Below are 57209 nucleotides of genomic sequence, written 5' to 3'. Positions count from 1 at the left end.
CTGCGCGTCCGCTTGCAGCACCTGCGGATGGTTGGGCCCGAGGTTCGAGGCATATTGCGCGCGCTCGCGCATGACGCGCGCCTGGTCGCCCTTGAGCGACGCCAGCAGGGGTGAGGTCAACGCCGCGCCATCCATGTCGGTAGCGCCGTGCAGCATCCCGATCGCCTGCTGCCGTCGGGCTTGAATCCCGGCCAGCTCCACTCTGGCGGCCGTGAGCTGGGTGTTGGTGCCGTCGATGCGCTGGCGCAGCACGTCGTCCCGCGCCTCGGAGGCCAAATCGTTCGTGCGGCTGAACTCGGCGATCTTGCGCTCGTTATCCGCGATCCGCTCGGCGATCTCGTCCGCCTGCTCCCGCAGGAACGTCACCGCATCGGTCATCGCCTGCTTCTTCACGTCCTGCAGCCAGGCGACATAGACATTCGCCACCGTATTGGCGAGGGTCGCCGAAAGCTCGGGGTCCGGCGTGGTGACATGCACCGAAACCGCCAGACTGTCGCCGCTTCGGCTCACGCTCAGCTTGGATAGGAAGCTGGTGATCGCCTGGTCCCGCTGCACGGAAACGGCAGGCATCCTCCTGACCGAGCCAGCGAGATCGAGCCCCACCGAGGCGCCGAGGCTCCCGATCCAGTCCTTGATGCGCGCGGCGATGCTGGTCTCCTCCCCCTCCTCCGGCAGATAGGTGTTGAACCAGGGATGGTCGATCAGGTTCATGGCATCGACCACGCGTCCCGCCAGCACGCGCGAGCCGATGATGTCCATCTCCGTCTCGATCGCCGAGCGGTCGCGCTCCTCGCTCTGCAGTTCGGTCACCGCCTCCAGCAGCGGCGCTTCCTTGCGTTCGAGCACGATCGCCGCCGTGGCCGTGTAGCTGTTGGGCGCAAGCATCAGCGCGATCGCCAACAGCGCAAGCGACACCGAGACGAACGAGGCGATGAAGAACCTGCGCCTGCGGATGAGCGCAATGGTATCGCGAAGACCGATGACATGAGTGGCCTGCGACGGCGCAAATATTTCTTCGCCGGCAGCGTCCGGTTTCGCCCCATCAATGCCTCGTCTCGCCTCCAACATTGCGCACCTTTTCTTTCATAACTAAGTCAAACGAAGCAAGAAATCACAATATTAGATCATTTATTTTTAAAAATATCTGAGTAATACTTACAGACATCGATGGAGAGATTGCGTCGATGACCAGCATTCCAACGATCCGCGAGTCCGGCCCTCCGGTGATCTCCAGGGGCATAAAGCTGCCCTTGTTGATGGCATCGCGCCGGATCGAGTTCGCGCTGGCCTGCGCCGTCGTGTTCTTCGCGCCGATCAACGTGTTGAGGCTCGAGGCCTTCTACTTCACGGTCAGCGATGCGCTGGCTTGCCTTTGCCTCGGGCTGATGTTGCTCAACCGCTCGGCCCAGCTGAGGCCGTTCGGCCCGGGCACCGCCTTCTGGCTGTTCGGCCTGGCGGTTGCCATGGGCGGCCTGATGGCCAGCAGCCTGCTTGCCGGCGCCGAGGATCGCGGCGTCATTCTCCTGCTGCAGTATGTCTTCGCCTATTTCGTGCTGCCGGTGATCTTGCTGGCTCGCCCCTGGAGCCAGGCCACGATGCTGATCAAGGTGTTCATCGCCTCGATCACCATCATGGTCGTGCACGGGATCTACGTGGTCGATATCGTAGGCGAGTACAACACGGTGTTCGTCAGCGGCAGCCGGCGTCTGCAGGGCTTCGTCGAACGGGAGAACGAGTGCGGCAGCCTCATCGCGCTCACGATCCCGCTGCTCCTGAGCTTGGTCGGCATGGGCGCGCTGCGGCCGGTCTATGCCCTCCTGCTCGCACCGCTCTTGACCTATGGCCTCATGCTGACCGGCTCGAACACCGCGCTTTATGCGATGCTTCTCGGCCTGGGGCTGATCTTCCTGGCCAATTTCAGCGTGAAGCGGCTGATCTTCGCCTTGTGCACCCTGCAGCTGCTGTGGCTCGCAATCAACATGCCCGCCGTCCAGGACCATCTGCCCGCCGCGTTCCGCAAGCGGGTGCTGACCGGCCTTTCCACGGGCGAGCTGTCCAGCGCCGGCACCTTCCGCGAGCGCATGGCGCTCAACGAGGAAGCCTTTCATCTCGCGGGCGATGCTCTGTGGCTTGGCTATGGCGCCGACCAGTACCGCGAGATCAGTGCCTGGAAGACCCCCGTGCACAACCTCTATCTGCTGATGTGGAACGAGGGCGGCCTGATTGCGCTTGCGGGTCTCGTGCTCATGCTTGCCGGCGCCGTCGTCGTGCTTGTTTCGGTGCTGCGCTACAGGAACAGCCGTCCGGTCTTCATCTGCGGCTTCGTCACGCTCAGCCTGTTTGCCATGCTCATGAATGCGGTGCCCCATGTCTATGGCCGCTTCTGGGCCGTGCCGGTCCTGCTCTCCATCGGCCCGGCCGTGGCCTTCCTCAACGCGCGGGCATCGCGCGAGGCCGGCCTGCGTCGCGCCGCCTCGCCCCGGCAGTCGCGATAAGGGCGTCCGGCCGCAACGGCGTGCGTCAGCGCTGCGGCTGCTGCGCGGCGAGGCGCGCGGCATCCATGCCTCTGCCATCCCCGGCAAGCTCATGCAGATACTCCTCGAAATTGGTCCAGCCGTCGCCGTCGAGATCCGACAGGCCGTCGGCCGCGCTGGTCGGTGAAAGCCCGACCGACAGCTCCCAGCTGTCGGCCATGCCGTCTCGGTCCTCGTCCGCGGGCGGCGGAGCAGAGGCGAGATGAGGCCAGCCGCCGACGTCTTCCGGATCGCTCTTCAGCAGGTGCCCTGACCGCGTGTGCACCGCCTCGACGATCCGGCGGTCGACCGCATCCCGCAGCGGTCGTGTGGCACCGGCCTTGGCCAGCACCTCGTCATAGGCTTCACGGGCGGGCAGAGCACGCACGTGAGCCACGTCGAACGGGGCCGAGACCACCGCACCCCGCTGCTCCTCCGCGACGACGAGATCCTCCGCCATGCCGTCATCCGGCCGATAGGTCTCGTCGATATTGCCGGCGAGGTGGATGGCGTAGCCCTTGCCGCCTTCGTCGAAGAGGTGGACGAGATGGTCGTCCTTCTCCTTCGCGCCGGCAATCTTGTAGTTGCCCACCACATTGGCCCTGATCTTGGCCGCGCGATCGCTGAAGCTGATCACGTAATCCCACACCGGCGAGTAGAGCACGTTGTTGACCACGTCCGCCGTGACCCCCCTGCCCTCCATCTGGATCTGGGGATTCCGGAATTTTCCGAAGGCGAACAGGTTGTGATGGATGGAGAAGTTACCGCCCATGGTCAGCAGCATGTTGCGGGCGCGGTTGCGCTTGCCCGGCCCGCCGTCCAGAAGCGGCTCCGAGATGATCCCCCACTGAATGGTGATGTTCCGTGCGCCTTCGGAATCGATGGTCTCGTCCGACCCCCAGCTCGCCGAGACATGATCGACGATGATGTCGGTGGCATCCTCGCCGTAGAAGCCCAGGGCGCCGGAGCAGCACGCCGCCTGCTCGTGCGGGCCCGGCCGCAGCCGCAGGTGGCGTATGATCACGTCGTGGGTGAGGATCTCCACCGATGGCCGCAGCTGACGCGGGCTGTTGCGGATCGCGATGCCACCGCCCGGCGCAGTCTCGCCGGCAATGGTGAGATAGGGATTGGTGATCACCAGCGACCGCTTCTTGAGCGTGATGGTGCCGCTCACCCGGAACACGCAGGTGCGCGGCCCCTCGGCCTCTATGCATGCCCGCAATGATCCTTCGCCCTCCTCCGCCGTGGTCGTGACGAACAGCACGGCACCGCCCCGGCCGCCCTTCGCCCCGGCCCCGAAGCCTTCCGCCGTGGGAAAGGCGCGCTGCCGGCCGTCCGGCAGCTTCGGGGGAACATAGGAAGCAGGCTTCTCCCGGTCGCCCGCACCCGGCAGATCCGGCAGGCTGAGCGCGAGACAGCCCTGGCTGGCCGCAACTGTGAACCCCAGCAGCACGAGCACCGCCGCAATGGCTGCCAGCCTCAACCCGTCCAGACCCGCGCGCCCGCTCATGGGTCAGCTCCCGGTCTGCTCGGGTCGGCCGCCAGCACCAGCGCCTCGACCTCCGCGCCTCGGCCCACCCGCGCGGTCACCCTGAAACGGCCATGCTCATCGAGCTCGAACAGGGTTCCGTCGTGGCCGGTCTCGACCGTCCGCACCACGAGCAGCAGCGCACCGGCCGCCCGGCAGTAGCGCCGGAGGTTGTCGACCGCCCGGCCGAGCTGGCCCGTCGTGAAATAGCCGGCATTCAATAGGTTGGCAGCCCGGATGAAATCGAACTGACCGACGAAGCCGGGCTCGCACAGCAGGACGTCGCTGTCGACGAGCTCGATCGCGCGGCCGGCGAGCGCCCGGCTCTCCATCCTGAACGGCTGCGACTGGCCCTGGACGATGCGCGCGCGCAGACGCGGCTGCAGCGCCATTCTCGCGAAAAACCGCGGCAGGGCCGCAAGCGTGACCAGGTCCAGCCGCCGCGACCAGGCCCGGATGCCGATGCCGCCCACGTCATACTGCAGCGGCCAGCCCTCCGGATCGCTCAGCACGCTGAGCCAGGGCGTAAGCTCCACCAGGTGAGCCTCGATGAACCGGTCCGTTGCCACCACCCGGCCGGGCCCCAGGCCCTCGGCGGCCAAGAAATCGACGAGCTCTATGGTGGTGAGCCCGGTCGACGCGCCCACGTCCAGTACCGCGCAGCCCTGCTTCAGCCTTTGCTTGAAGATGGGGGCGAGCCACGGCTCCAGTGCCGCAAACCGCCCGGGCTCGGTGTATTTGAACGTGCCGTTGCGCATCTTGAGGCGCGAGAAGAACGCGCATTCAAGCTTGAGGTCCACAGGGCCCTGGGCCCCGAGGAATGCTTTGGCCGTCAGCGGCAATGCCTGGAAACGCTCGGCATGAGCCATCCGCACCTCACGACGTTCCCAGGAATTGAGCATAGCGGCGAGCGATCTCGGGCAGCCCGTAATGATCGGCGATGCGCTTGCGTGCGGCCGCCGCCCATTGGCGGTACGTCCCGGCGCTCATGTCGAGCATGCGGCACATGCCCTCGGCCAAGGCGCAGCTGTCGCCCGGCGCCACCACAATTCCCGTGTCGCCCACGATTGCGGCCGCATCTCCGACATCCGTCGTGACGACAGGTTTGCCGAAGCTCATGGCCTCCGCCACCACATTGGGAAACCCCTCCGTCCGCGACGACAGCACCAGCACGTCGATCGCGCGATAGAACCCGCCCATATCCTGGGTTTCTCCGCGCAGGTCGATGGCCTGCGGCGGTAGCCCGGCGGCATCCCGCAAGGCAATGGCCTCCGCATTGTCTTCTTCGAGGCCGGCGCCCACCGCGACGAACCGTGCCTCTGGTCGCTGTCGGTAGACCTGCGCTGCCGCCCGGAAGAACGTGGCATGGTCCTTCTGCGGATGAAGGCGGGCCGCGATCCCGAACACCCGCGGCTGATGAGCCTGCTCGCAGGTGACCGGCATGGCCGGACCGAAGCCGTTGGGGATGACGGTCATGTTGCCGTTGCGAAAGCCGAAGTGCCGATGCAGGGCGAGCGAGCGCGAGGAGTTGAAGATGATGCCGCTCGGCAGATGCGAAAGATGGCGAGCGGCGCGCACGGCAAGCCGCGTGCTGCGCGAGAACGACCGGGGATCATCGAGCGACTGCCGCACGTTCCAGAACACCGGGACGTGCACCCCGCTCAGGCGCTGCGCAACCGTTCCGGCCACCATCGCGTGGTACATCCAGCACAGAATGGCAGCCGGCCGTTCCTGATGGATCAGCCGGGCGAGCCGCCGAATGCCCCGCGTCAGTTCTGTCAGCGAGCGCACGCCCAGCGCCTGGTGGCGGATGGGATCGCCCCTGGCGGCCCGGTAACGGGGAGAAACGTCGCGGAGAGACACCACCATGGCATCGGCTGGCTCGACCGTGAGCAGCCTTGAAAGCATTGTCTCCGCGCCAGCATTGGCCGAATAGTTGGTGATGACGTGCATGATCATCTTACGATGGGCCCGGCGCTTACTCTGCGGGACTGCCCTATCCGCCATCTAGCAAACGTTAACGAAGGCCCAGAGAAAGTTGGAGGATTAAAAACCTGACACGAGCGCGCCTATGCCTTACAGGCCGGGCCCATTGCTGACATTAGGTTAGGCAAGCAGATCTTCTTGTGAGCGAAATGACTTTCCCGATATAGAAACGACAAGAATCTGTAGCATACTTCATGCATCATTGTAATGATTTTCCGGAGCCCTCAGGGGGATAGCAGCTAAAACACAGAAATAAACAAACAACCAACCAAAAACACATGTGATTGGCGCCAGAGACTTCCGAATAAAAGCTTCGGGTCGCAAGTTTTTACGACGCAAAACCACTCCTGTACCAAAATGTGGCAGGATTTAACTATACTGTTGACAACGGCAATAGTTATGCGATTGTATAATCTTGGGGGTTGAGCAGAGGTCCGATGGAGGTCGGGCCGAGGAGGTCGTGCCGGAGACGGGGCTTCGGGACATATCCCTGGGGAGGGCTTTACATGACGACGGCGGATCGCTCCGACGACGACGTGCCTTCGCCAACACCCGACAAGGCAAGTGGTCATCGCGCAGCGCCCGATTTCGATTGGGAAAATCAGGCCGGGTCAAAGGCGATGAGCGTGCAGGAGGGCGCACGCTCATCCGGTCGCAAGCGTGCTAGAGCATCTTCGAGCCACGACGCGGCAGCCGAGCAGCCGAACGCTGCAATGGCGGGTCGACGACGCCAACCCTCGTCAGAAGCCGATCTGAACGCCGGCTCCGCGGCGGAGCACGCGCCAAGCATGGCCGACGACCAGCGCGAGCAACTGGCACGCGATATCCATGACCTCGCCGGCCAGCACATCGTCGCTGTGCTGATCAAGCTCTCTATCCTCGAGGCAACCTGCCGGGACCCGAACCTGCTGGCGCGCTTCGCGGAGATCCGGGCGATCATCACCCAGCTCAGCAAAGAGCTGCATGACCTTGTCGCAGGCAAGCGCGCGGGCATTCCAACCGGTGGCCGGCTTGTTCCGGTCCTGTCGGACATGGTGGCCCAGTGGGAGGCGAGAGTGGGCATTCCCGGCCGGTTCAGCCACCACCTCGCGCCTGGTACGATCATCGATGACGACGCGGCGGAAACCGTGTTCCGCATCGTGCAGGAAGCGTTGACCAACGTCGCCACCCATGCGCGGACCGCGTCCTTGGCCTTCGTCCGCATCAGCGCGAATAGCGAAAGGATCGAGCTTGAGGTCGAAGACGACGGGCCTGGCTTCGATGACCTGAATTGTCATTCCCATCCGCTTGACCGCAAGCACGTGGGCATCGCCGGAATGTCGGCCCGCGTCGCGCGCCTCGGCGGGCATCTCGCCATAAAGCCGCGCGAGGGCGGAGGCAGCCGCGTGCACGCCGTCATTCCAAACTCGAAACCGGGCACAACCAGCTCAACGGAGAGGGGAGACGATCATGACGTCTCAGATCCGAACTGTCATCGTGGATGATCACCCGGTCGTGGTCGCCGGGGCGCGCACGCTGTTGGAGGCCTGCAAAGACATCGTCTGCGTGGGTGAGGCCAATACCGGCGCGGACGCACTGGAGCTGATCGCCGGCACCAGCCCCGACGTGGCCATTCTGGACGTGTCCCTGCCGGACATGAACGGGCTGGCCCTGACTGAGCAGATCGTGGCGCGCGGCAGCGACACCCATGTGGTGATCATGACCCTCTATCACGACCGCAGCTACATACAGCGGGCGCTCCAGGCCGGCGCCAAGGGTTTCGTGCAGAAATGCTCGTCAGGTCAGAACCTGGTGCTTGCCGTGCGATCGGTCATGCTCGGAGCCCTGTTCTTCGATCCGCCGTCCGCCACCGAGATGACGGCCGCTCAAGACCACAACCAGCCGCTCACGAAATCGCCGGCGACGCACGGCCTGACTGCGCGCGAACAGGACGTGCTGCGCATGGTCGCGCTTGGCTATTCCAACAAGGAGATCGCCGCGCGCGCCAATATCAGCATCAAGTCGATCGAGACATATAAGGCCCGAGCAACCGACAAGCTGAAGCTCCACTCCCGCGCGCAGATCGTCCGGTTCGCGATCAACCAGGGCTGGATGGCCGACGCGCGGGAATGTTCCTGAGCTTTATGCCCGGCATTTCTCCAGGCGGCCCGCAGGGTGGACTCAGCTCTGCGGGTCGCGCCCCAGGAATTCCATGAACTCGATCACCACGCCGTCCGGGTCTTCCACGCAGAACACCTTGATCAGCGAGCCGCCGAGCGAAATCCGGATGGGTGGGCTATATGGCTTGTGACCCGCGCTGGCCAGACGTGCATGCACCGCTTGTGCATCACGGGTCTTGAGGCAGATGCGCGCCATGCCCGGTTGGGCGAGGCTCCTTCGCCGTTCATTGGGTTCTCGCGGCGATCTCCACTCGATGAGATCGAGGCGCATGGCGCGCGGGTCGTCTGGCGCCAAGGACAGGAGCGCCGCGCGCGCATCGCAGTCGTCAGGCAGCGCGAGGATCGGGCCGAGGCCGATCTCGCCGAAGCTGCGCCGCGGTCCCGGCCGATTGTCGAAATCCAACACCACTTCGAAGCCGATCAACCTGTAGAACGCCAGCGACCGCTCGAAATCGGTGCAGTTCACGTTGATGTGAAAGAACCCGTGCACGTCCTTCTGATCGGCTGTGGCCATTGCTCGCTCCATGTAGCCAGACCTCAGGGCTGTTGCCCTTTACCGGCGCAGTCAATGGCGCGGACCATGACTTCGACCGCATCGCCTTGTTCGAGACCGGTTTCGCGCACCAGCGTTCGCCATGTAAAAAAGCTGAGCGCCAGCCGCAGCATCGCATCTTGCTTGCGATCCAACCCCGCGCCAAGCACTTCGTGATAGCCCGCCATATAGGGCCCAAGGCGCAGTTCGGTGATTTCCTTCGTCAAGGCATGATGCTCCGCATCGCGGAGCACGCATGCCGCCATCTGAGCATTTCGTTCATACCAGCCGTAAACCGCACCAAGGCCGATACGAAGCCGTTGGCGCCCATCATCGATGCTCCGCCACGGGTCGGCCTCGGGTAGAGGATCGCGCTCCATCGCCAGGCCTGAACAAGCCAGATACAGGCTACGCTCGTCGGGAAAGTGGGCATAGAGCGTGTGCCGCTGAACGCCGGCCCGTTCGGCCACCATGCTGAGGCTCGTGTGCGCCGGCCCGAGGGTGCTGTGGAGCTCCACAGCGGCCTCGACGATCCGTCTCCTGGTCTCTGCCTGCTTCTCGGCCCGCCGCTTCAGCGTATAGGTTCGGCTCATAGCAATTTCATTACACAGAGTTGTGCATTCATATTGACAGGCAATCAAATTTTGACTACACACATATGTACTATGAAATTCAGCCGATGTCCACCGCCCGCCGGGCGGAACAACGGCCATATCGAGCATCGTTCAGGAGACCTCCATGGAGACTAGAGTCAACGAAATCGCCGACGGCATCTACCGCCTCTCGACCTTTGTGCCCGATATCGCTTCGCCGGCTGGCTTCACCTTCAACCAGTTCCTCATTCTCGGGGATGAACCGCTGCTGTTCCACACCGGACTGCGAAAGATGTTTCCATTGGTCCGCGAGGCTGCGAGCCGCCTCGTTCCGGCCGAACAGCTGCGCTGGATTGCCTTCGGCCACTTCGAGGCTGACGAATGCGGCGCAATGAATGAATGGCTGGCTGTCGCACCGCACGCGCAAATCGCGCACGGCCAGACCGGCTGCCTCGTATCGCTGAACGACATGGCCGATCGGCCCCCGCGGGTTCTCCAGGACGGAGAAGTCATCGACCTGGGTCGGGGAAAGAGAGTTCGTTATCTGGACACGCCACATACCCCGCATGGCTGGGACGCCGGCCTGCTCTATGAGGAATCGACCGAAACCCTGTTGTGCGGTGATCTCTTTACCCAGCTCGGCGACGGCCCGGCGTTGACGGACAGCGATATCGTGGGACCGGCGATTGCCGCCGAGAACCTGTTCCAGTATTCATCCCTCAGCCCGAACATGGGGACAACGATCCGTGCTCTCGCCAGTCTCGCACCACGCACGCTGGCGCTGATGCACGGTCCCTCCTACTCGGGTGATAGCCGGGCGGCGCTGAGTGCGTTGGCGGACGAATACGACCACCGCGCCTCCGATCGGACACTCGCGCCCGAGGGCCGGCAGAACTAGCCTGTCGTGAGAAGCAGCGCGTCTTCCGCGAGCCAGGAGGCATACAGACGATCGCCCCGCGTAAGATCAAGCGCGTCGAAAGCGTGTTGTGGCATCTGCACGCGGATGTTGCGCTCGGTGCCGGCGTCGAGATGCACGGTGACCATGGTGCCCACGAACTGCTCGCTGATCACCGTCACCGGCACCGCAGCTATGTCTTCCGGCTTGACCCGGGCAAGTCTCACCCGGTCGGCGCTGATCACAAGATCGACGGCGCGTCCTACGGCCAGGCCCGCGCCGGCCGGCGCCTGGAAGGACCCCAGCGTGGTTTCAACCGTGGCCATGCCGCCCGACAGGGCCGCGACACGCCCCTCGATGATGTTGTTGGTGCCGACGAATTCCGCCACGAACCGGTTGGCCGGCCGACGGAACACCTCTCGCGGCGTCCCGTTCTGCTGGATGCGGCCCTCGTTCATGATCACCACCCGGTCGGCCATGGCAAAAGCTTCGGACTGGCTGTGGGTCACATAGACGAAGGTGATGCCGAGCTCCTTCTGCAGCTTGGTCAGTTCTGCCTGCATCCGCACCACCAGATGCGCATCGAGCGCCGAGAGCGGCTCGTCCAGCAGCAGCACATTGGGTTCGGTGACCAGGGCGCGGGCGAGCGCGACCCGCTGCGCCTGGCCGCCGGAAATCTTGCCGATATTGGCATGCGCCAGCGGCGCGATGCCCAGTCGCTCCAGCCACCGCATGGCGCGCCCATCGCGCTCGGCCTTGGCGAGGCCGGACATCTTCAGCCCGAAGGTCACATTGCCCAGAACGTCCAGGAACGGAAACAACGCCAGGCTCTGCCAAACCATCGGCATGTTCCGCTCCCATGGCTTCTGGTGGGTGATGTCGGCGCCGTTGAACAGAATGCGGCCGCTCGTCGGCGCCTCGAGGCCAGCCAGCATGCGCAGGGTGGTCGTCTTGCCGCAGCCGCTCGGCCCCATGATGGCGACGAAGGTGCCGGCATCGATATCGAGGTCCAATCCATCCACCGCGGCCAGGGTGCCGAACCGTTTGGTCACGTCCACGAAACGGATCAATGGCGCGCTTGCTTGTCCAGCGCTGTCGCTCATTTGCCCCCGCCCATGATCCGCCCCCGGGGCCGGCCGGTGCGGGTTAGCACCAGGATCTGCGCCAGCACCACCAGCACGATCGAGACAGTGAAGGTGAAGCTGCCGATCGCGTTGATGCGCGGGCTGGCCTGCCCCTGCACGAAATTGAGCACGCGCACTGGCAAGGTCTCCTCCAGGCCCGAAATGAACCAGACGATCGCGAACTCGTCGAACGAGAGCGCAGCGGTCACGAACAGGGCGGCGAAGATCGCCGGCAGCGTGAACGGCACGACCACGCTCATCATGGCCCGCCATTCGCTGGCGCCCAGGTTCCAGGCGGCCGCCTCCAGTGCCGGGTCCATCTGCGCGAGCCGCAGGCGGATCACCGCCATGGCGAAGGGAATGCATAACACCGTATGGCCGATCACGATCGAATAGAGATGACCCGACAGCCCCAGCTGCGCCAGATAGAACAGCATGGCCAGACCCAGGATCAGGATCGGCACCAGGGGCGGCATGAAGCCTAGAGCCACATAGAGCGGCTTGAACCTGAAGCTGTAGCGGTAATCCGTATAGGCGGCACCAAAACCGATGGCCGTCGCCAGCACCGACACGATGATCCCGACGATCACCGTTCGCCGCGCCGCGGCGAGCACTTGCGGATCGTTCCACACCGCCTCGTACCACTGCAGGCTGAAGGCCGACAAAGGCAGCGAAGGAAACCGATCCGCGCTGAACGAGAAGATGAAGCTCACCACGATCGGCGCGAAGATCAGTCCGAAGATGATCACCACGTAGAGCCGGAGGAACAGGCCGATGATGCGGTCGTGATTCATCGCCCGGGCCGTCGGTAGGCGAAGGCCATGGCGGCGGAGACCACCACGACCAGCGAAACGATCATGACGAGGGCGATGACCGAGGCCCGCGGCCAGTGCGAGCCGGCGCGCACCTGATCGATGATCAGCAGGCTCACCGTCGGCGGGTTGGAGCCGCCCAGGATCTGCGGACTGACGAAATCGCCGAAGCACAGCACGAAGGCGAACGCCGCCCCGAGGATCAGGCCGACCCGCGCCGACGGGATCACCACCGAGAACACGGTGCGCAGCCGGCCGCAGCCGAGATTGTGCGCCGCTTCGATGAGGCGCCGGTCGATGAAGGCGAGGCTCAACAGCTGCAGCAGCGCCACCAGCGGCAGCACCAGGGTGAGATAGCCGACCAGCGTGCCGAAATAGGCGTTGATCATGGCATAGGGCCCGAGCCCCACGAACCCGAGCACGTCGTTTACGATGCCGCCGGCCCCCAGCATCGTGCGCCAGGTATAGGCGCGCACCAGATAGGAGGTGAAAAAGGGCGTGATCAGCAGCCCGGCGCCGAACAGCCTTGCCCGGTCCGATATCTTGAAGGCGAGCGTATAGGCCAGCGGGAACGCCAGGATCGAGGCGACCGCCGCCGCCACCGCCGAATACCATAGCGACCGGAGATAGCCGTCCCAGAAATAGCCGGTGTTGAAGATCCTGGTCCAGTTGGCCAGCGTCATGTCCGGCATCAGCCGGTAGTTGCGCACCGACCAGAAGCTCAGGGCGATCAGGAACAAGAGCGGCCCGAGGAAGAATACGAGTTGCCACAGGCCGAGCGGCGTAGCCCAGAACAGGGCAAAGCCACTTGGCCTCGCCCGGCCGGGCGTCTCGGGATCAGCCGCAGATTGGCGCAGCTTCATCGGGTCGCTGACATGTGCTTCTCAACGCGTATGAGATCACATGTTCTGGAATTCCGTCCAGACATCCTGCCATTCTTCGCTCGACTGATTGCTGGGCAGCTCGCGCAGCAGGATCAGGCCCGCGCGATAGTCATCCATCAGGTTATGCGCGTTGAGATCCATGTTGATCATCTTCGCCTCTTTCGGATTCTCCTTGTTCAGGAGCTCCCAGGCGACCTTGCTCGGGCCCGAGGCCATGTAGGACGACTTGAGCATCAACCGCCGCTGCCCTTCCGGGCTCACCAGATAGCGGATGAACTCCTTCGCAAGTTCCTCCTTTTTCGTGCCTTTCACGATCGAGGCGCTCTCGGTCCAGATGATGGCGCCCTCCTTCGGCACCGCGGCGCGGATGTTGTGCCCGTCGCGCTGCAAGAGGCCCACCATCCATTCGCCGGTGCCGGGCACCACCATGGCCCCGCCATTGGCGAACGAGTCGAACACGCCCGCAAAGTCCCAGAACCCGGCCACCTGCGGCTTCAGCGAGAAGATGGTCTCCTTCAGCTTTTCGAACTGCTCGTCGGTCAGATCATAGGGCTTCTTGTTGCCGAGATAGGCGCTGATGCAGCCCATGCACGGCAGGTACCAGTCGCGCATGCCGACCTTGCCCTTGATCCGCTCGTCCCACATGATCGCATAGCTCTCGACGTCCTTGGCCGTGAGCTTGTCGGCGTTGTAGGCCAGGCCGTTGATGCCCCAGCTGGTCATCACGGTGTAGAGCTGGTCATCGATCCAATGCAGCGGGAACTTCTGGAAATCGGGCCAGAAGTCCTCGATCGGATAATCCGCCGGGTTCATTGGCTCGATGAAGCCCGCCTGCTTCAGCTCGTTCACATAGGCCTCATCGCTGAGCACCACGTCGAACGTGCCGGGCGGCGAGCCATGAATCAGCGCCAGCAGCCGTTCGCCGCCGCTATATTCCTTGGCGACGATCTTGACCCCGTACTTGTCCTCGAACGGCTTGACCACCTCCGGCGCGCCATGGCCGGGATAGGTGAGCCATGACAGCACCTTGTCATCCGACTGCGCCTCGGCCAGGCGCGGATTGAAGCCGGACAGCGCTGCGGCACCGAAGGCGGTTGCACCAGACAGCACCTGGCGGCGCGTCGGCTTCATGCTCATGAAACGACGGAAATCCATTGCTCGCTCTCCCTCCGGCTGGGCCGCCCTCTTCCTCCAGCGGCTTTGCCTCTCACCCATGTTGGAGCGCGCGGCTTCTGCGAGCCATCCTGCGCCATGCCAACAGATTCGGACAAATCGGTTGTTTCGATAAATACCCATGTTTAAAACCAAAGTTCGGCTTCTGTTGAATGATCGGGAGGTGAGATGGCCACGATCGCCGACCTTGACCTTCGCTTGATGAAGCTGTTCCTCACCATCGTCGAGTGCCGCGGCTTTGCCGCCGCGCAGACGAGCCTCAATCTCAGCCTCTCCACCATCAGCATGCATATGAGCCAGCTGGAGAACAGGCTGGGCGTGCGGCTGTGCGAGCGCGGACGAGACGGCTTCCGGCTCACGCCCGAGGGCCAGAAGGTCTATGAGCTCGGCCGACGCTTAATCGGTACACTGAGCGACGTGAGCAGCGAGATCGCCGGCCTGCGCAATGCGCTGGTCGGCACTCTGCGCATCGGCCTTGTGGACAACGTGGCCAACAACCCCACGGCCAGGCTGCACGAAGCCATTGCCCGGTTCGACAGCCGCCCGCACGAGGTGCGCATGGATGTGGAGATCGTCTCGCCGCGCGATATCGAGCGTCATGTGGCGGACGGGCTGCTCGATGTCGGCATCGGCCCTTCCCTGGCCCGCCAAGGCAGCCTCGACTATGAGCCCGTCTTCGAGGAAACGCAGTATCTCTACTGCAGCTACAACCACGCCCTGTTCCCGCGCTGCCCGGATCGCGTCACCCTCAACGAGGTCTCCCGCGAGAAATACGCGGGCCACATCTGTCCGTTGCCGGACAACGTGCTGCTGCACGGCAAGCTGAGAACCGCCACCACCGGCCAGCACATGGAGAGCGTCGCGCTGCTCGTGCTTTCCGGCCGCTTCATCGGCTATCTCCCCGGTCATTACGCCAGGGAATGGGTGGCGGGGGGCCAGATGCGCCCCATCCTGCCCGACCGTCTGTTCTACGAGAACGTCTTCTATTGCATGTTCCGCAAGCGGCAGTCGCCCAACAAGATCATCAAGCAGTTCGTCCGCGATCTGAAGGAGGCCCACCGGCCCCTGGCGCTCGAGCCAGCTGCCGCCGGCCTAGTCTAGCCCGGATTGGAGGCAATCTTCGCGACCCGATCGGCCAAGTCGAGCGAGGCTGTCAGTCCCGGCGACTCGATCCCGAACAGATTGATCAGCCCCGCGCAGCCATGGGTGGATGGCCCCTGGATCATGAAATCCGAAGGCGCCTGGCCCGGCCCGGAGATCTTCGGCCGAATGCCCGCATAGCCCGGCAGCAAGGCGCCGTCCGGAAGCGCGGGCCAGTAGCGCCGCACCGCCGCGTAGAAAACATCCGCCCGCCGCGGATCCAGGCTGTAGTCCCTGGCTGTCACCCATTCCACGTCCGGTCCGAACCGCGCTTGGCCCGCAAGGTCGAGGGTGACATGGACGCCGAGGCCGCCATCCTCGGGCACGGGATAGACCAGCCGCTTGAACGGGCTGCGGCCCGCCAGCACGAAATAGCTGCCCTTCGCCATGAAGCGCGGCGGCAGATGGCTGACGTCATAGCCGGCGAGCGTTGCCGCAACCTCCCAGGCGTCCAGCCCCGCCGCGTTGACCAGCAGCTTCGCGCGCAGCCACATGGTCTCGCTGCCGGTCGTGAGCACCTCCACCACGTTCGATGCACGATCGATGCGGCCCTCGGCCAACCTTGTGTTCAGGGCGAGAACGGCGCCGGCGGCCTCCGCGTCCCAAAGATAGTTCTGCATCAGCGCATGGCTGTCGATGATGCCGGTGGACGGCGAGTGAATGGCCGCCACGCAGCGCAGGGCCGGCTCCAGCTGCGCCACCTCCGCCGGGTTGACCATGCGCAAGTCGGTGACCCCATTGGCGGCACCGGCCTGCATGAGCGCCTTCAGCGTCTCGACCTGCGCGTCCGACGTCGCCACGATCAGCTTGCCGCAGCGGGCATGGGGAATGCCACGTTCGGCTGCATAGGCATAGAGCGCGTCCCGCCCCGCCATGCATGTCCTCGCCTTCAGGCTACCCTGCGGATAATAGATGCCCGCATGGATCACCTCGCTGTTGCGCGAGGAGGTCTCGGTGCCGATCGCGTCGCAGGCCTCGACGATGATCGTCTCGCGGCCGGAGCGGGCGAGCGCCCGCGCCACCGCAAGCCCCACCACGCCTGCGCCCACCACAACGCAATCGACCGTTTCCATCACCCTATCGGCCGTCTCTCATGATCTCGCGCGCCGCATTGTAGCCGGCCACGCCCATCACCCCGCCACCGGGATGGTTGGACGAGCCGCACGTATAAAGGCCCTCGATCGGGCTGCGGTAGTTCGCATATTTCGCTGCCGGCCGCAGGATGAACAGCTGGTCGAGCGACAAGTCGCCCTGGAAGATGTTGCCGCCGGTGAGACCGATGATCCGCTCGAGATCCGGCGGCACCAGCACTTGGGCATGAATGATCGCGTCCTTCACATTGGGCGCGTAGTCCGCCCAGGTGTCGATCACCCGCTGATAGAACGGTTCGCGCTCCGTCTCCCAATCGCCGTCGCGCAGGTGATAGGGCGCATGCCCGCCGAAGATGTTGATGACATAGGTGCCCTCGGGCGCCAGCGTCTTGTCGAACACCGAGGGCGCAACCACCGTCATGTAAGGCTTTTCCGACGGTCGGCCGTATTTGGCATCATCATAGGCCCGTTCGAGATAGTCGAGGCTCGGCGCCACATGCATATAGGTCGGGTAGGCCCGGCCCGCCCGGTTGGCATCGAAAGCGGTGTATTGCGGCAGCTCGCGCATGGCCAGGTTGATCTTGAAGGTCGAGCTCTTGGTCTTGTAGTTGCGGATGTCCTCCAGGAAGTCATCGGGCAGCTCGCGCGCATCCACCAGGCGCAGGAAGGTGGCCTTGGCGTCCGCATTGCTGATCACCTTCTTGGCCTTGATCACCCGCCCGTTCTCAAGCTCGACGCCGACCGCCCGGTTGCCGCTGACCAGCACGCGCTTCACCGGAACATCGGTGGCGATCGAACCGCCATTCGCCCTGAGCGAGCTGGCGATCGCGTTGCTCACCGCGCCCATGCCGCCCTGGATGAAGCCCCAGCCGCCTGCCCCTTGCGAGGTGTCGCCCATCAGGTGGTGCAGCTGCACATAGGCCGAGCCGGGCGTGCGCGGCCCCGCGAAATTGCCGATGCCGCTGTAATAGGACAAGACGCCCTTGATCGCGTCCGATGTGAACCAGCGGTCGAGATAGTCGCTCACGCTCAAGGTGAGGAAGTCCGCCAGCCGATAGACGTGATCGCCCAGCCGGCGCACCTGCATGAGCAGGTCGAGCGTGTCCTTGAGGTCGCGCAGCTTGTACGAACTCAGATTTGGCGGCGTCGTCCACAGGAATTGCCGGAACGCTTTAGCCGCCTCCTGCAAGTGCTTGTCGTAAGCCGGAAACACCTCCGCGTCGCGCTTGGAAAAACGGGCGATCTCCTCGCAGGTCCGCTTCAGATCATCGTGATAGTAGATCGCGTCCCCATTCTCCAGCGGCGTGAACAGGAAGTCGTTGGGCAGGAGCTTGTAGCCGTATTTGGCGAGCTCCAGATCCTGGATGATGCGCGGCTGCAGCAGGCTCATCATGTAGGAGGCGACCGAAACACGGATGCCGGGCCACAGCTCCTCGGTCACCGCCGCGCCACCGATCACGTGCCGGCGCTCGACCACCAGCACCTTCCACCCGGCCTTGGCCAGATAGGCGGCGCAGATCAGCCCGTTATGGCCGGCGCCGATGATCACCGCGTCGTAAGCATCCTGGCCGATGCCATCGGCACCCGCCTTGTTCGCGTCGATGGTGGAAGAAGAGGCAGAGGTCATGTCAGAACGTCCTTGGGGTGCTGATCCAGAGAAGCACGGCTGCTTCCCCGCCCGGATTGCGCCAGGCATGGATCACCGTGCTGGGAAAGTAGATGCTGTCGCCTTGGCTCAGCCGGTGCAGCTCGTCGCTGCCCAGCGTGATCTCGAACATGCCGGCAAGCACGTGGATGAACTCCTCGCCTTCATGTGCATAGCTGCCTTCCGATGCGGCGCCCGGCGCAAGCGTCCAGCGTTGGCAGTCGATCTTGGTGCGGCCCTCGGCCAGCTGCTCCACCTGGATGAGCGGCCCCAGGATAGGCACCCGCCTTGCGCGGCCCGCCTTGACCACCCGGCTCACCGTCTCCTGAGGCGGGGCCAGCAGATCGGTGATCGGCGTGCCGTAGCAGGTGGCCAGCGCCATCAGGCTCGCCATGGACGCACCACCCGAGGTGCGCTCCAAGGTGCTGATGAGCGAGATGGGCAAGCCGGTGCGTGCGGATACCTGCTTTAGGGTGAGTCCGGCCCGTTGGCGCAGCGCCTTTACCTTAGGCCCGAGCGCCGGCGGCGGTGCCGAGCGATCGTCGGACCCATTGCCCGCCGTGTTCAGCACCGCCCTGATCGCCGCAATGTTCAGCCGCTGGACCTTGCGTAGCCGATTGATCTCGCGCACCCGCTCGACATCGCTGTCCCGATAGACGCGGTGCTCCCCCTCCGTGCGGAATGGCGCGACGAGCCCATGGTTCTCCCACAGTCGTAGGGTTGACGGGCTGACGCCCACGAGCTTGGCGACTTCGGCAACACGAAACGTCTTGACCGCCGACAAGGGCACGTCCCCACCCCGAACTTACATTGTTTCTGTAACTCTTATTTGGCTTCCCTGCGCTTCGCAATAGCTGTTTGAGCCGCTGGCGCATGCGAAGCCTACTCCAAACAGCTTCGGTTTTTCCGAATCTCAACCCCAGAAAATTGTGGCTTGCCGGCTCCGCACCCCCTTCGCACTATGTCGAAAGGGTGACAAAGGGGACGGATCAATGTGGAAAAGACGAGACGTGTGCAAGACCGCCATCGCTCTGGCCGCGGCGGCCTTCATCGCATCCTCAGCGCCTGCTCAGGCCCAGGACAAGGGCACGGTCTATTTCCTGAGCTGGGGCGGCACCATCCAGACCATGCTGGAGAAGGAAGGCTGGGCCGATGAGTTCAAGAAGGACACGGGCTACACCGTGACTTTGGTGCCCAAGGCAACCTCCGCCGAGATCATCGCCACCGCCATTGCCCAGAAGAACAGCCCGCAGGTCGACGTGGTGATGTGCGACCTCGCCGCCTTCCAGCAGGGCATGGCCCAGCAGATTTTCGAACCGCTGGACGAGAAGGCGGTACCCAATCTTGCCAACATGGTGCCGAGCGCCAGGCTGGGCGACAGCGGGGTCGCGCCTTACGCGGATATCCTCGCGCTCGTCTACCAGAAGGAGGTGTTCGAGCGGAATGGCTGGGCCCCGCCAACGACTTGGAAGGATTTGTTCCGGCCGGAATTCGGCAAGACGCTGATCATCCCGCCGGTCTCCAACACCTATGGCATGTATCTGCTGGTCGAGCTTGCCCGCCAGAACGGTGGCGGTGAGCGCAACATCCAGCCCGGCTTCGAGGCGCTGAAGAAGCTTGCCCCCAATGTGGTGGACTGGACCACCACCTTCGCCAAGATCGCCGACCTCATGCAGCAGGAGACCGGTGCCCTCGCCGTGTTCGGCAACGCCTCCGGCTGGGAGATCGCCAAGCGCGGCGTTCCGGTCGACGTGGTGGTTCCGGAAAATTCCTATATGAGCCCCACCGTCGCGGGCGTGATGAAGGGTGCGCCCAATCAGGAGGGCGCACGCGCCCTGCTGAATTGGCTCATCAGCGAGAAGGTGCTCACCTATCGTGCCGAGCGCTTCGGCCAGTCGCCCCTCAATACGAAAGTGAAGCTCGAGGGCGAGGCCGCCCAGCGCGTTGTCACCGGCGATGCGCTCAAGGAACTGCAGACGGTCGACTACGACTATGTCGCCTCCGTGCGCAATGAGTGGAACCAGCAGTTCCAGCGGGAGGTGGAGCCCCTGCACTGAGCAGGCAGCGGATCAGGCCGGCCGCGATGCGTAATTCACCGCGCATCGCGGCCCTTTCCCATGCCGTGCCACCGGATGCGTGATGCTGGAACTCCAGGGAATATCCAAGTCATTCGGCTCTGTCGCCGCGGTGAAGGACGTCTCGTTTTCCGTCGCCCAGGGCGAGTTCTTCTCCCTGCTCGGCCCCTCCGGCTGTGGCAAGACCACCCTGCTCCGCGTCATCGCCGGGATCTATGAGAGCGACGCCGGCAGCATCCGTCTCAACGGGCAGTCCATCGACAACAAGCCCATGCGCGCCAGGGACACGGCCCTGGTGTTCCAAAACTACGCGCTCTTCCCGCATCTCTCGGTGTTCGAGAACGTCGCCTTCGGCCTGAAGATGCGGCGGGTGCCGCGGGCTGAGATCACCCGCCGCGCCGGCGAGGCGCTGGAACTGGTCCGCATGGCCTCCTTCGCCAAGCGGCTGCCGGGCGAGTTGTCGGGCGGCCAGCAGCAGCGGGTGGCGCTGGCGCGTTCGGTGGTGGTGCAGCCGAGCCTGTTGCTGCTGGACGAGCCCCTGAGCAATCTCGACGCCAAGCTGCGCGACGAGATGCGCGGCGAGATCCGCAGCCTCCAGCAGCGCCTCGGCATCACCACCATCCTGGTCACCCACGATCTGCACGAGGCCTTCGCCGTGTCCGACCGCATCGCCGTGCTGCGCCAGGGCCAGCTGCAGCAGGTCGGCACCGCGAATGAGCTTTACGACGCGCCCGCCAGCCGCTTCGTCGCCGGCTTCGTGGGTCACGTCAACCTGCTCGCCGGCACCGTTGTGGCACTGGCCGACGGCAAGGTGACGATTGCTTGCGGGAACGGGCTCGACCTTTCGGCCGCGGCCAGAAACCTGTCCTGGCAGATCGGCCAGCCCGCATGGGTGAGCCTGCGGCCGGAACGCATTCGCCTCGGCGCGGCCGATCTCGACGGCGGCACCTTCGATGCCAAGGTGACGGAGATCACCTATCTCGGCAGCCGCGTGCATCTCGCCCTCGATGTGGCCGGCACGGCGATCCGCGCCGACGTTCAGAATGTCGGGCAGGCGCTGCCCAAGCCGGGCGACAGGGTGCGCATCGGCTGGAGTCGCGGCGATGTCATCGCCCGACCGGAGGAACCGGACCATGGCCGCTGACGCCCAAGCCCGCCGTCTCGGGCCGCTTGCCCTGCTGGTGCCGCTGCTCCTGATCATGCTGGGCTTCTATGTCTGGCCGCTGATCCAGACGGTGATCAACAGCTTCCATCCCTATGAGCTGTCCGGCATCGATTTCTCCCGCTGGACGCTGGAGAACTATGCGCGTCTGGCCGACCCCTTCTATCTCGACACCTTCCTGCGCACCGCCCGGATCAGCGTCATGATCACACTCATCACCTGCGTGCTGGCCTATCCCGTGGCCATCTTCATCACCGGCCTCTCCAAGCGCGCCCAGGCGCTGCTCCTGCTCGTCTACATGGCCCCATGGCTGGTGAATGTGGTGGTGAAGGCCTTCGGCTGGAGCCTCATTCTCAGCGGCAACGGGGTCATCAACCGCGCCTTGCGCGAGCTTGGCCTCATCGGCGCGCCCCTGCAGCTCATGTTCAACGAGACCGGCATCATCATCGGCCTCGTGCAGGGCCACTTCCTCTTCGTGCTGCTGCCCTTGTGGGCGGCGCTCAGCGCGCTCGACCCGCGCCTCAAATGGGCAGCCGAAAACCTCGGCGCATCACGCGCGCAGGTGTTCCTGCGGGTCACCCTGCCCATCACCCTGCCCGCGCTGCTCGCCGGCGCCTTCATCAACTTCACCATGAACATGGCGGCCTTCGCCACGCCCGCCCTGCTCGGCGGGTCGCGGGCGCGGGTCATCTCCTTCGTCGCCTATGAGGTGAACCTGATCGAGCTCAACTGGCCGTTCGGCGGCGCCTTGGCCATGGCCCTGCTGATCGCCACCCTCATCCCCATCTGGCTGTCCCGCCGTCTGGCCACCATGCGCCAGGCCAAGCTGAGGGAGGCGTGACGCATGCTGCTCATCCTCAACATCGCCATGCTCGTCTTCATGCTGGCCCCGATCGTGGTGGTGATCTGGATGTCCTTCACCCCCGGCGCGGTCTTCGCCCTGCCCTTCTCCGAATTCTCCCTGCGCTGGTATGAAGCCTCCTTCGCCTATCCCGGCTTCCTCAACGCCTTCATCCTGAGCGTCCAGCTCGGCTTCGTCTCGGCGCTGATCTCCGCCATCCTGTCTCTGCTGGCAGCCTATGCGCTGCTGCGCGGCCGGCGCGTCCGCGGCCTGGAACTCGCTGAAGGCCTGTTCCTCTCCCCGCTCATCGTGCCGGCGGTGGTGTTCGGCATCGCCATGCTGCAATTCATGAACCTGTTCGGGCTCTACAACACCTTCTTCGGCCTGGTCATGGCCCATGTGGTCGTGATCACCCCCTTCGCCATCCGCACCATCCAGTCGAGCCTCAGTGCCGTGCCGATCGAGGTGGAATGGGCCGCCGAGAACCTGGGCGCGACGCGCGCCAGCGTGCTCTGGCGCATCGTGCTGCCGGTATGCAGCCGCGGCATCCTGGCCGCCTTCCTGCTGGCCTTCCTGATTTCCTTCTCCGAGGTGACGGTCACCATCTTCGTCACCGGGCCGAGCTACCAGACGCTGCCGGTGCGCATCTACAACTACCTGACCGACCAGGTCGACCCGACGGTCGCCGCCATCTCCACCATGCTGATCGTGCTGTCCATCGCCCTCGTGCTGGTGCTCGATCGCCTGGGCGGCCTCGTCAACATCCGGAAATAGAAAGGCGTATCCATGTACGATGAGATCATTGTCGAGCGGGCCGATGGGATCGCCACCATCACCCTGAACAAGCCGCCCTTCAATCTTGCCAGCTTCGCCATGCTGAACGATCTGCGCACCGCCTTCGATGAGATCGAGGCCGAGGCCGAAACCCGGGTCGTCGCGCTCAGGGGCGCCGGCGACCGCGCCTTCTCCGCCGGTGCCGATTTGGGCGACGAGAGCCGCCACACCGCCGAGACCGGCCGCTCGTTCCGCGAGCTCGGCCGCTTCCTGGTCGAGCGCATCGAGACCTTTCCCAAGCCGGTGATCAGCGCGGTGCGCGGCTGGTGCATCGGCGGCGGCACCGGGCTCGCCTGGGCGGCCGATATCCGCATCGCTTCCGACACCGCCAAGTTCCGCGCCGGTGACGTCTATCTCGGCATCATCCCCACCTGGAGCATCGGCATGGTGCGCCTGGTGCACCATATCGGCCGCAACCGCACCCTCGATCTGCTGCTGCTGGGCGAGGATGTGAACGCCGCCCGCGCCCTGGAGCTGGGCCTGGTGAGCAAGGTGGTGCCCGATGCCGAATTCGACGCCGCGGTCGCCGCCACCGCCAAGCGGCTGGCCAGCGGCGCGCCCTTGCCCATGCAGGCCATCAAGCAGGCGGTGCGCGCGCAATACTACGACGGGCCGGACCGGGCCGCCGTGCTCGAGGAGAAGTGGGCCCAGCGCATCCTCGCCACCAAGGACGCCAAGGAGGGCATGGCCGCCTTCCACGAAAAGCGCCAGCCGGTCTTCACCGGCGAATAGGGATAATCCCATGGATTTCGCCCTCTCCAAGCAACAGCAGGAGCTTCAGGCTCGCGCCCGCGACGCGGTCGAGACGGTGGTGCGGCCGCTCGCCGCCCGCATACCACCGGGGCAGAAGCTCACGGCTGAAGACCTGCGCGCGCTCTACAAGGCCCTGGCGCCCTTGGGCTATGTCGGCAGCACCATCCCCAGGGAGGCCGGCGGCGCCGGGCTCAGCTATGTGGATTACGGGCTGCTGCTGGAGGCGCTGGCCCCCTCCCCGGTGCTGCTGGCCGAAGTGGTGCCGCCGCGCTCGATCTACTATCTCGGCTCGCCCGAACAGAAGGCGCGCTGGTTGTCCAAGCTGCTCGCAGGCGACATGGTGGCCACCGCCGCGATCACCGAGCCGCAGGCCGGATCCGATATCCGCAACCTCCAGACCACGGCCGCGCGCGACGGGGACAAGTTCCGCCTGAACGGCCGCAAGCGCTGGATCAAGCTCGGCGGCGTGGCCGATGCCATGACCGTGCTGGTGGTGAACGACCCTGAGAAGGGTGCCGCGGCCGGCACCAGCCGGCTGTTCGTGGAGCGGGAACATTCGCCCTGGAGCCACGAGGAAATCCCGTGCGTGGGCATCCGCAATCTCTCCTTTGCCGAGGTCTGGTTCGAAAACGTTCCCGTTCCCGCCGACAGCCTGCTGGGCAGCCCGGGCGCTGCCTCCGAAGCCTTCCTCAAGGCCATCGAGGCCTCCCGCGCGCTGATCGCCCTGCAGGCCGCCGGCATTGCCCGCCATGCCCTGAGCCTTGCCATTGATTATGTCGGCCAGCGCCACGCCTTCGGCCGGCCTCTCGCCCGCTTTCAGGCGATCCAGACCGTGCTCGCCGATGCCGATGCGCAGGTGGAAGCCAGCCGCCTGCTCGCCCTCCAGGCCCTGTGGCGGCTCGACCAGGGCGAGCGCTGCCCGCGGGAAGCCTCGCTTGCCAAGCTCTATGCCACCGAGGCGGCGGTGCGCGCCTGCCACCAGGCCATGGATTGCATGGGCGCCTACGGTCTTTCCGAGCAGGCCGAGGTCGAACGCTGCTGGCGGGATGCGCGCATGCTCACCGTCATCGACGGCACCTCAGGCATTCAGCGCCTGGTGGTCGGGCGGGAACTGGTCGGCGCCTCGGCCTTCGTGTGATGTGGAGTTGATGGAACATGGAAGCGGTTAAGGTGCAGGGCTCGGTCGAACGCATCTTGAGGCCCCGGTCGGTGGCGGTGTTCGGCGCCTCCGAGGATCGGGGCAAGTTCGGCGGGCGCATTCTGCACTACCTGATGAAGCACGGCTTTGCCGGCCGCATCGTGCCCATCAACCCGAACCGGGCCACCGTCAACGGCATTCCCGCCTATCCCGACATCCGCGCCGTGGGAGAACCCATCGATGTCGCCATCCTCGCCGTGCCGCAGGACCGCATCGTGGCGGCGCTCGAAGGCTGTGCCGCCGCCGGCGTGGGCGCCGTCATCATCATCACCACCGGCTTTGCCGAGGCCGACGAGCAGGGCGCCCGCATCCAGGACGAGATGGTTGCCCTGGCCCGCGCGTCCGCCATGCGCCTGGTCGGCCCCAATTGCATGGGCCTCATCAACCCGCATCACAACTTGGCCCTGAGCTCGTCCCTGGTGCTCGAGGTGCCGCAACTGCACCGCGGCGCCATCGGCTTCATCAGCCAGAGCGGCGCGCTCATGGTGGCCGCCTATAACCGCGCCCATGACGCGGGGATCGGCTTCAGCGCCTGCGTCTCGCTCGGCAACCAGGCCGACCTCGAAATCTGCGACTTCTTCGAGTACCTGATCGCCGATCCCACCACCCGGGTCATCTGCATGTATATCGAGGGGCTGAAGGATGGGCCCCGCTTCCGCCACCTGGCCCTAAAGGCGGCCCAGGCCGGCAAGCCCGTACTGGTGGTCAAGACCGGCCGCACCGAAGCCGGTGTCAAGGCGGCCCGCTCGCACACCGCCAGCCTGGCCGGCGCCTATAGCGCCTTCGAGGCGGTGTGCCGCGACGCCGGGGTGATCACCCTGGACGACCCGGACGGCATGCTGCTGCTGGCCGACATGCTGGTGCGCTATGGTCCGCCCAAGGGCTCCGGCATCGGCGTGTTCTCGCCCTCCGGCGGCGGCGCCGGCATCGGGGTCGACCGCATCGCCGAGAGCGGCCTGCGCCTGGCCGAGCTTCGGCCCGAAAGCAAGCAGCGGCTGCGCGGCCTGCTCCTGCCGCCACAGGCCGACAACCCCATCGACCTCGGCGGCAGGCTGGGGCCTGATGTGCCCGGCTCATCCGACGAGATCATCGAAACCTTCACCGCCGACCCCGATGTCAGCGCCTCGCTTATCATGCTCACCACCACGCCCCGCTACGAGGCGGCGGCGGTGGAGATCGGCAGCGGCTTCATGGCGGCCGGCAAGCCCTTCGCGCTGGCGGTGATGCCGGGCAGCGCCGCTGACGGGGTGCGGCAGGAACTGCGCCGCATCGGCTGCCCCTTTGTCGACCGGGTCGACGATGCGGTCCGCATGCTCAAAGGCTATATGAGCCTGCTCGACCGCCAGCCCGCCAAGACAACACCTGTGCGGCCGGCCGGGCTGCCCAGCGCCGACCAGCACCTCGCCGGTCCGCTGCTGGAGCATGAGGTAAAGGATCTCCTCCAGTCCTATGGCGTGCCGGTCGCGCGGGAAACCTTCTGTGCCGACAGGCGCGAGGCCGTGAATGCCGCCGAGCGCATCGGCTTTCCCGTGGTGCTGAAGGTGGTCGCCGAGGGCCTCGTGCATAAGAGCGATATCGGCGGCGTCCGCCTCAACCTCACATCGGCTGAGGCCGTGCGCGCCGCCTGGGACGAGATCGAGGAGATGATCGCCGAACACGCGCCCGACAGCCTGTTCCGCGGCGGATTGGTCTCGGAAATGGTACGCTGGCGCGACGAGCTCATCATCGGGGTGAAGCGCGACGAGCAGTTCGGGTCCATGGTACTGGTGGGCTTCGGCGGCATCACCGTGGAGCTCGACCCCGATACCGTGCTGGCGCCCGCCCCGGTCGACAAAGCACAGGCGGAAAAGATGCTGCGGCGCCTGCGCCGTTTCCCGCTGCTTGACGGCTATCGCGGCCGCCCGCCCGCCGATCTCGCCGCCATCGCCGATGCGGTCGCCCGGGTTTCCTGGCTGGCGCACGACCATGCAGGCACCCTTCTGGAACTCGATATCAATCCTCTGGTGATCCGCGCCTCCGACGGCAAGCCGGTGGCGGTGGACGCGCGGGCGACGATCGCGCGCTAGACTACGCGTGAGCCCGGCCCATGGTGGCCAGGGCTTCGGCGAACATGTCGCGGCTGCCGAGCTTGCCGGATTTGAGGCACAGGGCCAGCGGCTCCGGAGCATCAGTCACGCATAGGCCGATGCCGGGCCGGGTGAACGGCGCCACCGTCATGCGGCGAATGCCCAGAGCCTCCACCACCGCGCCCGAGGTCTCGCCGCCCGCCACCACCAGCCGCCGCGTTCCGCGCTCGACTAGCTGCTTGGCGAGGGCCGCCAGGATCTGCTCGGCCCGGCGGGCCGCCCCGTCGCGGCCCAGAGCGCTCTGCGCCGCCGCAACGCTTTCCGCAGTCTCAGCGGTGGTGAAGCCCACCGCGGCGCTTGCCTGGCGCTCCGCCCAGTCCAGCGCCCGCGCGACACTCGCCTCCACGTTCTCGCTGGCGGTCAGATCGATGCCCAGCACCGGATGATACTCAGCAAACGCCGCCATCTGCGCCTGGGTCTGAGCGGCGCAGCTGCCCGCCAGCACCACGCCCGGGCCGTCCATGCCAGGCAGCGGCGCCGGCACCTTAGCCTGAAGCAGCCCGTGCCGCTGCCACAGGCCGGGATAATAGGCCGCAACGGACGAGCCCCCGGTCATCAGCGGCCAGTCCCAGGTCGCTTCCGCAATGGTGACGAGATCGCTCTCGCTCACCGTGTCCACGATGGCATAGGCTGTGCCCGCCGCGAACAGGGCACGCGCGGCCGCACGCACCGCCTCCGCGCCCGCCAGCACCGTGGGCAGCGCCACCAGCCCAACCTTGGTTGCGGTCTGCGCCTGCAGCACCTTCACCAGGTCCGGCTCGGTCATCGGCGTCAGCGGGTCGAGCCGCTTCGGCGAATTGGACACGAGCGCGCTGCCCACGAAGAGATGCCCCTGATAGACCGTGCGCTCCGGTTCCGGAAAGCTCGGGCAGAACAGGGTGCCGTCGGCCCCCGTGATCTCGCGCAGCACATCCGCGCAAGGGCCGATATTGCCGGCCGGCGTCGAGTCGAACGTCGCGCAGTATTTGTAGAAGATCTGCCGGGCGCCGTGCGCCTTGAGGGCTTCTCCGCCCTCGCGGAAAGCGGCGACCGCGTCCGCCGCCGGGATCACCCGGGTGCGCCGGGCGATGACGATGGCATCCGCCCCGCGCACCTCGTCCACGGCGGCCGCATCGGTCACCAGCTGCGTCGCGGCACCCCCGGCCGCCAGCATGCCGGCCAGCTCCACCCCGCCGGTCAGATCGTCGGCCAATGCGCCGAACAGCAATTTGCCCGCCACCTATTCGCTCCCGCAGAACCGATTGAGCACGTTGCGGGTGATCTGTTGCGTGAACGGCTCGTTGCGCGCAAGCCCCATCACCCATTCGCAGGTGGCGGCGGTCAGCACCTCGCCCTTGCCCCGCGGCATATGCACCATCATGCCGGCGCCGTATCTCGACTTGGCCATGGTCTCCGGGCTCACCTCGCCATAGACCATCTCGGCCTTCTGCACCTGGTCATTGTTGCCGATATAGTGGCGGAAGGCTTCGATGCGGAAATCGCCTTCTGTCAGCACCGCCGGCGACATGGCGAGGATTTCAACCTCCTTCGGCGTGCCATCCGCCCCGGTCGGGTAAGGCAGCCCATCCCGGAACGTATAATCCACCCCGTCCACCTCATAGGCGAAGATTTCCGCCTCCGCCCCGAACACGTCGCCATAAGAGAGGTCGGTGCCGGCGAAGATCCAATGCTCCGGGCGGTAAACGGTAAAGCCGCGATTGCCCCGCGGCACGAACCCGCCCCATGAGGCATAGACGCCGCCGAGCCCGTTCACGCCCACCGTGCTGGCCCCTGGCCAGGCCACGCGATGATCCTCCCAGGCGGTGGACAGCAACTGCCTATTCGGCCCGTCGCGCACCGGGTCCTCCACAGGCGCCCGGGTCTTGTAGCAGACCTGGCTGCGGCCTTCGTCCTCCAGCCGAATCTGCCAGGTGAAATTGGCGCCGAACCGGGCGAACCGGCCACCGCGCTCCACATAGGCCTCGACCGCAAGCCGCATCTCCCGCGACCAGTATTCGTCATGCCCCACCACCACCAGGGCCGGATAGGCATCGAGCAGCTCCGGCCGGTAATGGAGGTCGGTCTGGGTGATCATGTCGAAGGCATAGCCCTCGCGTTCGGCCCACACCGCGAAATGCCGGTCGAACTGCGCCCAGCCCGCCGCATGGCAGAAGAAGCCGTAGCCATGGGCATAGGTCCATTCTTTCATGTGATAGGTCGGCGGCTGGCCGAACCGCCGCATGGGCGAGCACAGCCGTGGTGAATCCGGCGCATGCCACACCATGCCCCGGGTCCATGGCCTGAGCTGGCTCAAGATCGGCGAGGCCTGGTCCCCATTGGGCCCATCTATGCCGATATAGTGGTTGGCGCCGCCCCAGTCGTTATAGGCCTCATACGTCGCCGTCGGCAGCAGCATCAGCAGCTTGGCCGTGGGCTGGCCGGGCTTGGGCCGCACCACGAAGAAATGGTCCTGCACGAAATGGCTGCCATCGGGCCGCTCGCAGCGCGACACCATCCGGTAGAACCCCGATGGCATATCCTCCGGAATGCGCCAGCGATAGGCTACCGGCCAGCCGCAGCCCGCCCTGTAGGCATCTCTCGGCATGGGCGTGAACCGGCCGGGCACCATCGCCTGGTGCACGCTACGGGGCACAAGGCCATCGCGGATGATCTCCAGCGACCACTCAGCCGCATGGGTGCTGCTGTGGAACAAGACCTCGTCGCCCGCCTCATAGGAGATCGCATCCGTATAGGTATAGACCTCAGGCGCGGCAGGGTCCTCGCGCGGCGCCTCGTACCAGCGCCGGTCGAGCCAGCTTTCATCCGCATGCATCGGGCCGATGCGGCGCGGGCGTGTATTCATGGGCGTGGTCATTGAGAATTGCTCGTCATTAGCTGAGAGGCCTACAGTTCCATGGACACGAGCTGCCCGGGATAGCCCAGGGTCACCCACAACAGTCCCTGGTGGATGCAGAGATTGGTCGGATCGCTCCCCCAGCCCATGTCGATCATGCGGATGAGACGCCCGGAGAGATCGAGCACCGCGATCCGATCACCGACGCTCCCGGCGAGATAGATGCGGTCCTCGTGCACCGCCATGCCGTCCGGACCGAACCGGTCATCGAAGCGCTGCCATTCCTCCGCCGCGCCGGCCCGGCCGCTCTCCCAGGAAAAGCGGAACAGCTTATGTCCGACACTGGTGCCCACCAGCAGCGATCCATCCGGATGGAAGACGAGCCCGTTGGGGAAGCCCTCCATCTCTGCCATCACCTCGACCTCGCCCTGAAGGCTCGCCTTCAGCAGCTGCCCGCCATGATACCGGTCGGGCGCGCTGCCCAGCGTTTCCCAATTCTGCGGGTCGGTGAAGACGATGTCGCCCTCCGGCGTGAACTGCAGGTCGTTGGGCCGCGACGGCTTCGCCCCTGGCAGATCCACCGCCACGTCGGCGACCGTTCCATCCAGCGCAACCCGCTGCACGCGCCCGGAAATCTCCGGCTCCGCCCGCATCAGCCCATGGGCGCGGCTGGGTCTCAGCCCCCCATTATTGCAGACATAGAGATGCCCATCCGCACCCAAGCGCATGCCGTTGGGCGAGCCTTCCAGCGCGGATAGCTCAGTCAGGTCGCCATCATGAAACCGGCGGATCTTCTGATGCGTCAGGTCGACAAAGGCGATTGAACCGTCCGGCAGCGACACCGGCCCCTCGGGAAACCCAAGTCCCTCCACTTCCACCTTGTACTTGGTCACGCGATCACCTCCTGGGAGCGCATCGGCAGCCCGCGACGGGCCAGCGAAATCGCCTCGCCCCGCGTCCTGGTCTCGTCGGGCGCGAAATGACAGGCGACCAACTGGCCATTATCCGCTACGGGCCGCAGCGGCGGCACATCTCTGCGGCAGATGTCGCGGGCAAGCGAGCAGCGCGGATGGAACCGGCAGCCCTGCGGCACCGCTGCCGGATTGGGCGGATCGCCCGGCAGCAAAATGCGCCGCCACGAGCGGTCGCGCCGCGCCTTGAGGGTAGGCGCCGCAGAGAGCAGCGCCTGGGTATAGGGATGCAGCGGCAGGTTCATCACCTGCGGCCCCGGCCCGGTCTCGACCACCACGCCCAGATACATCACCGCCAGCCGGTCGGCCATGTGGCCGAGCACGTCGAGATCGTGCGAGATGATCATATAGGCGATGCCGCGCGCCTTCTGGATCTCCAGCAGCGCATTCACGATCTGCGCCTGGATCGAGGGGTCGAGCGCCGAGGTCGGCTCGTCCGCGATGATCAGCTCCGGCTCCAGCGCCAGCGCCCGCGCGATGGCGATGCGCTGCAGCTGCCCGCCGGAAAACGCCGCCGGCCGCTTGGAGAGATCCACATCGGCCATGCCGCTCGCCTTGAGTAGCGCCCGGGCCCGCGCCTCGATCCCCTCCTCCGGCTTCAGGCCATGCGTTTCGAACGGCTCCGCCATGATCTGGCGAATGGTCATGTTCGGGTTGAACGACGCGAGCGGGTCCTGGAAGATCGCCTGCATGCGCCGCCGCACGGGCATCAGCGCCGCAGGCCGCGCCAAGGTGATATCCTCACCGGCGAAGCGCACGCGCCCCGCCGTCGGCTCGAGCAGCCGCAGGGCAAGCCGCGCCACCGTCGATTTGCCGCACCCGCTCTCCCCGACAATGCCTAACGTCTCGCCCCGGTTGACCGTCAGCGACACGCCATCCACCGCGCGGATCTCGCGGCCGCGGGCACCGCGCTGCCGGAACGCCTTCACCACCTGGTCGAGTTCGAGCAGCGCGCTCATGCCGGCACCGGCGCCTCCACCAGCGGATGGAAACAGGCCGCCTCACCGCCCCCCAGCGGCCGCAACGGCGGCTTCATCCTCCGGCAGTCCGCCTCGGCGCGCGGGCAGCGCGCATGGAACCGGCATTCCTCGCGCTGACCACCGAGGCCGGGCGCTGCGCCGGGAATGGCCCTGAGCGTTGCCTTGAACGGCGTCTCGGCGATGGCCCCGCTCAGCATCAGCGCTTCCGTATAGGGATGCGCCGGCGCCGTCATCAGCGCATCCGCCGGGCCGATCTCCGCCACCCGTCCCGCATACATCACCAGAATGCGGTCGGCGAGCTCCGCCACCACGCCCATGTCATGGGTGATGAGAATGACCGTCAGCCCCATCTCGTCGCGCAGCTCGGCCAGAAGCTCCAGCACCTGCGCCTTGATGGTCACGTCCAGCGCGGTGGTCGGCTCGTCCGCGATCAGCAGCTTCGGCCCGCAGGCCAGCGCCATGGCGATCATCGCCCGCTGCCGCATGCCGCCGCTGATCTCGTGCGGATAGGCCCGCGCCACCCGCTGGGGGTCGGGCAGATGCACCCGCTCCAGCAGCTCCACCGCGCGCTTGGCCGCGCCCTTGCGGTCCGCCAGCCCGTGCACCAGCAGCGCCTCGGCAATCTGGTCGCCCACCGGCCACACCGGGTTCATGGCGCTCAGCGGGTTCTGGTAGACGATGCCGATATCGCGCCCGCGCACCTCGCGCAGCTCCGCATCCGGACGGTTGAGCAGCTCGCGCCCCTGGAACCGGATCGAGCCGGACAGCCGCGCCTCGGGCGGGGTCAGGCCCACGATGGCGCTGCCGGTGAGCGTCTTGCCTGAGCCGGATTCGCCGATGATCAGGAAGAACTCGCCTTCCGCCACGTCGAAGGAGATGCCGTCCACCGCCCGCAATGGGCCGACCGCCGTGTCGAAGCTGATGGCAAGATCGCGCACCGACAGGATCATGGTACCGCCCCCGACGTCTGCTTCGGGGCGAAACTGTCGCCGATGATGGAAAAGGCGGCAGTGGTGATCATCACCATCACGCCGGGAAACACCAGATACCACCAGGCATTGCCGAAATAGTTGCGACTGTCGCGGATCAACAGGCCCCATTCCGGCGTCGGCGACTGCGCGCCAAGCCCCAGGAACGACAGTGCAGTCACCGCCACCAGCGCATAGCCGATGTCGGTGGTCAGCCGCACATTCACCTCCTGGAACACGAAGGGCAGAATGTGCCGCCGCACCAGCGTCAGCGTCGGCACGCCCAGCGAGCGCGCCGCCTCCACATGGGGCAATTCCTTGATGCGCATCACCTCGCCGCGCACCAGCCGGGCAAAGCCGGGCCACCAGATGATCGACAAGGCAAGGGTCACGCTCCATAAGCCCCGCCCCATGGCCGCGGCCACTGCCAAGGCCAAGACCAGCGCGGGAAAGCCGAAGAACACGTCCACGATGCGCATGAGGATCTCGTCGATCCATGGCCGCGCCATGCCGGCGATCGCCCCATACACCACCCCGAAGACAGCCGCGCTGAACACGATCGCCACCGCCACGCCAAGGGAATAGCGGGTGCCGTAGATCACCCGTGAGAGCAGATCGCGCCCGCCCTCATCGGTGCCGAACGGATAAGCGGGGCTCGGCGGCTTCAGCCGGTTCATGATGTCGAGGGCGATCGGGCTGCGTGGCGCGATCAGCTCGGGAAACAGCGCGAAGGCCAAGAGCACTGCCAGCACGCACCAGGCGATCGCCACCAGCACGCCGCTGGAACGCACGCGCCGCCTCGCCGGGGCGGCAGCGGGTTCGGCCGGCGTGCTCATGCCGCCGCGCTCCGCACCCGCGGATCGATCACCGGCGCCAACAGGTCGAGGATCACGTTGATCAGCGAGAACACCGCGGTCGAGACAATGGCCAGGGCCACCACCGGCGCGTAGTCGAACACCTGGAACGACTTGTAGGCATAGAGCCCGATGCCCGGCCAGTCGAAGATCACCTCCACCAGGATCACCCAGCTGATCATGTAGCCGAACTGCATGCTGGTGACGGTCAGCAGCGGCGAGAGCGCGTTGCGCAGCACATGCTTGTACAGCACCCGCGACGCTCCCACCCCCTTGCCGCGCGCCGTCTTCACATATTGCTTCTGATATTCACTGATGAGCGCGGCCCGCGACATGCGCGTGCCCACCGCCAGAAGGTTGATGACGATGGTCAACGCCGGCAGCACCAGGCACTTGGCCGCCGACCAGAAGGCGGCAAGGTCGCCCGCCAGCAGTGTGTCGATCAGCAGGAAGCCGGTCACCACAGGCGGCGCCACCTCGCGCAGGGGAAAGCGTCCGCTGAGCGGCAGCAGGCCCATCTTGTAGAAGAAGATGAACTGCAATGCCATGCCCAGCCAGAACACCGGGATGCCGCTGCCCAGCATGGTGAACAGCCGGATGCCGCTATCCACCGCGCCACCCTGGCGCCGTGCCGCCGCCACCGCCAGGGCGAAGCTCACCGCGATATAGATGATGAAGCTGACGATCAGCAGCTCGAGCGTAGCCGGCAGGAACTGGGCGAGGTCTTCGGCCACCGCCTGCTTGGTCCGGAGCGACAGGCCGAAATCGCCGCGCGTCAGCCCCGCGAGATAGTCCACATACTGGCTGAGCAGCGGCTTATCGAGCCCGTATTCGGCGCGGATCCGGGCGACCGTCTCGGCGGAAGCGTTTTGCCCCGCCAGGAAAGCCGCCGGATCCGCCGGCACCACGCGGCTCAGGAAGAAGGTGACGGTCGCCACCACCAGGAGGACAAGCAGGGCCCAACCAACACGCCTGACCAGAAACCCTGCCATCGCCCCTTACTTCTCGTGCAGTTCCCACAGCCGCACATTGATATATTCGGCCGGGTCGATCTGGTAGCCTTGCACGTGGTCCGGCACCGGCACCACGGTCGTTGGCCTCGCCGTCCAGATGATGGTGTGGCTGTCGACCACCATCTCCGCCGCCTTCTTCAGCGCCTCGTACCGCTCCTTGTCGTCCGTGATCGTCGGGATCTTGGCGACCAGCGCGTCGAGCTCCGGGTTGGAATAATTGGCCGCGTTATAGAACCCGCCCGTGAGGTAATGGGCCGCGAAGAACTTGGTCGGATCGGTCGGGCTCAGGTTCGCATTGCCGATGATGAAGCAATTGCTCTTGTTCGACTTGGCCGCGGTGATCGCCTCTACGAAAGGCAGAAGCTCGATCTCGACCGTGATGCCGATCTGCGCAGCAGAGGCCTGCAGCACCGTGGCCGCGAAGGCGAACTCGGTGAACTCCGACGGCACCGAGCATTTCATGGTCGGGTTGGTCACGCCGGCCTTCTCCAGCGCCGCCTTCGCCTTCTCGACATCCTGCTGAATGGGCGCCATGTCGTTCTCGGGACTGCCGGGCACCCAGGCCGGAACGGGTCCGCGCGGCGTCACCGATGAACCCTGGAAGTACTGGTTCATGGCGTTGTAGTCATAGACCTTGGTCAGTGCGTCGCGGAAATCCGCGTTATCGGTCGGCGCGAGCGTGGAATTCAGGTAGATCGCCGGCCACGCCCACAGATTGTTGCCTTCGACCAGAGTGAAACCGGGGCTCTTGCCGATGCGCAGCGCCTCGTCGCGCGGCACGAAATTGGCGAGGTCGTATTCGCCACCTTCCAGGCCACGGGCGCGGTTCGAGCCTTCGGTCACGAACCGGTCGATCACCCGGTCATAGGCCTTGTCGGGAAACGTGCCCCACCAGTCCTTGTTGCGCTCCAGGTCGATCTGTGCCCCGCGCGTCCAGCTCACCATCTTGTAGGGGCCGGTCCCGTTGGCGTTCTCGTTGAAATAGGCGTCCCCCTTGTCCGGCTCGCTGGCGTGCTTGGCAATGTCCTCCGCCGACATGATCTCGCTGCGGGCGAGATTGCCCGCCAGGAACACGTTCGGCGCCTTGGTCTCGATCTCCACCGTCTTGGGATCGACCACCGTCACCTTGTCGATGTCGGCAATCAAATAGCTCTGGCCCTGGCCGATGCGCAGGTCGCGCTCGATGGTGGCCTTCACGTCCTCGGCGTCGAACGGGGTGCCGTCATGGAATTTCACCCCGTCCCGCAGGGTGAAGGTCCACTTGGTGCCGTCCTGCTTCCAGCTCGTGGCGAGCCCCGGCAAGAGCTTGTCCGGCTGCTTGAGGTCGTAGTTCACGAGCCGGTCGAACACGTTCCGGGCGATGGTCATCTCGTGATTCACATTGACCTTGGCCGGATCGACCGTGGTTGGCTCGGCCGCATCCGCCCAGACGAACACCTCCTGCGCCTGCGCCAGGTGACCCATCGTCAGCGCCGACAACAGCCCGGCGGCCATGCTCATGACGCGTAGTGACATCCCTCATCTCCCCTGATGCGACCGTCGGACACGGCCCTCGACCCCCACTGCCGTCTCGGCCAGCGAGGCCAAGATCCATCTTGCGCCCCTCGCCAAGATCAATGTTATATCCTATACGATATCATTTGACTGGAGTCGTCAACGGCTCTGAAGATGGGCAGATCAGGAAGGCGGGGGAATGGCCCAGACCACGTCACAGGCCGAAACACCGGGCGACCAGGATCGGGCGCCATCGCGCCAGGAGCTCGACTTTCTCATCGACCGCGCCCTGTTCGTGCGCCTCGAAACCGTGCGGCTCATCTCCATCGCCAAGGTGGGCCATTACTCCTCCGTCTTCTCCTGCGCCGAGATCTTCGCCGCCCTCTATTACGATGTGATGCGCCTGCGCCGCGGCGAGCCGGAGTGGCCGGACCGCGACCGTTTCCTCATGGGCAAGGGCCATGCCGCCGTCGGCCTGTTCCCCATCCTCGCCGATCTCGACTTCTTCCCCAAGGACATGCTGGACAGCTACACGCGTCTCGGCAGCCCCTTGGGCGATCATCCCGACCGCCGCCTGGTCAAGGGTGTGGACTTCAGCTCCGGCTCGATCGGCCATGCCCTGTCCGCCGGCCTCGGCATGGCCCTCGGCGCGCGCATGCAGAACAAGGATTTTCTGACCTATGTGCTGCTCGGCGACGGCGAGATGCAGGAAGGCCAGGTCTGGGCCGCCGCCATGGCCGCGAGCCATCACCGCACCGCCAACCTCGTCGCCATCGTCGACCGCAACGGCGTTCAGCTCGACGGCAGCGTGCCTGACGTCATCGGCATCGAGCCGCTGGACGAGAAATGGCGCGCCTTCGGCTGGGAGGTGCACGAAGTCGACGGCCACGACATGGCGGCCCTTGTCGCCACCCTGCGCAGGGTCAAGGCGGACCGCTCGCGGCGGCAGCCGGCCTGCATTATCGCCAACACCGTCAAGGGCAAGGGCGTCAGCTATATGGAGAAGGAGCACGGCTGGCATCTCGGCTATCTCGGCCCAGAGGACGAGGCGCTGGCCATTGCCGAACTGAAGCGGGGACTTGCCCGATGAACGGACCGGTCGACCCGGCGTCCTGGCACTATCGGCAGCTGGCCACCCGCGCGCCCACCCTGGGTGTGCTGGCGCAAACACTGAACGAGCTCGCCGATGCCGGCCATCCCGTGGCGGCCATCACCGCCGACCTGCAATATTCCAACGGCCTCGCCGCCTTCGCCCGCAAGCACCCCGAGCGCTTCATCCAGTTCGGCATTTCCGAGCAGAACATGGTATCGGCGGCCGCAGGCCTCGCCACCACCGGCATCATGCCCTATGTGGCGACCTTCGCGTCCTTCCTCGCCCTGCTCTGCTGCGAGCAGATCCGCACCGACATCGCCTATTCCGACCTGCCGGTGCGGCTCATCGGCCACCATACCGGCATCGCCATGGGCTTCTACGGCACCTCCCACCATGCCACCGAAGACATCGCCATCATGCGGTCGATCGCCGACCTCACCGTGGTCGCCCCCGCCGACGGCGTACAATTCGCCACCGCCCTCAAGGCGTCTGTAAACTATCGTCAGCCCATCTATTTCCGCATCGGCCGCGGCCACGACCCGCAGGTCTATGACGACGCCGGCGAGTTCCGCTTCGGCAAGGCCGTCACCCATTGCGAGGGCGAGGAGCTCACCGTCATCGCCTGCGGCAGCACGGTGCACCCGGCGCTTCAGGCAGTGAAGGCCCTGCGCGCCGAGGGCCGCTCCGTCGGCTTCGTCGACATGCATACCATCAAGCCGCTCGATCGCGATGCCGTGGTTCAGGCCATGCGCTCCAAGCTCATCCTCACCGTCGAGGAGCACAACATCATCGGCGGGCTGGGCGGTGCGGTCGCCGAGGTCATGGCCGAGACCGGCGGCGAAGCGCGGCTGATCCGCCATGGCATCATGGATGAATACAGCCTGATCGCGCCGCCGACTCATCTTTATGCCCATTACCGCCTGGATGCGCCGGGCATCGAGGCGGTCGCCCGGGAGGCGCTGGCGAGCTTATGAGGATGACGCGATGATCCAGCGCCTGGAGCCCGGCAATCTCTCGACCCGCGTCTATTCCACCTTGCGCGAAGCGCTCATCTCCGGCGCCTTCGGCCCGGGCCAGCGTCTGGTCCTGCAGGATCTGGCGGACAAGCTGGGCACCAGCGTCACGCCCGTGCGCGAGGCTTGCCTGCGGCTCGTCAGCGAGCGTGGCCTCGAAATGCGCTCCGGCCGCTTCGTCACCGTGCCGGCGCTCGACCTGCCGCGCTATTTGGAGATCCGCACCATCCGCATCGCCCTGGAAGGCCTCGCCGCCGAGCGGGCCGCCGAACACGCCACGCCTGAGGACATCGGTCATCTCCGCGCGATCCAGACCAAGTTCGAGGCTGCCCGCAATGCCGGCGATGCGACCACCGCCAACCGCCTCAACCGCGATTTCCATTTCGGCGTCTACCGCCTCTCGCGCCTGGAAATGCTGGTCGCCCAGATCGAGAGCCTGTGGGTCTCCATGGGCCCGATTCTCAAGGTCTATCACGAGGATATCCCGCCGGATTACCTGATCGCCGACGAGCACATCCACCTGATCGAAGCCCTGGAGCGGCGCGACGGGCCGAAGGCGCGCCGCGCCATGGAGCAGGACATCCTGCGCGGCGGTGAAGGCATCGTGGCCTATCTCACCAAATCGGCCGCCGGCACGGAGCCCCTGAAGGCCGCTAGCCGCTGAAATCCTCTCTGTCCGGGCCCGAAGGCGTGCGTATTCGGGGCCGGGTTTCCTGGTTTCATCCTCATCCATCTTTGAGTAAGGACCGGGCCTTAGGCTGATTGCGGAACCGCGGGCCTTTCCGGCGCTTTCCATTGCAACGTTGCGCAGTTGCCGCAAGGCCGACAAGAAGTGGACCGACCGTGAAATTCTGCATGGAGCCAAACGCTTGCTGTGCTTATATGAGCAAGGGGACGGCGGTGCGGCCGATCCAGAGGTTCATGTCGCAGCCAATGTGTAGCCAGTTCAGTGAAGCGAGATGAGCAGACCCGCAGATTGCACGTCGCGCAAGGAGATCGGCATTATGTTCAAGAGGCACTTTTCGGGTTTGGCCGTCGCGCTGATCGTGGGCACCACCAGCCTGGTGGCCAGCCACGCCGCCGAGCAATTCATTCCCCAGGGTTTTGTCTATGGCCCCGGCCGCGATGAGCTGCCGCCGCTCAACAGCGAGCAGGACCGCATCGATGCCCGGGCCGCGGTGCGCGAGACCGAGATCTGGAAGTCGCAATACCGCGAGCGCTACCTCATCGAGAACATGCAGCGGCTGCTGGACCACGACTTCAGCACGCCGAACCAGCTGAATTCCGCCTGGTAAGCAGATGCGCCCGCCGGACCGGCGGGCGCTCGCCCGGTCTCTTCCTTAGGTCGCCGCCCCTCAGTGCCGCTCGAGCCACGCGCGCGCCTGCCGATGCGCCTCCGCGATCTGCTCCGGGGTCAGGTGCCTGGCCAGCTGGCGGCGGTGGCTGCGCGCCTCCACATTGCCCTGCAGGGCTGCCAGGATCATCCATTTGTGCGCGGCGACCAGATCCCGCTCTCCGCCTGCCGCCTGGGCCATGAGGCCCAAGCGGAGCAGCAGCTCGCCCGAATGCCGCTGCGGATGCTCTGGCCTTTCATTCGACACAACGAGGGTCAGATGAGCCATGACCCCACTCCCCCAACGCAACATGCTCACAACCACCCGGCTCGCGCCAGAACCGCCCGGGCAGAGCGGCTGAACCCCTTCCTGCCCGGGCCGAGATCATCTTGCCGGATGTTGCAGAATGCAGCGTTAAGAAACGTGGTTAATCAAAGCTCAAGGGCGGCGCTCAGCTTTTGACACCGAACAGGATCTCACGCGCCTTCTTGTCGGTCTGTAGCCGGTTGGGATCCCGCCGCTCGGCGCCAACCTCCAGTCCCTTCGAAACCGCAGGGCGCGCCTTCAGCGTGTCGAACCACCGGCGGAGATTGGGGAACTGGTCCAGATCCTGCCCTTGGTTCTTGTAAGGCACCACCCAGGGGAACGCCGCCATGTCGGCAATGGAATAATCGCCCGCCAAGAACTCGGCCTTGGCCAGGCGCTTGTCCATAACACCGTAAAGACGGGAGACTTCCCTCGTGTACCGCTCGATGGCGTAAGGGATCTTTTCGGGCGCGTAGTTGCGGAAATGGTGCGCCTGCCCCGCCATCGGCCCGAGGCCGCCGACCTGCCAGAACAGCCATTCGTCGATCTTGGCCTGGCCGCGCGGGTCGCTTGCATAGAACCGGCCGCCCTTCTGGGCGAGATAGCGCAGGATCGCGCCGGACTCGAAGATGGAGAGCGGCTCCCCGCCCGGACCATCCGGGTCGACGATCGCCGGCATGCGGTTATTGGGCGAGATCTCCAGGAACGACGGCTCGAACTGCTCGCCCTTGCCGATATCCACATAGTGGATCTCGTAAGGCATGTTCAGCTCTTCGAGTGCGATGGTGATCTTCCACCCGTTCGGGGTCGGCCAGTAATAGAGCTTGATCGGCTTGCGTGCCGCAGCGTCATTCATCGGCTTGTCTCCTCGAAACCATTCGGGGCCAATCCATAGCCGGATTGTTTTCAGCCGCGAGGATAATGACGGAACCCTCGTCCTGTCACCAGGACAAGGCCGCCAACACCGCCTAGGTGGGTTGCGCCGGGCGCATGCGTCTTCAGCGCGACGGATTTTGCGGCTGCACCCGCCGCCGTGGCGGCACCGTGCAGGTGTAGACGCCCGCAAGAATGATGGCGAGCCCCACGAACTGGAACCCGTGCAGCGTCTCGCCCAGGAACAGCACCGCCAGGATCGTGCCGTAGGCAGGCATCAGCGGGTACATGTAGCTCGCCATATTGGGGCTGAGACCCTTGATCCCCTCGCTCCAGAAGAAGAAGGAGCCGATCGAGGGAAACACGGCGATGAACAGCATGGCGCCGATCATGGCTGGCTCGAGGGGCGGCACCGCCTTGGCGTTGAGCAGGATGTCTATGGGGTAGACCAGCCCGCACAGGCCTGCAGACAGGGCGGCCGTGACGGTGAGGTGGGCGAGCCCGTCGAGGCGTGTCGGCCAGATCTTCAGCATGACCGAATAGAGCGCCCATAGGGGCACCGCCAGCAGGATCAGCAGATCGCCGAAGCCGAATTCGAGATGGAACAGGAACCCAGGATCGCCGCGGCTGACCACCACCAGCACCCCGAGCACCGATGTCATCATGCCCAGCCCCTGGCGAACCGTCAGCCGGTCGCCGAGCATGAGCCAGCTGAACAGGACGATGAAGAATGTCAGGCTCGAATTGAGCACCACGCCATTGATGGCGCTGGTGTGGTTGAGCCCCCAGAAGACCAGGAACGAAAAGCACACCCCGCCGGTGAGCGCGATCAGAAGAAGAGGACGCATCTCCCTGCGGACCACGGGCCACTGGCGCATGACGGCGGGCAGGCCGACCGGCAGAAGGATGAGCGTCGCGATGAACCACCGCCAGAAGTTCAGGCCGATGGGCGAGATGATATCGTGAACCCCGCGGCCCACCACCCAATTGCCGGCCCAGAACAATGGCGCGAGCGCCAGAAACACATAATACCGCATGAACGCACAGGAGAAGGAGAAGCGAAATCGGGCCGGATCATCGCAGAGATTGGACCCACTTCAGGTGGTCGGCAAGCTTTTTGGCCTCATTGCGCCGCAACCGCACGGTCCCGTTGCCCCGAGATCGCAAACTGGCCGACGACTGGCAGATGGTCCGATCCAGCGGGCTGGGTCGGCCGCGGCGACACCATCGGGCGCACGCCCTCGGAAATGAACATGTGGTCGATCGACAGCTGCGGCAGCGCCAGAGGCACCGCCGGCCAGCTTGGCCAATGCTGTAGGCCGGTGAGACCTGAGCCGCGCACGAAGCTCTGGAATATCAGCGAATAGGGCGTGGCGTTGAAGTCGCCGGCCACGATCAGCGGCCCCTTGCGCTGAGCCACATGGCGAGCAAGCGCCGCGACCTGCGCCTGCTGCTCGTAGATCCATGGCGCCCGCGACGTGTGCACGCTCACCACCGTAAGCCCGGCCAGCTCTGGCCCGAACCGGGCCTGCAGCACTGGGAGTCTGGGATGCAGAATGCTGATCTCGCTCGAGGCGATCGGATATTTTGCAAGCACCACCAGGCTGCAGGCGATCCGCCGCTCGCATCCGGCTTGGAACGGATAGAGGTCAGCGACCCGATCGAGCAGCGGCTTCTTCTGGGAAAAAAATTCCTGCATCACCACCACGTCGGCGTTTTCCGCGCGAAGCAAGCCTTCGATGGCGGCCAGATCCTCGTTCAAGACCCAGCTGTTGAACGACAGAAGCTTGACCTGCCGCTCCCCCGCCCTCAAGTCTCCCTCAGGGCTTGAGAGCTTGTCCGCCGCCAGCCAGGAGAAGCCCACGGCGAGATAGAAGAATACCAGGCCTGCCGCGGCGAGCGGCACCCAGAGCCGCCCGCCGGACACCGCAACCAGCGCGAAGACGACCGCTGCCGCCAAGGCGTGCAGCCTGAAGTGAGACAGCACATCCAGAGGCAGCCAGACGCCGCCGAGATAGCCGGCCACGAGAACCGCAAGGCTGATCGCCAGGCCGCATAGGGGTAGCGCCATATTGATGACCGATCGGATCATAAAACTGACATAGGCCGGAGGGTTTCATGGACCGGCGCGCCCCGAGGCCGCGCCTTCCTTAACAGAGTTCTTTATGCCGCACTAATGTTCTGATAAAAGAACTAAAGGTTCACTATCACGACCAAAGCCCAGAGGGAGACGCATCATGACGCTGCAACTTGGTGACACCGCCCCCGATTTCACCGCCGAAACGACCGAAGGCACGATCCGCTTCCATGAATGGCTTGGCGACAAGTGGGGTGTGCTGTTCTCGCATCCGAAGAACTTCACCCCTGTCTGCACCACGGAGCTCGGCTATACCGCCAAGCTCAAGCCCGAATTCGAGAAGCGCAATGTGAAGGTCATCGGCATCTCCGTCGATCCGCTGGATGCCCATGACAAGTGGGCCGCAGACATTCTCGAAACTCAGGGCCATGCCCTCAACTTCCCGCTGATTGCCGATCCCGATCGCAAGGTCGCGACCCTGTACGGCATGATCCATCCCAATGCCAGCGACACGACCACCGTTCGCTCGGTGTTCGTGATCGGCCCGGACAAGAAGGTCAAGCTGACCTTGACCTATCCGGCCTCCACCGGCCGCAATTTCGACGAGATCCTCAGGGTCATCGACAGCCTCCAGCTCACGGCCAAACACCAGGTGGCAACACCTGTGAACTGGAAACAGGGCGAGGATGTGATCATCGTCCCGGCGGTGAGCGATGATGAGGCGAAGGTGAAGTTTCCGCAGGGCTGGAAGGCCTTGAAGCCCTATCTGCGGCTGGTCCAGCAGCCGCGCACCTGATCGGCGAGCAGTTCATCCCTGAAACGGGTTGCAGGCGCGGGTTCACCCCCCGCGCCTTTTTCGTTGTGCGGCCTCATGAGCTTGGGCCTAATTGCTCGCATGAGCAAGAAGGCATGGATTCTGATTCTCGCCGCCGCCCTGCTTTCCCGCATCGCGCCGGCCGCCGCGCAGCTTGCCGCGCCGGATTTCCCGCTCGATGCGCTGACCTTCCAGGAAATCTCCCGCACGGTCTCCCTGCTCAAGCAGGCTGGGCTCGCCGACGACCAGACCCTGTTTCCCACCATCACCCTCAGCGAACCACCGAAGGCCGATGTGCTCGCTTGGCGGCCGGGCCAACCCTTTGCGCGCACGGCCCTCGTCATCATGCGCCGCGATGGGCGGACGACCGAGGCCGTGGTCGACCTGTCCGCCGACCGGGTGGCTTCCCACCGCGCCCTGCCGGACGTGCAGCCCTCGATCATGCAGGACGAGTGGGCGCGGGCTGCCGATGCGGTCACGAGCGATGCCCGCTGGCGAAACGCCATGCGCGAGGCTGGCATCGACGACATGTCGGAGGTGACCTGCACGCCCATGCCGGCGGGCACCTTCCCCCAGGAATCCTACGGGGGGCGCCGCATCCTGCGGGTGACCTGCTATGACGATCGCCATCCTCTGTCGCCCCATGCCAGCCGCTCGATCGAGGGCATTCTGGCCATCGTGGACGCGGATACCGGCGAGGTGATCGACGTGAAGGTGGAACAGCCCGTCGTCATCCCCTCGGCCATCTCTCCCCTTCCCGCCTCGGATCCCCTGCCCGCCCAAAAGCCCGTCGTGAATACCTCCCCGCAAGGCACCAATATCGCGATCACCGGCAACTGGCAGGTCCAGTGGCAGAACTGGTCCTTTCACCTGCGGCCAGACCGGCGCAGTGGCCTGATCGTGTCGCTCGTCCGCTTCAACGACAGGGGCAATGGTCGGCTCATCGCCTATCAGATGGCACTGGCCGAGCTGTTCGTGCCTTACATGGACCCGGGTCTTGGCTGGGCGACCCGCAACTATCTCGATGCCGGCGAGCTCGGCCTCGGCTATCTCGTCTCCACTCTGGCGGAGGGGCGCGACTGTCCGGCCCAGTCCTACTATCTCGACATGCTGATGCCCAGCGACCGCGGCGGCATGTTCAAGGCCGACCGCGCCCTGTGCATCTTCGAGCGGGCGACCGGCAATCCCGCCTGGCGGCATTATGACGTCACCACCGGCGAAACCGCCGCCCGCCCCGATGTCGAGCTGGTGGTGCGCACCATCCCCACCATCGGCAACTATGATTATGTCATCGACTATGTGTTCTCGAGCCGCGGCACCGTCACGGTGCGCGCTGGCGCCACCGGCATCGACGCCGTGAAGACGGTGGGCGCCAAAAACCTCGCCTCGCCGGAAGCGGCAGCGGACACCCGCTATGGCGCGCTGGTCGCCCCCGAGACGGTCGCCCCCTATCACGACCACTATTTCGCCTTCCGCCTCGACCTCGACATCGACGGGCCCGAGAACAGCTTCATCACCGAACGCTTCGTTCCCGAGAAAGCGCCGCCCGCAAGCCTGCGCACCAGCCTCTGGCGTCTTCAGCCGGAGGTCATGCGGACGGAAGGCCCGGTGACGGGCAGCCATCATGGGGCGGGCGAGATCTGGCGCGTAATCAACCCTAACCGGCGTACGGGTCTGGGCTATCACCCCGGCTACGAGATCATGCCCGAGCATGGCACGGCCACCTCCCTGCTCGATCCGCGCGATCCTGCCCAGCGCCGCGCTGCCTTTTCCAAGGCGACCCTCTGGGTCACCAGGGCGAAGCCCGACGAGCTCTATCCCGCGGGCGATTTCCCGGTCGCGAGCCTCGATGACGGCCTGCCGCGCTTTGCCGCCGACGGCGCGGCGATCGAGAACCAGGACCTGGTGTTCTGGTACACCATCGGCTTCCGCCATGTCACCCGGCCGGAGGACTGGCCGATCCTGCCCACCATGTGGCACGGCTTCATGCTGCGGCCCTACGGCTTCTTCGACAGTGATCCCTCGGCCGCGCTGAGGCCCGACACCGCCCAGTAGGCGCTCACCCGTACTGCTTCTCCAGCGCGTCCCATTCCTCCTGGCAGGTGCCGAAGGGAATCATGATATGCGTCCGAAACGCCGGACGCTCCTGCAGCCGGGCATAGTAAGCTTCGGTCCTGGGCAAGGTCGGCCGATCGATTGGCATGCGCATGTAGCGCGCCACGGACGCGCCGATCGGGATGTCGCCAATGGTCAGGCGCGGGCCGGCAATGTGGTCCGCCTCGCTCAGGCCTTCCTCGACCATGCGGAACACCGAAGCCAGTTTCTCGGCCGCTGCATCAAAGCCGGCCGGCCGCGCCGTCCCGCGCGGGGCCCGCACGGTGGCCATGAAAACCGGCGTCATCGCGGGAGAGAGTGTGGTCGCGCTCCAGTCCATCCAGCGGTCGGCGCGGGCGCGGGCCAGCGGATCCTCGGGCCACAGCCCGCCCGTATCGTGCTTGGCCGCGAGGTAGCGCACGATCGCGTTCGACTCCCACAGCACCGCGTCGCCATCCCTGACGGTCGGCACCAAACCGTTCGGGTTCATGGCCAGGTAGGACTTGTCCGCGGTCCCGCCAAAGCTGCCGCCGAGCGGCACGCGCTCATGCGCAAGCCCCAGCTCGCCAATGGTCCACAGCACTTTCTGCACGTTGATGGAATTGGCGCGCCCCCAGACTGTCAGCATTGCCCATCCTCCCTTTTTCGGCCTTCAAACGACAATCGGCCGGACTGTTATATCCGGCCGATCGCCTTTCGCGGAGAGTTCAATGCGCGAGTGGCTCAGTCGCCTGCCACATAGCTCGAGCCGAGATGGCTCATCGGGTCCACCGCCTGCGCGCCCTTCCGGATCTCGAAATGGACCTGCGGGCTGGAGACCGAGCCGGTGGCACCGGCCTTGGCGATCACGTCGCCGCGCTTCACCTGGTCGCCGCGCTTGACCAAGAGGTCCTTGTTATGGGCATAGGCTGTCACCCAGCCACCCTCGTGGCGGATCAGCACGAGATTGCCATAGCCCTTGAGCTCGTTGCCGGCATAGGCCACCACGCCATTCTCGGCGGCGCGCACGCTGGTCCCCTCCGGCACCGCGATATTGATGCCGTCGTTGCGCGAGCCATTGGGCTTATCCCCGAATTTGGAGATCACGCGCCCCTTCACCGGCCAGCGGAAGCTGTTCGCGCTGCTTGCCGGCGGCGGGGTCATCGGCGCTGAAGCGGTTCCGGCGGCCGGCGTCTGCGGGCTCGTTCTGCTCGCACCCATATCGGCGCTGGCCGAGGCGCCATTCGCCGGGATCTGCCCCAGCGTGCTCGGTCCCGGGGCCGGCGTTGTCGATGCGGGCGCCGATGGATTGAGCGATGCGACCTTGGTGCCGGCCGCCGCCCCCGTCTGCCCCGCTCCGCCGGGAATGCGCACGCTCTCGCCCACGCGGAGATGGTGAGTCATCTCGAACCCATTGGCGCTGGCAATGGCTGCCGGCGACACGTTGTATGTTCGCCCGAGGCTGTAGAGCGTCTCGCCGGGGCGCACCACATGGGTGCCCGAACGGGTCGCCGCCGCGACCGCGGGCGCCGAGCGGATTCCCGTGCTGCCGCCGCCATAGGCGCTCGCCGACGAAGTGTTGCCGCCGGGCAGCCTGAGCACCTGCCCTGCCCTGATGGAATAGGGCGGCGTCAGCCCGTTGACCGCCACCAGCTGGTTGACGGACACGCCGTTCTCGCGCGCGACGGCATAGAGGGTCTGCCCCTCCCGCACGGTGATCTGCCGGCCGCCGGCAGCGGGAGCGCCATAGCTCGCCTGCTGCACGGGCGCCGAGGCCGGCGCGGATGCGTAGCCGCTCGTCTGCCTGTAGCTGGGCTGATAGGCGCCTGATGAATAACCACCACCGGCCGGAGGAAGCTGTGACGTCTGAACGGAACTGGCTGAGGCAACGCTCGCTGGAGCCGGTGCGCTGGCGGTCGCCGCGCCATAGGTCCCGCCGGTCGACCCTGTCGTCGTCGGTCCGAAACGGGTCATGTCGGCACTGCACGCGGCCGACAGACCGGCGAGCGCCACCGCGCCTGCAAATTGTGCAATGCGCCTTGCCCAGAACGGGCCGGGGGTGGAGCAACGCATAAAAATCAACTCCCGCAACTGAACCATTCGCGCAAGATAGTGAACGGGTTAAGTTAAAAGACGCTTAAATTTGCAAGGGAAATCGAAGAGTTCCCCTAATATTGCGGCCGAATTGGGCGGCCCTGTGTCGGCCGGTTGTCAGATCGCTGCCGGCAGGGCTTGGCGAGACCTGGCCGGGCTCTTCAAGCCTCGCGCGGCATGCCTGGCACCAGGGACACGAAACGCACCGGCAGCAGCGACTGGCGTTCGTAGCTTTCTTCCGTCCGCACCACCCGTTGCAGCTCCTGGCGGCCGGGCGAGGTCTCGATCGGCAGCACCATGATGCCGCCCACCTTGAGCTGGTCGAGCAGCGCCAAGGGCATGGAGGATGCGGCGGCCGTGACGATGATGCGGTCGAACGGCGCCTGGCTTGGCCAGCCCTTCATCCCGTCGCCCACGATGGCCGTGATATTGGTCAGTCTCAGCTGCTTGAACCGCTCCTCCGCGGCGCGCAGCAGGATGCGATAGCGCTCGACCGTGTAGATGCGGCGGCATAGATGCGCCAGCACGGCCGTCTGGTAGCCCGACCCGGTGCCCACCTCCAGCACCTTCATGCGGTCGGTCACCTCCAGCCTGTCGCTCATGAAGGCGACGATGAACGGCTGCGATATGGTCTGCCCGCAAGCGATCGGCAGCGACTGGTCCGCATAGGCCTGGTCCGCATAGGCCGCATCCACGAAGATCTCCCGCGGCACCCGCTCGATCGCGTCCAGCACCGCCGTGCTGCGGATGCCCTGGCTGCGCAGGTTCATGATCAGCTGAATTTTCCGAGAATCTGCGGCAGGAATGCCACGCCGGTGCGCCAACTGGGGCGTGTTCATTGTCCCGCGCTTGCCCCGCGACGGAATAGCCATGTCCCAGTCCTGCCAAAGGGCTGTTAGACTTTCTCCCGCAAAGCCTGGCGCAGCGCCTCGAGCGCATCGAGCTGCGTCAGGTTGAGATGCAGCGGTGTCACCGAAATCGCATGATCCATCACTGCGCGCAAATCAGTGCCCTCGCCAGGATTGCTCATCTCGCGCCGAAAGCCCAGCCAGAAATATGGATTGCCGCGCGCGTCGATGCGCTCGTCGACCACGAGCAGGTTCTGGTCGCGCTTGCCTTGCGATGTGGCTTCGATGCCCGTGACCTTATCCGGCGGGCAATCCGGAAAATTGATGTTGAGCAGCGTGCCCGGCCCAAGCTCCAGATCAAAGAGCCGCGCCACCACCTTGGGCCCGTGCTTGCGCGCGGTTTCCCATTGGATCACCGGTTGCTCGCCCTTCTCCCGCTTCTGGAAGCCGAAGGCCTGCGACAGGGCGAAGGAGCGGATGCCGAGCGCCGTTCCCTCCATGGCCGCTGCAATGGTGCCGGAATAAGTCACGTCGTCGGCCAGGTTCTGGCCGCGATTGACCCCGGACAGCACCAGGTCCGGCGGCTCCGGCATAACCTTCTTCAGCGCCATCACCACGCAGTCGGTGGGCGTGCCCTTCACCGCAAAGCGCCGCTCGTTGTACTCCCGCAGGCGCAGCGGGTCCGCGAGCGTGAGCGAATGCGAAGCCCCGCTCTCCTCGCCTTGCGGCGCCACCACCCACACATCGTCCGACAGCGCCCGGGCGATGTCCTCGAGCACCGCCAGGCCGGGGCCATAGATGCCGTCGTCATTGGTGACCAGAATGCGCACCGGACGGCCATCCGGCATCTTGAGCTTGCTAGCCATGGGCGGGAATGACCTCCAACCCGCCCATATAGGGGCGGAGCGCCTCGGGGATCACCACCGATCCGTCGGCTTCCTGATAGTTTTCCAGAATGGCCACCATGGTGCGGCCCACCGCCAGGCCGGACCCGTTCAGCGTGTGCACATAGGCCGGCCGGCCGCCGCCCTTGGGCCGGAATCGCGCCTCCATGCGCCGGGCCTGGAAATCGCCGCAGACAGAGCAGGAAGAGATCTCGCGATAGGCATCCTGTCCCGGCAGCCACACCTCGATGTCGAAGGTGAGCCGCGAGGCAAACCCCATATCGCCGGTGCACAGGGCCATCACCCGGTAATGCAGCCCCAGCCGCTGCAGCACCTTTTCGGCGCAGCCCAGCATGCGGTCGAGCTCCGCGCGCGACTGCTCCGGCGTGGTGATCGAGATCAGCTCCACCTTCGAGAACTGGTGCTGGCGGATCATCCCGCGGGTATCGCGCCCCGCAGCCCCTGCTTCCGCCCGGAAGCACGGCGTGAAGGCGGCGAACCGCAGCGGCAGCTCATCCTCGTCCAGAATGCTCTCCCGAACCAGATTGGTGAGCGGCACCTCGGCCGTGGGCACGAGCCAGGCGAACCGCCCCTGCTCGACCGCGCTACCGGCATAGACCGAAAACTGATCTTCCTCGAATTTCGGCAGCTGCGCGGTGCCGAACATCACGTGGTCGCGCACCAGGAGCGGTGGCGACACCTCCGTATAGCCGTTCTCGCCGGTGTGCATATCGAGCATGAACTGGGCGAGCGCCCGTTCCATGCGGGCGAGCGCCCCCCTCAGCACCACGAAGCGCGCGCCCGACAGCTTGGCCGCTGTCTCGAAATCCATGAGCTTCAGGCCTTCGCCGAGGTCGAAATGCTGCTTCGGCGCGAAATTGAACTGCCGCTTCTCGCCGAAGCGCTTCAGCTCCACATTGCCGTGCTCGTCGGCCCCTTCCGGCACCTCGTCCAGCGGCAGGTTCGGGATCTCGGCCAGCGCTTCCCGCAAGGCCGCATCCAGCCGCCGCTCCTCCTCCTCACCCTGCTGGATGGCGCTTTTGAGGGCCGCCACCTCCGCCATCAGGCTCTGGGCCAGCGCCTCGTCCTTCGCCGCCTTGGCCTGGCCGATCTCCTTGGACAGGGCATTGCGCCGGGTCTGCGCCTCCTGAGCCGCCGTAATGGCGGCGCGCCGCTCCTCATCCAGCGCGATCAGCCGGGACGACACCGGCTCGAGCCCACGCTTCTTCAGGCCCAGATCGAAGGCTGCGGCGTTCTCGCGAATCCATTTGATGTCGAACATGACGGCAATCGGGGATGAGGGGTCAGCGACCCTATGAGTTAAAGGCTCGCTGTATACGCGCCCATCCCCGATGCGGCAAGCCGGTAGCGATGAGGCTCGCAGAACCCGGGGAGCCTGCCAGAGAGGCGGCCTAGCCCAACCCCTTCGTCAGCCGGTCGAATTGAATCAGTTTGGCAAGCAGCCCTTCCATGTCCTTGAGCGGAATCATGTTTGGGCCGTCGGAGGGCGCATGGTCCGGGTCCTGGTGGGTTTCGATGAACAGGGCCGCGACCCCGACCGCCACCGCCGCCCGCGCCAGCACCGGCACGAACGAGCGGTCGCCGCCGGAGGATGTGCCCTGTCCGCCCGGCTGCTGCACCGAATGGGTGGCATCGAACACCACCGGCACGCCCAGTTCAGCCATGATCGGCAGGGCGCGCATGTCGGACACCAGCGCATTATAGCCGAAGGACACGCCCCGCTCGGTCACCAGCACGTCCTTGGCGCCCGCGCCGGCCAGCTTGTCCACCACGTTCTTCATGTCCCACGGCGCGAGGAACTGGCCCTTCTTCACGTTCACCGGCTTGCCCGTCTTGGCGGCGGCGACCAGCAGATCGGTCTGCCGGCACAGAAACGCCGGGATCTGCAGGATGTCGACCGCCCGGGCCACCTCGGCGCATTGCCCCGGCTCGTGCACGTCGGTAAGCACCGGCACCCCGATGCCGGAGCGGATATCCTCGAATATCGGCAGCGCCGCCTCCAGGCCGACGCCGCGCTTGCCTCTGAGGCTCGTGCGGTTGGCCTTGTCGAACGAGGTCTTGTAGACGAGCCCGATGCCGAGCCGGCCGGCGATCTCCTTCAGGGCGCCGGCCATATCGAACGCATGGTTGCGCGATTCGAGCTGGCACGGCCCGGCAATCAGTGTCAGCGGCAACGCGTTGCCGAACCGGACGTCGCCCGCCGCTACAACCGGATTGAGCATCAATGCCGTTCCTCGAACAGGATCGTGGTGTTGAACGCCTCGTCCGGCGCCACGATGAGCCTTCCGCCGTCGCGCAGATAGGCGATGCGGCCGTCGTCCAGCGCCTCCGCCGCGCGGCCGAGGTCGTTCACCTGGACCACGAAGCCGGCAAAGCATGGCCCCTCCGCCAGGTCCGGCGCAAGTGCCGCCGGGAAATGCTTCTCCCAGGCAGCGGGTGAAAGCATGCGCACACCGCCTCGGCTGAGCCTGAAGCCTATCTCCTCATCCGCCAGCACCTGGGGCTCGACCCCGGTGAACGCCGCGAAGAACTCCGCATAGGCCTTGGGATGCTCGCCCATCATTAGCGCATCGCCCAGACCCAGCGCACCATTGGCATGTACCTGATATTCCCGCTTCCAGAAATATTGCGGCGCCCGCTGCTGGCAGACGAAGAACCCCGCCCGGCCCATCGCCTCGTGCGCGGCAAAGGCGAGCGAGAAGCCCACCGTCACCTCCTCGCCATCCGGCAGCTTGGCCTTGCGCTGGAAGTCGAAGGGCTCGAAACGGCTGATGCCGGCTTGCAGATATCGTTGCTGGTCGGCTCGCGCATCGTCGCTGTCCAGCACCAGCATGGAAAAACCCTCGCCCCGCTCGAGGAAATCGCGATTGAACGCGGCGAAGCTGAAGTGGCGCGCGCCATGCTCGGGAACCTCGGTCGGCTCGCGCACCGCCAATACCTCGAGGAACGACCCGTCGAACTGCACCAGCTGGTTCATGGTGCCGAACGGGTGGATGGCGCGGGGCGTGCAGGTGAAGCCCATCGCCTTGTACCGGGCCGCCGCCTCGTCCAGATCGTTCACGCATAGCACCAGGTGATCGATGCCCTTCATCCTTCCCCCTGCCCATCTTCCGGCTTGGCCTTGTCGGCGGCCCGTGCAGCAAACTTAACCTCCTGCACGTTGTAAGGCATCCCGATATTATTCTCTTCGAAGGCCTTCCGTATGGCCACGCGGAGATCGCTGGCCACGAGACCTGTGGTGGTGACGTCAGCCACATAAGCATACAGCTCGAATTCGTTGGCCGCCGCGCCGAAATTGGTGAACAGGGCCAAGGGCGCGGGAAATGCCAGCACCTGCTGGTGGCGCTTGGCGCAATCGGTCATGAGCTGCAGCACCTTCTCGGGGTCCGCGTCCGCATCCGCCCGCACCGCCACCAGCGCCCGGCCCACGGTGTCGGTGTGGGTCCAGTTCTGCACCGTTTCCGAGATCAGGCTGGAATTGGGCACGATGACCGAGGCCTTGTCTACCGTCTCGATCTCCGTCGAGCGCACGTTGATGCGCTTGACGATGCCTTGGCCGCCGGTGACCTTGATCAGGTCGCCGACCTTGATCGGCCGCTCCGCCAGCAGGATCAGCCCCGAGACGAAATTGTTGACGATGCTCTGCAGGCCGAAACCGATACCGACACCGAGCGCGCCGGCGATGATCGCGAGGCTCGCGAAGTCGACCCCCGCATAGCTCAAGGCGAACACGCCGGCGAGGATGACGCCGGCATAGGTCACGCCGGTATGGATCGAGTCGCGCAGGCCCTTGTTGAGTTGGGTGCGGGCCAGCACGCGGGCATCCAGCCACCGGGTGAACAGTTTCGTGATCACCACGCCGACGGCAAAGGCAAGGATCGCCGCCATCACCGTGTAGAGCGAGATGGTGATGCCGCCCAAACGGAAGCCGAAGAACGCGGTGTTGAGCCAGCTCGTGATGTCGACCCAGGTCACCGCCGTCTGCAGCACCACCAGGGGAACGCCGATGAACACCAGTCCGAAATCGACCAGCGTGGTGATCGCGACGCCGACCCGGTCCGCCCCCTTGTTGCTGAGCAACAGGTTGCGGCGCAGGAATCTCCCGGCTGGACGGTTGGGCTTGATGCCGTCGCTCACCAGCTGATCCGCCAGATAGTGAATCAGCACGAGGAACACGATCAGGATGGTCAGGACCACCAGCTGTTGGCTGAGATACTGGGCCAGGGCGATGAGGCCGAGCACCAGCGCGGCGGCGATGGTCGCGGCCACCCCCCAGAAGAACAGCGGCAGACGGGAGGCCCAGCCGAAGCGCGCCGGCGGCTCCGGGGCCGGGGCCGCCGCCTCGCCCTGCGGCGCTTCTTCCCCGCTCCGCAACGTCAGCAGCACCAGCACCACGAGCGAGACGGTCAGGATCGAGGTAACGGCCCCTTGCAGCACCGAGAACTGCACGGGCACGAACAGGATCTCGGCCAGGCGGCGGAACGCGCCGTCGATGGCATATATGATGAACGTGAGCTCGAGCAGGCTGCTGATCCGGTGCGCCAGACCATCGCTCATGCCGATGATGCGCCACCTCGGCGCGGCAGGCGCGAAGATGCCATGGATGAACGCCCGCCCGGTCGCGATGATGGTCACGCAAGACGCGATCGTCCAGTAGATGCGGGTCGCCTGCGGGCTCGCCTCGATCGTGCTCGACAGGGCGAGATAGATGAGCCCCGAGGCGAGGATCAGCGGCGCGGCGGCCGCGATCGTGCCGGCAAAGATGTTCCACAACCGCTCGAGATCGGACGGGTTCGACTTGTCGCGCCGCGGTCGGATCAGCCAGTCGAGCGCATGACGGGCAGCGACCGACGCCGCGATGGCCGCCGCCAGTTCGCCCAGAAGCAGGGCCGTCCCGAAAGGCGTCAGGCTGCCGGCAAGCCGGTTCCACCAATTGCTTGCCACCGTCATGAATCGCGACACGAACGGCTCGATGGTGCTCGACCCTTCGATCCACAGCCGCGGGTCGAGCACCGAGTGATCGCTCTCGAAGATCTTGCTGAAGAACCTGTCGTGCTGAATGCGCGAGGCCTGCTCCGACAGCTGCTGCGTGGTGACCCGGATCAGATCGAGCTGCGCCTGCAGCGCGCGGATCTGGTCCCGGCGCGCGGTGAGCGTCTTGCGCTGCTCCGCAATGCCCGGTGCCTCCTCCGCGCCGCCCTCGGGCGGTGGGCCCAGCTGCTCCAGGGCTTGGTTTGCAGCGGCCAGCTGCGGCTGCAGGGCGTCGATCATCTGCAGCGTCGCCGTGCGGATGTCCTCGATCTGCGCGCGGGCCTTGTCCAATGCCGCCGTGGGCAGATCGACCCGGACGATCTGGTTCTTGAGCTGCTCCAGCTGCTGGTTGATAGGATCGATCTGCCGTTGGATCCGATCGAGCGTCGCGTCTTGGCCCCATGCCGCGAACGCCGTCGTCCACAGCACCAGCAGCAGCGCGATGAGCCTGGCCATCGCCAGCCCGACCTCCCTCGAATGCACGCGCGTAGCCATGGCCCTCAGCAGGTCCGGTTCCTGATCGGCTGATGAATTGTCAGGCGGTCATCACGGGAAAGCTGGGCCATTTGAAGGCGGCGCGACAATGGCTGCCCGATAGCCATGGGGATTGCCCCGGCGCGCCCATGCCTCACACCAGCCGGCTTTGCTCGACCGCCGCGCCGATGAACGAGGCGAAGAGCGGGTGGGGATCGAAGGGCCGCGACTTGAGCTCCGGATGATACTGCACCCCGATATACCAGGGATGGTCGGGCAGCTCGATCACCTCCGGCAACAGGCCGTCGGGCGACATGCCGGAGAAGCGCAGGCCGGCCACCTCCAGTCGTTCCTTATAGCGCGTGTTCACCTCGTAGCGGTGGCGGTGCCGCTCCGAGATGCGTGTGTCTCCGTAGATCTGAGCAACCTTGCTGCCCGGTGTGAGCACGGCGTCATAGGCGCCGAGCCGCATCGTCCCGCCGAGATCGCCGTCGGCCCGGCGCTGCTCCAGCTCGTTGCCGCGCATCCATTCCGTCATGACGCCGACCACCGGATCGGCCGCCGGGCCGAACTCGGTCGAGCTGGCGCCGGGTACGCCGGCGAGATTGCGCGCCGCCTCGATGACCGCCATCTGCATGCCGAAGCAGATGCCGAAATAGGGCACCTTGCGGGTGCGCGCGAACGTCGCCGCCGCGATCTTCCCTTCCGCCCCGCGCTCCCCGAACCCTCCCGGCACGAGAATGCCGTGCAGGCCTTCCAGGAACGGCGCCGGGTCCTCGCGCTCGAAGATCTCGGACTCGATCCATTCCATGCGCACCCGCACCTTGTTGGCGATGCCGCCATGGATCAGCGCTTCGTTCAGTGACTTGTAGGCATCGAGCAGGCCCGTGTATTTGCCGACCACGCCTATGCGCACCTCGCCCTCGGGCTCGTGAATGCGCTTCGATATCTCTTCCCATTTGCCCAGCCGCACCACCGGGTCGGGCGCAAGGCCGAAGGCCAGCAGCACCTGCGCGTCCAAGCCCGCTCTGTGATAGGTCAGCGGCACGTCGTAGATCGACGGCACGTCGAGCGCCGGGATCACCGCCTCCGGCCGCACGTTGCAGAACGTGGCGATCTTCTTGCACTGGCCCTCGGGGATCGGCCGGTCGCTTCGGCACAGCAGGATGTCCGGCTGGATGCCGATCGACCGCAGCTCCTTCACCGAGTGCTGGGTGGGCTTCGTCTTGAGCTCGCCGGCGCTCGCGATATAGGGCAGCAGCGTCACGTGGATATAGACGCAGGAATTGCGCGGCAGCTCGTTGCCCAGCTGGCGAATCGCCTCGAAGAATGGCAGGCCCTCGATGTCGCCCACCGTGCCGCCGATCTCGCACAGCACGAAATCGTAGCCCTCGTTGCCATCCAGGATGAAGGCCTTGATGGCGTCCGTCACATGCGGGATCACCTGGACCGTGCCGCCGAGATAGTCTCCGCGCCGCTCCTTGGTCAGGATCTCCTGATAGATGCGTCCGGTGGTGATATTGTCCTGCTGCGTGCAGGGCCGGCCGGTGAAGCGTTCATAGTGGCCGAGATCGAGGTCTGTCTCCGCCCCGTCGTCGGTGACGAACACTTCCCCATGCTGATAGGGGCTCATGGTCCCTGGATCGACATTGAGATACGGGTCGAGCTTCCGTAGACGGACGGAATACCCGCGCGCCTGCAGAAGCGCCCCGAGAGCCGCAGAGGCCAGTCCCTTGCCGAGTGAGGAGACCACGCCGCCGGTAATGAAGATGTACCGCGCCATGGGCTTGTAGAATACACGAGTCTGAGCGCTGTCAACCAGCTATTTAGCGCATGATCCCGAAACTGCGCATCGGCATCCGGAAAAGATCACGCGCCGGCAAAGAATTAGAACCGGATGGCGGCTGCGGCCGTCATCCCGCTCCTGGGGAGGGCGCGGTGGAACCGCGTTCCCGGGGCAACGCGGGCCGCCTTACTGCTGGGCCGGTGGCGAGCCCGCCGGCGCTGCAGGCGCCGTGCTGCCGGCATTGGGCGCAGGCTCGCCTGACGCACCGGGCGCCGGGGCCGTGGGTGCCGCCGGCGTTGGCACGGTCGGCG

The 57209-nt window shown here is 65.6% G+C and carries 52 protein-coding genes (1 of these 52 running past the window's edge); 18 read left to right on the top strand and 34 right to left on the bottom strand.

Going from position 1 to position 57209, the window contains the following annotated elements:
• Positions 1-1068, bottom strand: partial view of a GumC family protein gene (locus E4P09_RS23980; RefSeq protein ID WP_137392192.1) — the beginning only. The gene continues 1191 nt to the left of window position 1, outside the view; 1068 of the gene's 2259 nt are visible here — the first part of the coding sequence; it begins with the start codon at positions 1066-1068; the stop codon falls past the left edge of the window.
• Between the two features lie 116 nt (positions 1069-1184).
• Between E4P09_RS23980 and E4P09_RS23975 the strand changes: the two genes are divergently transcribed.
• Positions 1185-2495: an O-antigen ligase family protein gene (locus E4P09_RS23975; RefSeq protein WP_137392191.1), complete on the top strand. Its 1311-nt coding sequence runs from the start codon at positions 1185-1187 to the stop codon at positions 2493-2495.
• Positions 2496-2520: 25 nt separating this feature from the next.
• Here the strand turns inward: E4P09_RS23975 and E4P09_RS23970 are convergent, their stop codons facing one another.
• The 3 genes from E4P09_RS23970 to E4P09_RS23960 are packed head-to-tail and all read right to left on the bottom strand — an operon-like array spanning position 2521 to position 5994.
• The gene (locus tag E4P09_RS23970; RefSeq protein WP_137392190.1) at positions 2521-4023 is read right to left on the bottom strand and encodes a pectate lyase family protein; all 1503 of its coding nucleotides are present in this window, start codon (positions 4021-4023) and stop codon (positions 2521-2523) included.
• On the bottom strand, positions 4020-4910 hold the full coding sequence (locus tag E4P09_RS23965) for an ATP-binding protein (protein WP_239025347.1): 891 nt from the start codon (positions 4908-4910) through the stop codon (positions 4020-4022). The genes E4P09_RS23970 and E4P09_RS23965 overlap by 4 nt, the downstream gene beginning before the upstream one ends.
• A gap of 7 nt (positions 4911-4917) precedes the next feature.
• The gene (locus E4P09_RS23960; protein WP_338049026.1) at positions 4918-5994 is read right to left on the bottom strand and encodes a glycosyltransferase; all 1077 of its coding nucleotides are present in this window, start codon (positions 5992-5994) and stop codon (positions 4918-4920) included.
• Between the two features lie 539 nt (positions 5995-6533).
• On the opposite strand from E4P09_RS23960, the gene E4P09_RS23955 reads away from it, so the two are divergent.
• Both E4P09_RS23955 and E4P09_RS23950 read left to right on the top strand, forming a co-directional pair.
• Positions 6534-7511, top strand: coding sequence for a sensor histidine kinase (locus E4P09_RS23955; RefSeq protein WP_170984616.1), 978 nt, complete (start codon positions 6534-6536; stop codon positions 7509-7511).
• Complete coding sequence (locus tag E4P09_RS23950) at positions 7477-8145, top strand: response regulator (protein ID WP_137392187.1); 669 nt, start codon at positions 7477-7479, stop codon at positions 8143-8145. Before E4P09_RS23955 ends, E4P09_RS23950 begins: the two co-directional genes overlap by 35 nt.
• A 42-nt stretch (positions 8146-8187) precedes the next feature.
• Here E4P09_RS23950 and E4P09_RS23945 read toward each other — a convergent pair whose 3' ends face one another.
• On the bottom strand, positions 8188-8700 hold the full coding sequence (locus tag E4P09_RS23945; protein ID WP_170984615.1) for a VOC family protein: 513 nt from the start codon (positions 8698-8700) through the stop codon (positions 8188-8190).
• A 23-nt stretch (positions 8701-8723) separates the two neighbouring features.
• Positions 8724-9440 carry a TetR/AcrR family transcriptional regulator gene (locus E4P09_RS23940; RefSeq protein WP_239025346.1) on the bottom strand — a complete coding sequence of 239 codons (717 nt, stop codon included), beginning with the start codon at positions 9438-9440 and terminating at the stop codon, positions 8724-8726.
• Between the two features lie 16 nt (positions 9441-9456).
• Here E4P09_RS23940 and E4P09_RS23935 point away from each other — a divergent pair, with 16 nt between their 5' ends.
• Positions 9457-10209 carry an oxygen-binding di-iron domain-containing protein gene (locus tag E4P09_RS23935; RefSeq protein ID WP_137392185.1) on the top strand — a complete coding sequence of 251 codons (753 nt, stop codon included), beginning with the start codon at positions 9457-9459 and terminating at the stop codon, positions 10207-10209.
• On the opposite strand, the gene E4P09_RS23930 is transcribed toward E4P09_RS23935, so the two are convergent.
• Genes E4P09_RS23930 through E4P09_RS23915 form a run of 4 tightly spaced genes read right to left on the bottom strand, consistent with a single transcriptional unit; the run spans position 10206 to position 14181 of the window.
• Complete coding sequence (locus E4P09_RS23930) at positions 10206-11309, bottom strand: ABC transporter ATP-binding protein (RefSeq protein ID WP_137392184.1); 1104 nt, start codon at positions 11307-11309, stop codon at positions 10206-10208. The genes E4P09_RS23935 and E4P09_RS23930 overlap by 4 nt on opposite strands.
• Complete coding sequence (locus tag E4P09_RS23925; protein ID WP_137392183.1) at positions 11306-12124, bottom strand: ABC transporter permease; 819 nt, start codon at positions 12122-12124, stop codon at positions 11306-11308. The genes E4P09_RS23930 and E4P09_RS23925 overlap by 4 nt, the downstream gene beginning before the upstream one ends.
• A complete protein-coding gene (locus E4P09_RS23920; RefSeq protein ID WP_137392182.1) occupies positions 12121-13005 on the bottom strand; it encodes an ABC transporter permease in 885 nt (294 codons plus the stop codon). Before E4P09_RS23920 ends, E4P09_RS23925 begins: the two co-directional genes overlap by 4 nt.
• Before the next feature lie 36 nt (positions 13006-13041).
• Positions 13042-14181, bottom strand: coding sequence for an ABC transporter substrate-binding protein (locus E4P09_RS23915; RefSeq protein ID WP_137392181.1), 1140 nt, complete (start codon positions 14179-14181; stop codon positions 13042-13044).
• A 186-nt stretch (positions 14182-14367) separates the two neighbouring features.
• On the opposite strand from E4P09_RS23915, the gene E4P09_RS23910 reads away from it, so the two are divergent.
• Entirely contained in the window at positions 14368-15300 is a 933-nt protein-coding gene (locus tag E4P09_RS23910) for a LysR family transcriptional regulator (RefSeq protein WP_137392180.1), read from the top strand.
• Here E4P09_RS23910 and E4P09_RS23905 read toward each other — a convergent pair.
• From E4P09_RS23905 to E4P09_RS23895, 3 genes are read right to left on the bottom strand one after another with little or no spacing between them, the layout of a single operon-like run.
• Entirely contained in the window at positions 15297-16412 is a 1116-nt protein-coding gene (locus E4P09_RS23905) for an NAD(P)/FAD-dependent oxidoreductase (RefSeq protein WP_137392179.1), read from the bottom strand. The genes E4P09_RS23910 and E4P09_RS23905 overlap by 4 nt on opposite strands.
• 4 nt (positions 16413-16416) lie before the next feature.
• On the bottom strand, positions 16417-18057 hold the full coding sequence (locus E4P09_RS23900; RefSeq protein ID WP_137392178.1) for a phytoene desaturase family protein: 1641 nt from the start codon (positions 18055-18057) through the stop codon (positions 16417-16419).
• Between the two features lies 1 nt (position 18058).
• The gene (locus E4P09_RS23895; RefSeq protein WP_170984614.1) at positions 18059-18859 is read right to left on the bottom strand and encodes a MerR family transcriptional regulator; all 801 of its coding nucleotides are present in this window, start codon (positions 18857-18859) and stop codon (positions 18059-18061) included.
• Positions 18860-19067: 208 nt separating this feature from the next.
• Between E4P09_RS23895 and E4P09_RS23890 the strand changes: the two genes are divergently transcribed.
• The 7 genes from E4P09_RS23890 to E4P09_RS23860 all read left to right on the top strand — a co-directional run bounded on the left by E4P09_RS23890 (position 19068) and on the right by E4P09_RS23860 (position 27004).
• Entirely contained in the window at positions 19068-20132 is a 1065-nt protein-coding gene (locus E4P09_RS23890) for an extracellular solute-binding protein (RefSeq protein ID WP_137392176.1), read from the top strand.
• An 82-nt stretch (positions 20133-20214) separates the two neighbouring features.
• On the top strand, positions 20215-21294 hold the full coding sequence (locus E4P09_RS23885; RefSeq protein WP_137392175.1) for an ABC transporter ATP-binding protein: 1080 nt from the start codon (positions 20215-20217) through the stop codon (positions 21292-21294).
• Complete coding sequence (locus E4P09_RS23880; RefSeq protein WP_137392174.1) at positions 21284-22153, top strand: ABC transporter permease; 870 nt, start codon at positions 21284-21286, stop codon at positions 22151-22153. The genes E4P09_RS23885 and E4P09_RS23880 overlap by 11 nt, the downstream gene beginning before the upstream one ends.
• 3 nt (positions 22154-22156) lie before the next feature.
• Entirely contained in the window at positions 22157-22927 is a 771-nt protein-coding gene (locus E4P09_RS23875) for an ABC transporter permease (RefSeq protein WP_137392173.1), read from the top strand.
• A 12-nt stretch (positions 22928-22939) separates the two neighbouring features.
• Complete coding sequence (locus tag E4P09_RS23870; RefSeq protein WP_137392172.1) at positions 22940-23719, top strand: enoyl-CoA hydratase/isomerase family protein; 780 nt, start codon at positions 22940-22942, stop codon at positions 23717-23719.
• A gap of 10 nt (positions 23720-23729) precedes the next feature.
• The gene (locus E4P09_RS23865) at positions 23730-24878 is read left to right on the top strand and encodes an acyl-CoA dehydrogenase family protein (RefSeq protein WP_137392171.1); all 1149 of its coding nucleotides are present in this window, start codon (positions 23730-23732) and stop codon (positions 24876-24878) included.
• 17 nt (positions 24879-24895) lie between these two features.
• The gene (locus tag E4P09_RS23860) at positions 24896-27004 is read left to right on the top strand and encodes an acetate--CoA ligase family protein (protein ID WP_137392170.1); all 2109 of its coding nucleotides are present in this window, start codon (positions 24896-24898) and stop codon (positions 27002-27004) included.
• A 1-nt stretch (position 27005) separates the two neighbouring features.
• On the opposite strand, the gene otnK is transcribed toward E4P09_RS23860, so the two are convergent.
• Genes otnK through E4P09_RS23820 form a run of 8 tightly spaced genes read right to left on the bottom strand, consistent with a single transcriptional unit; the run spans position 27006 to position 36198 of the window.
• On the bottom strand, positions 27006-28283 hold the full coding sequence (gene otnK, locus E4P09_RS23855; protein WP_239025345.1) for a 3-oxo-tetronate kinase: 1278 nt from the start codon (positions 28281-28283) through the stop codon (positions 27006-27008).
• On the bottom strand, positions 28284-29918 hold the full coding sequence (locus E4P09_RS23850) for a N,N-dimethylformamidase beta subunit family domain-containing protein (protein WP_137392169.1): 1635 nt from the start codon (positions 29916-29918) through the stop codon (positions 28284-28286). It lies immediately after the preceding gene.
• Between the two features lie 29 nt (positions 29919-29947).
• Positions 29948-30790: an SMP-30/gluconolactonase/LRE family protein gene (locus E4P09_RS23845; protein WP_170984613.1), complete on the bottom strand. Its 843-nt coding sequence runs from the start codon at positions 30788-30790 to the stop codon at positions 29948-29950.
• Complete coding sequence (locus E4P09_RS23840) at positions 30787-31827, bottom strand: ABC transporter ATP-binding protein (protein WP_137392167.1); 1041 nt, start codon at positions 31825-31827, stop codon at positions 30787-30789. The genes E4P09_RS23845 and E4P09_RS23840 overlap by 4 nt, the downstream gene beginning before the upstream one ends.
• Positions 31824-32795 (bottom strand): ABC transporter ATP-binding protein, encoded by a 972-nt coding sequence (locus E4P09_RS23835; protein ID WP_428977739.1) that lies wholly within the window; start codon positions 32793-32795, stop codon positions 31824-31826. Before E4P09_RS23835 ends, E4P09_RS23840 begins: the two co-directional genes overlap by 4 nt.
• A complete protein-coding gene (locus tag E4P09_RS23830) occupies positions 32795-33652 on the bottom strand; it encodes an ABC transporter permease (protein WP_137392165.1) in 858 nt (285 codons plus the stop codon). Before E4P09_RS23830 ends, E4P09_RS23835 begins: the two co-directional genes overlap by 1 nt.
• A complete protein-coding gene (locus E4P09_RS23825) occupies positions 33649-34662 on the bottom strand; it encodes an ABC transporter permease (protein ID WP_137392164.1) in 1014 nt (337 codons plus the stop codon). The genes E4P09_RS23830 and E4P09_RS23825 overlap by 4 nt, the downstream gene beginning before the upstream one ends.
• A gap of 6 nt (positions 34663-34668) precedes the next feature.
• Complete coding sequence (locus E4P09_RS23820; RefSeq protein ID WP_239025344.1) at positions 34669-36198, bottom strand: ABC transporter substrate-binding protein; 1530 nt, start codon at positions 36196-36198, stop codon at positions 34669-34671.
• A 178-nt stretch (positions 36199-36376) separates the two neighbouring features.
• Between E4P09_RS23820 and E4P09_RS23815 the strand changes: the two genes are divergently transcribed.
• The 4 genes from E4P09_RS23815 (at position 36377) to E4P09_RS23800 (ending at position 39578) form a co-directional block, all read left to right on the top strand.
• Positions 36377-37267: a transketolase gene (locus E4P09_RS23815; RefSeq protein ID WP_137392163.1), complete on the top strand. Its 891-nt coding sequence runs from the start codon at positions 36377-36379 to the stop codon at positions 37265-37267.
• Positions 37264-38244: a transketolase family protein gene (locus tag E4P09_RS23810; RefSeq protein WP_137392162.1), complete on the top strand. Its 981-nt coding sequence runs from the start codon at positions 37264-37266 to the stop codon at positions 38242-38244. Before E4P09_RS23815 ends, E4P09_RS23810 begins: the two co-directional genes overlap by 4 nt.
• A 10-nt stretch (positions 38245-38254) precedes the next feature.
• A complete protein-coding gene (locus E4P09_RS23805; RefSeq protein ID WP_137392161.1) occupies positions 38255-38947 on the top strand; it encodes a GntR family transcriptional regulator in 693 nt (230 codons plus the stop codon).
• 340 nt (positions 38948-39287) lie between these two features.
• Positions 39288-39578 (top strand): hypothetical protein, encoded by a 291-nt coding sequence (locus tag E4P09_RS23800; RefSeq protein WP_137392160.1) that lies wholly within the window; start codon positions 39288-39290, stop codon positions 39576-39578.
• Positions 39579-39638: 60 nt separating this feature from the next.
• Here the strand turns inward: E4P09_RS23800 and E4P09_RS23795 are convergent, their stop codons facing one another.
• The 4 genes from E4P09_RS23795 to E4P09_RS23780 all read right to left on the bottom strand — a co-directional run bounded on the left by E4P09_RS23795 (position 39639) and on the right by E4P09_RS23780 (position 42888).
• A complete protein-coding gene (locus tag E4P09_RS23795) occupies positions 39639-39905 on the bottom strand; it encodes a sel1 repeat family protein (protein WP_137392159.1) in 267 nt (88 codons plus the stop codon).
• Between the two features lie 163 nt (positions 39906-40068).
• Positions 40069-40779: a glutathione S-transferase N-terminal domain-containing protein gene (locus E4P09_RS23790; RefSeq protein ID WP_137392158.1), complete on the bottom strand. Its 711-nt coding sequence runs from the start codon at positions 40777-40779 to the stop codon at positions 40069-40071.
• A 142-nt stretch (positions 40780-40921) separates the two neighbouring features.
• On the bottom strand, positions 40922-41833 hold the full coding sequence (locus E4P09_RS23785) for a DMT family transporter (protein WP_137392157.1): 912 nt from the start codon (positions 41831-41833) through the stop codon (positions 40922-40924).
• Positions 41834-41919: 86 nt separating this feature from the next.
• Complete coding sequence (locus E4P09_RS23780) at positions 41920-42888, bottom strand: endonuclease/exonuclease/phosphatase family protein (RefSeq protein ID WP_137392156.1); 969 nt, start codon at positions 42886-42888, stop codon at positions 41920-41922.
• Positions 42889-43033: 145 nt separating this feature from the next.
• Here E4P09_RS23780 and E4P09_RS23775 point away from each other — a divergent pair, with 145 nt between their 5' ends.
• Both E4P09_RS23775 and E4P09_RS23770 read left to right on the top strand, forming a co-directional pair.
• Complete coding sequence (locus E4P09_RS23775) at positions 43034-43669, top strand: peroxiredoxin (protein WP_137392155.1); 636 nt, start codon at positions 43034-43036, stop codon at positions 43667-43669.
• A 99-nt stretch (positions 43670-43768) separates the two neighbouring features.
• Positions 43769-45742, top strand: coding sequence for a copper amine oxidase (locus E4P09_RS23770; protein WP_170984612.1), 1974 nt, complete (start codon positions 43769-43771; stop codon positions 45740-45742).
• Between the two features lie 4 nt (positions 45743-45746).
• On the opposite strand, the gene E4P09_RS23765 is transcribed toward E4P09_RS23770, so the two are convergent.
• From E4P09_RS23765 to pyrG, 9 genes are all read right to left on the bottom strand, one after another.
• Positions 45747-46409, bottom strand: a complete 663-nt coding sequence (locus E4P09_RS23765; RefSeq protein WP_137392153.1) for a glutathione S-transferase family protein — start codon at positions 46407-46409, stop codon at positions 45747-45749.
• A 95-nt stretch (positions 46410-46504) separates the two neighbouring features.
• Entirely contained in the window at positions 46505-47833 is a 1329-nt protein-coding gene (locus E4P09_RS23760) for a LysM peptidoglycan-binding domain-containing M23 family metallopeptidase (protein WP_170984611.1), read from the bottom strand.
• Between the two features lie 182 nt (positions 47834-48015).
• Entirely contained in the window at positions 48016-48693 is a 678-nt protein-coding gene (locus E4P09_RS23755; protein ID WP_137392332.1) for a protein-L-isoaspartate(D-aspartate) O-methyltransferase, read from the bottom strand.
• A gap of 56 nt (positions 48694-48749) precedes the next feature.
• Positions 48750-49532 (bottom strand): 5'/3'-nucleotidase SurE, encoded by a 783-nt coding sequence (gene surE / locus E4P09_RS23750; RefSeq protein WP_137392331.1) that lies wholly within the window; start codon positions 49530-49532, stop codon positions 48750-48752.
• 28 nt (positions 49533-49560) lie between these two features.
• Positions 49561-50868 carry a serine--tRNA ligase gene (gene serS / locus E4P09_RS23745; RefSeq protein ID WP_137392151.1) on the bottom strand — a complete coding sequence of 436 codons (1308 nt, stop codon included), beginning with the start codon at positions 50866-50868 and terminating at the stop codon, positions 49561-49563.
• Between the two features lie 130 nt (positions 50869-50998).
• A complete protein-coding gene (gene kdsA / locus E4P09_RS23740; RefSeq protein WP_137392150.1) occupies positions 50999-51829 on the bottom strand; it encodes a 3-deoxy-8-phosphooctulonate synthase in 831 nt (276 codons plus the stop codon).
• Entirely contained in the window at positions 51829-52698 is an 870-nt protein-coding gene (locus tag E4P09_RS23735) for a VOC family protein (protein WP_137392149.1), read from the bottom strand. Before E4P09_RS23735 ends, kdsA begins: the two co-directional genes overlap by 1 nt.
• On the bottom strand, positions 52695-55094 hold the full coding sequence (locus E4P09_RS23730) for a mechanosensitive ion channel domain-containing protein (protein WP_170984610.1): 2400 nt from the start codon (positions 55092-55094) through the stop codon (positions 52695-52697). The genes E4P09_RS23735 and E4P09_RS23730 overlap by 4 nt, the downstream gene beginning before the upstream one ends.
• A gap of 172 nt (positions 55095-55266) precedes the next feature.
• The gene (gene pyrG, locus E4P09_RS23725; RefSeq protein ID WP_137392147.1) at positions 55267-56895 is read right to left on the bottom strand and encodes a CTP synthase; all 1629 of its coding nucleotides are present in this window, start codon (positions 56893-56895) and stop codon (positions 55267-55269) included.
• Positions 56896-57209 lie beyond the last annotated feature (314 nt).

It is taken from the genome of Rhodoligotrophos defluvii (assembly GCF_005281615.1).
Taxonomy (GTDB): Bacteria; Pseudomonadota; Alphaproteobacteria; order Rhizobiales; family Im1; genus Rhodoligotrophos; species Rhodoligotrophos defluvii.
This window is presented reverse-complemented; position numbering and strand designations above follow the sequence as displayed.

Coding starts and splice junctions, on each gene's coding strand:
- E4P09_RS23975 (WP_137392191.1), top strand. CDS start 1,185: ATGACCAGCATTCCAACGATCCGCGAGTCCGGCCCTCCGGTGATCTCC.
- E4P09_RS23970 (WP_137392190.1), bottom strand. CDS start 4,023: ATGAGCGGGCGCGCGGGTCTGGACGGGTTGAGGCTGGCAGCCATTGCG.
- E4P09_RS23965 (WP_239025347.1), bottom strand. CDS start 4,910: ATGGCTCATGCCGAGCGTTTCCAGGCATTGCCGCTGACGGCCAAAGCA.
- E4P09_RS23960 (WP_338049026.1), bottom strand. CDS start 5,994: ATGCACGTCATCACCAACTATTCGGCCAATGCTGGCGCGGAGACAATG.
- E4P09_RS23955 (WP_170984616.1), top strand. CDS start 6,534: ATGACGACGGCGGATCGCTCCGACGACGACGTGCCTTCGCCAACACCC.
- E4P09_RS23950 (WP_137392187.1), top strand. CDS start 7,477: ATGACGTCTCAGATCCGAACTGTCATCGTGGATGATCACCCGGTCGTG.
- E4P09_RS23945 (WP_170984615.1), bottom strand. CDS start 8,700: ATGGCCACAGCCGATCAGAAGGACGTGCACGGGTTCTTTCACATCAAC.
- E4P09_RS23940 (WP_239025346.1), bottom strand. CDS start 9,440: ATGCTCGATATGGCCGTTGTTCCGCCCGGCGGGCGGTGGACATCGGCT.
- E4P09_RS23935 (WP_137392185.1), top strand. CDS start 9,457: ATGGAGACTAGAGTCAACGAAATCGCCGACGGCATCTACCGCCTCTCG.
- E4P09_RS23930 (WP_137392184.1), bottom strand. CDS start 11,309: ATGAGCGACAGCGCTGGACAAGCAAGCGCGCCATTGATCCGTTTCGTG.
- E4P09_RS23925 (WP_137392183.1), bottom strand. CDS start 12,124: ATGAATCACGACCGCATCATCGGCCTGTTCCTCCGGCTCTACGTGGTG.
- E4P09_RS23920 (WP_137392182.1), bottom strand. CDS start 13,005: ATGAAGCTGCGCCAATCTGCGGCTGATCCCGAGACGCCCGGCCGGGCG.
- E4P09_RS23915 (WP_137392181.1), bottom strand. CDS start 14,181: ATGGATTTCCGTCGTTTCATGAGCATGAAGCCGACGCGCCGCCAGGTG.
- E4P09_RS23910 (WP_137392180.1), top strand. CDS start 14,368: ATGGCCACGATCGCCGACCTTGACCTTCGCTTGATGAAGCTGTTCCTC.
- E4P09_RS23905 (WP_137392179.1), bottom strand. CDS start 16,412: ATGGAAACGGTCGATTGCGTTGTGGTGGGCGCAGGCGTGGTGGGGCTT.
- E4P09_RS23900 (WP_137392178.1), bottom strand. CDS start 18,057: ATGACCTCTGCCTCTTCTTCCACCATCGACGCGAACAAGGCGGGTGCC.
- E4P09_RS23890 (WP_137392176.1), top strand. CDS start 19,068: ATGTGGAAAAGACGAGACGTGTGCAAGACCGCCATCGCTCTGGCCGCG.
- E4P09_RS23885 (WP_137392175.1), top strand. CDS start 20,215: ATGCTGGAACTCCAGGGAATATCCAAGTCATTCGGCTCTGTCGCCGCG.
- E4P09_RS23880 (WP_137392174.1), top strand. CDS start 21,284: ATGGCCGCTGACGCCCAAGCCCGCCGTCTCGGGCCGCTTGCCCTGCTG.
- E4P09_RS23875 (WP_137392173.1), top strand. CDS start 22,157: ATGCTGCTCATCCTCAACATCGCCATGCTCGTCTTCATGCTGGCCCCG.
- E4P09_RS23870 (WP_137392172.1), top strand. CDS start 22,940: ATGTACGATGAGATCATTGTCGAGCGGGCCGATGGGATCGCCACCATC.
- E4P09_RS23865 (WP_137392171.1), top strand. CDS start 23,730: ATGGATTTCGCCCTCTCCAAGCAACAGCAGGAGCTTCAGGCTCGCGCC.
- E4P09_RS23860 (WP_137392170.1), top strand. CDS start 24,896: ATGGAAGCGGTTAAGGTGCAGGGCTCGGTCGAACGCATCTTGAGGCCC.
- E4P09_RS23850 (WP_137392169.1), bottom strand. CDS start 29,918: ATGACCACGCCCATGAATACACGCCCGCGCCGCATCGGCCCGATGCAT.
- E4P09_RS23840 (WP_137392167.1), bottom strand. CDS start 31,827: ATGAGCGCGCTGCTCGAACTCGACCAGGTGGTGAAGGCGTTCCGGCAG.
- E4P09_RS23830 (WP_137392165.1), bottom strand. CDS start 33,652: ATGAGCACGCCGGCCGAACCCGCTGCCGCCCCGGCGAGGCGGCGCGTG.
- E4P09_RS23825 (WP_137392164.1), bottom strand. CDS start 34,662: ATGGCAGGGTTTCTGGTCAGGCGTGTTGGTTGGGCCCTGCTTGTCCTC.
- E4P09_RS23820 (WP_239025344.1), bottom strand. CDS start 36,198: ATGTCACTACGCGTCATGAGCATGGCCGCCGGGCTGTTGTCGGCGCTG.
- E4P09_RS23815 (WP_137392163.1), top strand. CDS start 36,377: ATGGCCCAGACCACGTCACAGGCCGAAACACCGGGCGACCAGGATCGG.
- E4P09_RS23810 (WP_137392162.1), top strand. CDS start 37,264: ATGAACGGACCGGTCGACCCGGCGTCCTGGCACTATCGGCAGCTGGCC.
- E4P09_RS23805 (WP_137392161.1), top strand. CDS start 38,255: ATGATCCAGCGCCTGGAGCCCGGCAATCTCTCGACCCGCGTCTATTCC.
- E4P09_RS23800 (WP_137392160.1), top strand. CDS start 39,288: ATGTTCAAGAGGCACTTTTCGGGTTTGGCCGTCGCGCTGATCGTGGGC.
- E4P09_RS23795 (WP_137392159.1), bottom strand. CDS start 39,905: ATGGCTCATCTGACCCTCGTTGTGTCGAATGAAAGGCCAGAGCATCCG.
- E4P09_RS23790 (WP_137392158.1), bottom strand. CDS start 40,779: ATGAATGACGCTGCGGCACGCAAGCCGATCAAGCTCTATTACTGGCCG.
- E4P09_RS23785 (WP_137392157.1), bottom strand. CDS start 41,833: ATGCGGTATTATGTGTTTCTGGCGCTCGCGCCATTGTTCTGGGCCGGC.
- E4P09_RS23780 (WP_137392156.1), bottom strand. CDS start 42,888: ATGATCCGATCGGTCATCAATATGGCGCTACCCCTATGCGGCCTGGCG.
- E4P09_RS23775 (WP_137392155.1), top strand. CDS start 43,034: ATGACGCTGCAACTTGGTGACACCGCCCCCGATTTCACCGCCGAAACG.
- E4P09_RS23770 (WP_170984612.1), top strand. CDS start 43,769: ATGAGCAAGAAGGCATGGATTCTGATTCTCGCCGCCGCCCTGCTTTCC.
- E4P09_RS23765 (WP_137392153.1), bottom strand. CDS start 46,409: ATGCTGACAGTCTGGGGGCGCGCCAATTCCATCAACGTGCAGAAAGTG.
- E4P09_RS23760 (WP_170984611.1), bottom strand. CDS start 47,833: ATGCGTTGCTCCACCCCCGGCCCGTTCTGGGCAAGGCGCATTGCACAA.
- E4P09_RS23755 (WP_137392332.1), bottom strand. CDS start 48,693: ATGAACACGCCCCAGTTGGCGCACCGGCGTGGCATTCCTGCCGCAGAT.
- serS (WP_137392151.1), bottom strand. CDS start 50,868: ATGTTCGACATCAAATGGATTCGCGAGAACGCCGCAGCCTTCGATCTG.
- kdsA (WP_137392150.1), bottom strand. CDS start 51,829: ATGCTCAATCCGGTTGTAGCGGCGGGCGACGTCCGGTTCGGCAACGCG.
- E4P09_RS23735 (WP_137392149.1), bottom strand. CDS start 52,698: ATGAAGGGCATCGATCACCTGGTGCTATGCGTGAACGATCTGGACGAG.
- E4P09_RS23730 (WP_170984610.1), bottom strand. CDS start 55,094: ATGGCCAGGCTCATCGCGCTGCTGCTGGTGCTGTGGACGACGGCGTTC.
- pyrG (WP_137392147.1), bottom strand. CDS start 56,895: ATGGCGCGGTACATCTTCATTACCGGCGGCGTGGTCTCCTCACTCGGC.